Raw genomic sequence first — 55,204 nt, forward strand, 5'->3', positions numbered from 1 at the left:
GTCAATTATGCTCGAAAAAGATCTAAAGCTAAAAGACGGCGAGCCCAAAATGGAATCGACTAAATACAGATCGATAGAGGATAGGATTCAGTTTATCTTCTGGCTGTTCACAGGGAAGCCGTTCGACAAAACTCAGCAGTGGTGGCCCAAGATTTCTAGCGCGATTACCTACCGCAACTCTATTATGCACCCCAAACGTCCGACCAGCATACAAGTAAGCGAGGCTGAGCGTCACCTAATTTCCATACTAGAAGCCACTGACGCCTTGTTTCGGGTCGTGTTTGGGAAGGGATGGCCGCGAGCTAAGAAGGGACTTTACACCAAAGTATCCATTTCCGAGCCTTAAGTTCCAGGTCCTAATCCCCCATCTTCAGCGCCTGGATGAACGCCTCCTGCGGGATATCGACCTTGCCGAACTGGCGCATCCGCTTCTTGCCTTCTTTCTGCTTGTCCAGCAGCTTGCGCTTGCGGCTCACGTCGCCGCCGTAGCATTTGGCGGTGACGTCCTTGCGCAGGGCGGAGATGGTTTCGCGGGCGATGACCTTGCCGCCGATCGCGGCCTGGATCGGGATCTTGAACAGATGGTGCGGGATCAGTTCCTTGAGCTTCTCGCACATCTGGCGGCCGCGCTTTTCCGCCGCGGTGCGGTGGACCAGCATGGAGAGCGCGTCGACCGGCTCCTCGTTGACCAGGATCGACATCTTCACCAGGTCGCCTTCGCGGTAGTCGGTGAGGTGATAGTCGAACGAGGCATAGCCCTTGGAGATCGACTTCAGCCGGTCGTAGAAATCGAAGACGACTTCGTTGAGCGGCAGGTCGTAGGTCAGCATGGCGCGCTTGCCGACATAGGAGAGGTCGGCCTGGATGCCGCGCCGGTCCTGGCAGAGTTTCAATATGCCGCCGAGATAGTCGTCGGGGGTGAGGATGGTGGCGCGGATCCACGGCTCCTCGATGGCCGAGATCTTCACCACGTCGGGCATGTCGGCCGGGTTGTGCAGTTCCTTCACCGAGCCGTCATTGAGCAGCAGCCGATAGACGACCGATGGCGCCGTGGCGATCAGGTCGAGGTTGAACTCGCGCTCCAGCCGCTCCTGGATGATTTCGAGATGCAGCAAGCCAAGGAAGCCGCAGCGATAGCCGAAGCCGAGCGCGGCACTGGTTTCCATTTCATAGGAGAAGGAGGCGTCGTTGAGGCGCAATTTGCCGACCGCGGCGCGCAGGTCCTCGAAATCGGCGGCGTCGACCGGGAACAGGCCGCAGAACACCACCGGCTGCGCCGGCTTGAAGCCGGGGAGCGCATGTGCGGTCTGGCGCTTGTCCTCGGTGATGGTGTCGCCGACGCGTGTGTCGGCCACTTCCTTGATCGAGCCGGTGAAGAAGCCGAACTCGCCGGGGCCGAGCTCCTCGACATTGATGCGGGCGGGCGTGAACACGCCGGTGCGCTCGACCAGGTATTTGGCGCCGGTGCCCATCATGCGGATGGTCTGGCCCTTTTTCAGCACGCCGTCGATGACGCGCACCAAAACGATGACGCCGAGATAGGCGTCGTACCAGCTGTCGACCAGCATCGCCTTCAAGGGCGCGCTCGCGTCGCCTTCGCGCGGCGGCGGCAATTGGTGGACGATGGCCTCCAGCACATCGGGAATGCCGAGCCCGGTCTTGGCCGAGATCAGCACGGCGTTGGAGGCGTCGATGCCGATCACCTCCTCGACCTGCTCGCGGATGCGCTCGGGCTCGGCGGCCGGCAGGTCGACCTTGTTCAGCACCACGACGATCTCGTGGTTGTTGTCGATGGCCTGGTAGACATTGGCGAGCGTCTGCGCCTCGACGCCCTGGCTGGCGTCGACCACCAGCAGCGAGCCTTCGCAGGCGGCCAGCGAGCGCGACACTTCATAGGCGAAGTCGACATGGCCGGGCGTGTCGATGAGGTTGAGGATATAGTCCTCGCCATTGTTGGCGCGGTATTTCAGCCGCACCGTCTGCGCCTTGATGGTGATGCCGCGCTCGCGCTCGATGTCCATCGAGTCCAGCACCTGCTCCTTCATGTCGCGCAGCTCCAGCCCGCCGGTGAGCTGGATCAGGCGGTCGGCAAGGGTGGATTTGCCATGGTCGATATGGGCGACGATGGAGAAATTCCTGATGTGGTCGAGGGGCGTGCTCATGCCGCGCGCTTTAGCAGGGGCGGCTTGCTGCGGCAAGGCTTGCGGCGCAAGGGCCGCCCTGTCATCACAAAGCGGTGAGCCGCGCGGAAAAGCCCAAAACAGCGGGCGGGCGCGGCCGGATGCTTAAACTTTGAACGATCCTCTTAGACCTCGGTTTGCCGGCCCATGTTAGTTCCCCCGCAGGTAAACCGTTTTTGGGGTAAGGAAATGCCGGGGCTTGCAGGAAGGTTCGCCCGCTCTCGCGGCGGCTCGATGATGCCGCTGTTCTTCATCAGCCTGGTGCCGCTGGTCACCGTGGTCGGCTTCTCGGTCGACTATACATCGGCGGTGCAGACCCGCTCCAACATGCAGCAGGCGCTCGACGCGGCGACGCTGGCCATCACCACGCTGCCGAAGACGACGACGCTGGCGACCCGCCAGCAGATGCTCCGGGACATCTTCGCGGCCAATGGCGGGCAAGGCACCGCCACGCTGGTGAGCTTCACCATCGCGGCCAACGGCACCGCCACGGCGCAGGCTTCGGCGAGCTTCGCCATGCCGACCGACTTCATGCAGATCGCCAGGATCGACACCGTGCCGGTCGGCGTCACCTCGGCGGTCAACAAGGCGGCGGCCCTGGTGCAGACCACCTTCAAGATCGAGAAGGCGTCGGGCTGGTGGGACAAGACGATGTATCTCTACGGCACGCGATTTGGCTCGACCACGAAGCAGAAGCTGATGCAGATCAGCTATGTCTACAACAAGGGCGGCGACCCCAAGGGCTATGGCACCACCACCGTCTCCACCGTGAGCGGCACCACGCCTACCCAGGTGCAGCAGCAGGTGTGCAACACCACGACGGTCGCCAATTTCGACAACACGCCCTCTGGCGCCATCACCAGCACCGACGGCAACGGCGTCATGCGGCAGACCGTCTGCACCACCACGCCGGCCAACAGCACCGGCGCGGTCATCGACGTCAGCCAGATGGACCAGCTCTATCTGGAGATGAACGTGCCTTCCGCCGCGACGGCCAAACCGGCCCAGCCGACCACGCTCAGGTCGAACGACCCGAACACCTCGAACCGGCTCTATATCGGCACCAGCCCGACCGACATGCCCGAAATCGCCACGGGCCAGACCGTCGATATCTTCACCGCCGTGCCGTGCGGCCAGACGGGCTACCAGGCCTGGGAAGACGGCGGCTCGGCCGTGCCGGCGCCTGTCGTCAACGCCGACTTCTTCTACACCGTGATGGGCAAATGCGACTTCAACCAGCGCCCCTCGCAAACGGTGCTGACGCAGTAGAGGCGAAGCTGCCGATCTCCCCCACGAGGGGGAGATGGCCGGCAGGCCAGAGGGGGGCGCTGCCCCGCCGGCCTTGCCAAGGTCCACGGAACTCGTCCTCCACTTTCCCGATCTGCCGCCTACTCTCTGCCGTCGCGACAATGACTGTCGAACCGCGTCCAGGTAGGTGCTCTACGACGCCCCCCTCTGTCCTGCCGGACATCTCCCCCACGAGGGGGGAGATCGGCTGTCGCGACGGCCTTTGCCAATCTCCGGCCTCTTGGAGCCCGACCAACCTTCATCACAAACCGGTGAGCGCTGTAACGAAGCGATAATTGGCGGCGAAGTGGGGACATGAGCGGCGCATCTCGGCGCCGTCGCCCACGGAGCAATTCCATGTCGCAAGCCAAACGCAGCAGGTTCCTCGCAGTGTCCAGCCTGGGCGCGCTTGCGCTCGCGGCGTCGCTCGGTGCGGCCGCGGCGCAGCCGCTTACCATTGTCGAGCTGTTCACCAGCCAGGGCTGTTCGTCCTGCCCGCCGGCCAATGCCAATCTGATCAAGGTCAAGGACCAGCCCGGCGTGCTGGCGCTGTCCTTCAATGTCACCTACTGGGACTATCTCGGCTGGAAGGACATTTTCGGCCGGCAGGAGTTCACGCAGCGCCAGGTGAGCTACGAGCCGCCGCTCGGCCGTGACGGGCCGTTCACGCCGCAGGTGGTGGTCAACGGCCATGCCGACGCGGTCGGCGCCGCGCCCGGCGAGATCGAACGGCTGATTGCGGCGAGCGGACGCATCAAGGGACCGTCGCTGTCGCTCGATGGCGGCAAGGCCAGCATCGGCGCGGGGAGCGTGCCGGGCGGCAAAGCCGACATCTGGCTGGTGCGCTATGCCAGGGGCGTCGTCGAGGTGCCCGTGGCGCGCGGCGAGAACACCGGCCGCACCTTGCCGCACGGCAATGTCGTGCATGCGCTGAAAAAGCTCGGCAGCTGGACCGGAGAGGCCACGACGCTCGACGTGCCGGCGGCCGCCAACGGCCTCAGCACCGCAGTGCTGGTGCAATCGCCCGGCGGCGGGCCGATCCTGGCCGCCGCCGCCGATTAGCTTACCTCCGGGAACTTCCCGGTTGCGGGGAGAGACCATGCCCGATCAGAAATTGCGCAACGCCGCGCCTGCGGCGCCGCAACAGCCGGCCGCCGCGAGGGCGCGCCACCCAACCAAGGAGACCATCATGACCGTTCTTTCCCGCCTGACGCTGCCGGCGCTTGCGCTCGCTTTGTGCTCGACGGCATTGCTGGCCGGCGGCATCGCCCGGGCCGACGAGGCCACCAACGCCATGAAACCCGCCGCCGACGCGATGAAACCGGCAACCGATGCGATGAAGCCGGCCGACCCGATGGCCACCAATGCCATGAAGCCCGCCGCCGATGCGATGAAACCGGCGGACGCCATGAAGCCGGCGGCTGACGCGATGAAGCCGGCGACGGATGCGATGAAGCCTGCCAACTAGGTCAAGCCGCGGCGGAGAGTTACGCACCCGCTGGGGCCGCACGAGAATGTGAGCCTCCGCCGCAACTCGCGCATCGCGCCGGCTCCGCTAATTCAATAGACTGGACCCTATGCAAGCCATGAGGAGTGCAACCATGACCGACATCAAGAACCGTTCGAGCGGCTTCGTCCGCGGCGCGCTCGCAGCTTTCGCGCTCGCCGTCGCGGGCGCCGCCTTCTGGCTCACCCCAGCGGTTTCGGCGGAAGACGCCGTGGTGATCCCGCCGCCGGCGCTGGATGAAAAGGCCGCGGGCGGCAGCGAGACGGCAGTGTTCGCCGGCGGCTGCTTCTGGGGCGTGCAGGGCGTGTTCCAGCACGTCAAGGGCGTCACCAAGGCGGTCTCGGGCTATACCGGCGGCGCCAAGGACGACGCCGTCTACGAGACGGTCGGCACCGGCCGCACCGGCCATGCCGAATCCGTCGAGATCACCTACGATCCCTCCAAGATCACCTATGGCCAGCTGCTGCAGGTGTATTTCTCGGTCGCCCACAATCCGACCCAGCTCAACTATCAGGGGCCCGACTCCGGCACGCAGTACCGCTCGACGATTTTTGCCGAAAACGACACGCAGAAGAAGATCGCGCAGAGCTACATCGCCCAGCTCGACAAGGCCAAGCTGTTTTCCAAGCCCATCGTCACCACGATCGAAACCGGCAAGACGTTCTATCCGGCCGAGGAGTACCACCAGGATTTCCTGACGCTCAACCCGACCTATCCCTACATCGTCTACAACGACCTGCCAAAGGTGGCGAATTTGAAGACGCTGTTCCCGAAGCTTTACAGCGACAAGCCGGTGCTGGTGCTGTCGGCCAGCAATTGAGGTTCAGAAGCGGAGGCGCTGGCGGGAAGCGCCTCTCCTGCTGCCCTACCGGCCAGAGGGGGTGCGAGGGATCGCGGCCTCTCCTGCGAAGAAGGCTACACCCTCTTCCGCCACGGCAGGCTCCAGCGCGCCTTCTCCAGCGAGGCCTTGGCTTCGACCGTGGCCGGGGCGGCCTGGGCTTCGCGGTATTGCACCGAGCCCGGCGGCGGATAGGGCAGGCTGTCGTTGAGCTCCAGCCTGTCGAGCTGGCTGAAATCGGGGAAAGGCAGTTTTTCCTCCTCGCGCCAGGCGCTGACCCGCTTTTCCGCGGCGATGCGCTTTTCCTGGTCGAGCGGCAGGTCGGCGGCGCTGTATTCCAGCTGCGCCGGGAATGCGAACTGGGCGCCGGCCTCGTCCATCACCGCGATCATCGACAGCAATATATCCTCGCGGATGGCGAGAAACTCCGAGCCATCCGCGGTCGTGATGTAGGTGAAGACCTCGATGTCGAGTGAATAGGGGCCGAAGCCGACGAAGCGCACGCGGCACGGGTCGTCGATGACGCGCGGATGAGCGATCAGGAGCTTGCGCAGCGCCGCCAGCGTGTAGCGCAGCTGGTCGGGCGTCGTCTCGTAGCGCAATTGCAGCGTGGTGGCGAAGCGGGTGCGGTCGCGATGGGCGTAGTTCTCGATCTGCATGCCGGCGAAGTCGGAATTGGGCACCGAGATCACCGTGCGGTCGACCGAGCGGATGCGGGTCGAGCGCATGCCGATATGCTCGATGGTGCCGGACTGGTTGCCGAACTTGCAGAAGTCACCGACGCTGACCGGCCGGTCGGCATAGAGCGTCAGGCCGGAAAGAAAATTCTGCAGCGTCGGCTGCGCCGCCAGCGCCACCGCCAGGCCGCCAATGCCGAGGCCAGCCAGCACGCCCTGATAGGGGATCGCCAGCACCTCCGCCAGGAGCAGGAAGGCGACCACCAGGGCGGCGATGCGCGCCACCCCGGTCAGCAGCGAGATCAGCGTCTCGTGGTAGCCGGGCACGTTGAAGGTGGCGCGGTAGCGCTCGGCGATCTTGCCGATCAGGTGCCAGACGACGGGAACCGCGCCGATCAGGATCAGGCTCCAGGCCGCCGCCTTGGCGGATGCCGCGATCACCTGCGGCAAGCCGAGCGGCCGCAGCGCAAACAGCAGGAATAGGCCGAGGAAGATCGAGCGCACCGCCCATTCGACGACCCGGAAGAAGCCGGCCCGCCCCGAACTCCTGCCGCGGCGGGCGAAGAACACGATGACGGCGTTGGCAAGGAAGCCGAAGGCGATGCCGGCAAGCACGGCAATGCCGAGCCCCAGCCATTGCCAGCGTTCGATCGGCCCGGCGCGGGTCAAAAGGGCAGGGCTGATCTCACGGGCAAGGCCCCTCGTGGCGAAGAAGGGATCGTTGCTGGCGAAGGCGGTGAATTCCGGCGCCACCGGCGCATCCTCGATATCGGCATAGAGCGTGCGGATGTTGGCCAGCGTTTCCGGCGTGAATTTCCACAGCTTGCCGCCTTTCTCCGTCCCCACCGGAGCGACGACGATGTTGCCGGCCGGGTGCTCGAAATACACATAGGGCGTGTTGCTTTGGGGATCGTCGGGAATTTCCTGCCAGTAGACGTAGCCGATGCGGTCGATGACTTTCTTGAGATAGCTCTCGAGCAGAACCGCCTCGTCGGACCGCACCGCCGGATTGTAACCGCGCATGTCGAGCGCCGTTTGCGTCGAACCGCCATTCTGGTCGGCGATGCCGCCGAGCAGCATCTTGAACGTGTCGCGCGGCGAGGCGAGCTTGGCCGGATCGTCGACCATGTCGGGGGCTTCGCCACGCGCCGCCTGGAACTCGGCGAGCTTGGCCTGCAGCACGGCGAGCTGCGGCCCGACGATGAACCATTCGCCGGCCTTGCGGCGGAAGGTGACGTCGAAGAAAACCTTGCTGCCATATTGCTGCAGCCTGGCTGTCACCTCGTCGCCGGGGATCGCATCATGCGGCAGGTTCCACAGGCGCAAGGTGGCGTTGTCGATCACCGAAAACAGGAGCTTGGTGTAATCGGGCATGTTGAGGCCGCCGCGATCGGCCTCCGTGACGTCGACGAGGCCGGCCGCCAGCGCGGCAAGGCCCATGCCGCCGCCGGTGGCGCGCGGCACATTGTCGGCGCCGCTCTCGTTCATGGTCTGCAGGAATGAGCGCATCGTCGTCATCGGGCTGGTCTGGTCGACCTTGAGGGTCTCGGCGGCGTCGACGCGCACGCCCGTCCACCATTCGGCGGTGGCGGATTCGAAACGGCCCATGAAGCTGGCGCCGTCCGGCGCCATGACGAAGCTGAACTCGCCCTGGCGACTGCCCTCGAACCAGCGGCCGAACAGCTTTTCGCCTTCGGTCTTGGCTTCGATGCGGCCGCCATACAGGGGATAGACGCCCTTCACCTCGGCGCCGTCCTGCTCGAAGGTGATCTGGGCGCCGCCGCCGCGCCATTTGGTGTCCCAGACACCGGCCCAGTTGGCCGTCTGCTGGGCATGAGCGGGCTGAATGACAGGCAGCAGGCCGGCCAGCGCAAGCGCGGCGATCAGCGTGACCAGGCGGATCAGGACCAGAGCAATTCCAGGAAAGCGGCGTAGCGATTTTCCCGGGAAAACTGCGTAGCGCTGCCGCGCCTGCGGATCGTGTTCTATCGAGGCAACCGGGACACCGCGCATTGCATTGCCCTTCTTCTCGGACCGCTGCCATCAGGCCGCAGCATGTCGCGGAAGGTTATTCCGCGTGAAGATGAATATTGTCTTTCCGGCAGGCGACAGGCGGCAGGTGGAGGCGATGATTTCGCGCCGTCGCCTGGCTCTTCAATCGTAGGTCAGGTCCCTCGCCTTGCCGCCGAACACGCGGTAGGCATAGAAGGAATAGAAGATGATGATCGGCAGCACGACCACGGTGCCGGCCAGGATGATGGCCAGGCTTTCGGGTGCGGAAGCCGCCTGCCAGATGGTCAGCCTGTCGGGCACCACGAACGGATAGAACGACCAGGCGAGCCCGGCGAAGCCCAGCGCGAATATGGCGGCCAAGGTCAGGAACGGCGTCAGCGAATGGCGGTCGTCGGGCCTGGGCAGATGAAAGGTCTGCCGCCACAGCCACAGGAACAGCAGCGCCGACAGGATCGGCAGCGGCGACAGATAGAGCATTTCGGGCAGCACGAACCATTTGGCGAAGATGCGCGGGCTGGCGAAGGGTGTGGCCAGCGACACGGCGGCCATGCCGAGCGCGGTCAGCACCAATGTAGTGCGCAGCCAGCGCACCGCCTTCTTCTGCAAGTCGCCTTCGGCCTTGTAGATGACCCAGGCCGCCCCCATCGCGGCGTAGGCCGCCGCCAGGCAGAACGCCACCAGCACGCCGAACGCCATGCCGCCCAGGCCGAAGTCGAGACCAAGCACATAGACGCCAAGCATGTAGCCTTGAGCCAGCGAGGCGATGAGCGAGCCGAGAAAGAAGATGCGGTTCCAGCGGTGCTTGCGCTCGGTCGCCACCTTGGCGCGGAAGTCGAAGGCGACACCGCGCAGGATGAGGCCGACCAGAAGCACGAACACCGGGATATAGAGCGCGCTGACGATGACACCATGCGCCATCGGGAAGGCGACCAGCAGAAGGCCGACGGCCAGCACCAGCCAGGTCTCGTTGGCATCCCAGAACGGGCCGATGGCGGCGATCATGGTGTCCTGCTCGGCGTCCTCGGCCGCCGCGAACAGGATGCCGATGCCGAGATCGAAGCCGTCGAGAATGACATAGATCAGGATGGCGAGGCCCATCAGGCCGGCGAAGATGAGGGGGAGCAGGGTCGGCCAGTCATAGGTCATTTCTCTGTCTCCTACTCGCCAGCCGCGGGCTGCGACATCGGCTTGTTGAGCACGCCCGGCAGCGGCGAGGTGTCGCCGTCCTTGGCCGCCTTCAGCGCCAGGTGCACCAGAACGCCGAGATAGGCGATCAGCAACAGCACGTAGAGAGCGAGATAGACGGCCAGCGTCAGCGCCACATGGCCGCCGGCCACCGGGCCGACGGCGTCGGCGGTCCTCAGCACGCCCGTCACCAGCCAGGGCTGGCGGCCGATCTCCGTCGTATACCAGCCGGCGAGCGTCGCCACCCAACCGGAGATGGTCATCGGCACCATGAGCAACGCCAGCGGCCTCGGCAGGCTATGACGGCGCTTGAGGAAGAAGGCGGCCGACCAGGAGACGGCGAGCATCAACAGGCCGGTGCCGACCATGACGCGAAAACCCCAGAACACCGGGAAGACGGGCGGATGGTTGCCGGGATAGTCGTTGAGTCCCGGTACCACGCCCCTGGCACTGTGCCGCAGGATCCAGCTCGCCCCGTTGGGAATGGTCACCTCGAACCTGTTTTCCCTGGCCGCTTCATCCGGAATGGCAAACAGCACCAGCGGCACGTTGGGGCCGGTGTTCCAGTTGGCCTCCATGGCGGCGATTTTCTGCGGCTGGTGCTCGAGCGTGTTCAGGCCGTGCTGGTCGCCGGCAAGGATCTGGATGGGAATGAGGATGGCGGCGGTGAAGACGCCGGTGCGCAGCGCCTTCCACATCGATTCCGAGCGGTCGCCCTTGAGGTAGCGCAGCGCCGACAGGCCGGCGATGAGAAACGATACCGTAAGCCCGGAGGCGAGCAGCATATGGACGAGACGGTAGGGCATGGAGGGATTGAAGAGGATCGCCCACCAGTCGACGGCGTGGGCGACGCCGTCGCGCATCTCGAAGCCGACCGGCGTCTGCATCCACGAGTTCAGCGCGATGATCCAGAAGGCCGACACGGTGGTGCCGCCGGCCACCAGCACGGTCGCCAGCGTGTGGATGCGGTTGGAAACGCGGCGGAAGCCGAACAGCATGATGCCGAGGAAGGCTGCCTCGAGGAAAAAGGCGGTGAGGATTTCGTAGGCCAGCAGCGGCCCGGCGATGTTGCCGACCGTTTCCATGTAGCCCGGCCAGTTGGTGCCGAACTGAAAGCTCATGGTGACGCCGGAAACCACGCCCATGGCGAAAGACAATGCGAACACCTTCACCCAGGTGAAATAGGCGCGCATCCAGGCCGAATCATTGGTCGCGTTGTAGCGGAGCTTGAAGAAAAGCAGCACCCAGCCGAGTGCGATGGTGATGGCTGGAAACAGAATATGAAACGAAATATTCGCACCGAACTGAATGCGCGAAAGGATGAGCGGGTCCATGGCGGGCTCCGGCTGCTTCTAATAAGCGGAGAATAGGCTTGTAGGGCCGGCCGGTCAAAGCGGCGTCCCGCCGCGAGGCGGAACGCCGCAGCGCCATGCGGCGGCAATGTCGAGAACTGTCAGCAACGGCATTGACTTGCGGTTGCATGCGGCGACATTCGTCCTATATCTGGGGTCCTCTTTCAAGCAGCCGTTTTCAGCCATGCAGCCTGTCATCTCCATTTCCGGGGTCACCAAGACCTACGCCACCGGCTTCAAGGCGCTGAAGGAAATCAATCTCGACATCGAGCGCGGCGAGATTTTCGCGCTGCTTGGCCCCAACGGCGCCGGCAAGACGACGCTGATCTCCATCGTCTGCGGCATCGTCAACCGTTCGTCTGGCAGCGTCACGGTGGATGGCCACGACATCACCAGAGACTATCGCGCCGCGCGCGGCCTGATCGGGCTGGTGCCGCAGGAACTGACTATCGATGCCTTCGAGAGCGTCTGGGCGACGGTCAACTACAGCCGCGGCCTGTTCGGCAAGCCGGCAAACCATGCCTTTGTCGAGAAGGTGCTGCGCGACCTGTCGCTGTGGGACAAGAAGGACGCCAAGGCGATCACGCTTTCGGGCGGCATGAAGCGGCGGCTGATGATCGCCAAGGCGCTGTCGCACGAACCGCGCGTGCTGTTCCTCGACGAGCCGACGGCCGGCGTCGACGTCGAACTGCGCCAGGACATGTGGGCGATGGTGCGGCGGCTGCGCGAGGACGGCGTCACCATCATTCTCACCACCCACTATATCGAGGAAGCCGAGGCGATGGCCGACCGCGTCGGCGTCATCAACCGCGGCGAGATCATCCTGGTCGAGGGCAAGGCCGAACTGATGCGCAAGCTCGGCCGCAAGCGCCTGGTGATGGAACTGCGCAGCCCGCTCGGCGCCATTCCGGACGCCTTCTCGCACTACGCCCTGGACTTGTCGCCGGATGGCGGGCAGATCACCTACACCTATGACAACCAGAGCGACCGGCCGGGCGTGGCGTCGCTGATCCGCGATCTCGAGGCCGCCGACATCCAGTTCCGCGACCTGGACACGCAGAACAGTTCGCTGGAGGAGATCTTCGTCAATCTTCTGAGGCAAGAGCCATGAACCTGCGCGCGGTATGGGCGATCTACCGGGTGGAGATGGCGCGCGCGCTGCGCACCGTTTTGCAGAGCATCGTCTCGCCCGTGCTGTCGACGTCGCTGTATTTCGTCGTCTTCGGCTCGGCCATCGGTTCGCGCATCACCGAGATCGACGGCATCAGCTACGGCGCCTTCATCGTGCCCGGGCTGATCATGCTGTCGCTTTTGACGCAGTCGATCTCCAACGCCTCCTTCGCCATCTACTTCCCGAAATTCGTCGGCTCGATCTACGAGCTGTTGTCGGCTCCGGTCTCCTATCTCGAGATCGTCCTCGCCTATGTCGGGGGCGCCGCCACCAAGTCGATCATCCTCGGCCTGATCATTCTGGCGACGGCCTCGCTGTTCGTGCCGCTCTCGATCCAGCATCCGTTCTGGATGCTGGCCTTCCTGGTGCTGACGGCGGTGACCTTCAGCCTGTTCGGCTTCATCATCGGAATCTGGGCCAGGAGCTTCGAGCAGTTGCAACTGGTGCCGCTGCTGATCATCACGCCGCTGACCTTCCTCGGTGGCAGCTTCTATTCCATCAACATGCTGCCGGGCGCCTGGCGCACGGTGACGCTGTTCAATCCGGTCGTCTATCTGATCAGCGGCTTCCGCTGGAGCTTTTTCGGAAAATCGGACGTTTCGGTCGGCATCAGCCTCGGCATGACCGTGGTTTTTCTGCTGATCTGCGTGGCGACCGTCGCCTGGATATTCAGGACCGGCTACCGGCTGAGGAATTGAGGGGCGAAGCCACGCTGAGCCGCGGTCAGAGCTAGATCGCCTTCACCAGCCGCAGCAGGCCCAGCATCTCGACATAGGTTCCCTTACGGAAGGCGACGTAGACCGGCTCCTCGATGCCGTGGAAACGACGCTTGAACGCCGCCTGCCCCTGCAGGTTGAAGCGGCGGCGGTTGACCCAGGGCGAATCATAGGCGCGCTGGAAGGCGTTGCGCCAGAAATCGCTTTCGGCGAATCCGCTGGGGCCGACGTCGACCAGCGGCGACAGCCCGAGCGTGACGACCGAAATGCCTTCCTCGCGAAAGCGGTCGACGGCGAATTTGGTCAGGCCGACCTCCGCATGCGGCGAGGCGTCGATGTGCTTGCGCTTGAAGGCTGTGGTGTAGCCGATGACCTTGCCGCCGCGAAACAGCGGATCGAAGTCGAGCAGGGCGACCAGTTCGCCATCGGGGCCGTGCAGCACGAAGCGGCGCATGTCGACGCCCACATGATCGGCGAAGTGCCGGTTGAGGAAGCCCATTTCCCAACGCTTGACGATGCGGTCGCCGCGCCAGTTCGCCGAAAGCCGAGAGATCTCGTCGAGAAAGATCGTCCGCTTGTCCTCGGCGAACGAAAAGCCCTTCTTCAACAGCCAGCGCTCGGAGTAGCGCACGGTTTCGTTGCGCTTGCCGGAAAAATCGTGTTCGGGCAGCGGCAGACGGGTGTCGATGCCCAGCCGGTTGACCTTGTAGCCGAGCCCGGCCAGCACCCGCGCCGACTGTTCGCCGATCTGCACGAACCAGGGGCTGCCGGCGGTCTCGACGAAGCGCCTGATATAGTCGGCCCGATGGGCCGGATCGGCGACCGGGTCGCCGAGCGCGAAATGATGCTTCATCTTGGTGCCGAAGGCGATGTAACCGTCGGCGTCGCCGAAATAGGAGAGCCTGCCTTGCACGGCGGAGGAGTAGGCGAGTGAGAAGTCGCCGTGGCGGCGCACCAGCGCCAGCCGTTCGGCATGGGTGAACGCCTGGCGCTCGACCTTTGGCGAGGCACGCTCGAGGATTTTGTCGAGATAGATCCGCAAGGAGGGCATGGGTCGAGATTCCGCGTGCATCTGCGGCGCGCACCCGGGTACGCTATACGCCGTGGCGCCTTGATTTTGCACAGGAAGCCGAAAAAAGCGTTTCGAGGACTTCGGATTCCTGTACCGGTAACAGAGATCCGCCAGCCCCCGGATCTCGAATCAATCACATTGCCGCGACCTGATTATCGCCGATCTCGCGTATATGCCATATAGGACGCAACCGCGGTGCGGCGCATGGCCTCGAAATCCGGGGCCGATCTGCTGTATGGATCATGCGCGGGAGGGCGTTCTGCCGGTGTCGGCGGAAGCGCCACAAGGGTGGAATGGGGTTCGTGAGCGAATGGCAGATACGACAATCAGACCGGCAGCGCACCAGACGGTAACTATCGAACCGGCGATCGTCATCGGCGCCGGCGCCGCCGGTCTCGCGGCAGCGCAGGCGCTGGTCAAGGCCGGCGTGGCGACGGCGATCCTGGAAAAGGAGAGCCGGTTGGCCGAGCCATGGCATCGGCGTCACCAGCAGCTGCGCCTCAATACTCACCGCGACCTTTCGGCACTTCCCGGCCTTGCCTATCCGAAGGGCACGCTCGCCTTCCCCCACAGAACCGCCGTCATCCGCTATCTGAACGATTTCAGCGAGGCGAACCGGCTGCCGGTGGAGCTCGGCGTCGCCGTCGAGGCGGTCCTGTTCAGGGGCGACCACTGGGCGATAGAGACCAGCGCCGGGATGCGCCTGGCGCGCCACGTCGTGATCGCCACCGGCCGCGACAGACAGCCGTTCATCCCCGACTGGAAAGGAATGCGGGATTTCGCCGGCCGCATCATCCATTCGGCGGATTTCGGCGACGCGAAGGACTATGCCGGCAAGAAGGTGCTGGTCGTCGGCGCCGGCAACTCGGGTATAGACGCGCTCAACCACCTGGCGCAGGCAAGCACCGCCTCGCTGTGGCTGTCGGCCCGCAACGGTCCGTCGGTCCTGCCCAAGCGCATCGGCAAGATTGCCGTGCACCGGCTGTCGCCGCTGATGGCGCGGTTGCCTTTGCGGGTCGCCGATGCGGTGATCGCCTTGACGCAGCGCCTGGTTTTCGGCGACCTGACGAAATTCGGCGTGCCGCCGGCACCGGTGGGCGGCGCCAGCCGCCTGACCACCGACTACACAGCGATCGCCGCCGACGAGGGCGCGATCGACGCCATCCGCGCGGGCAGGATCACCGTCGTGCCGGGGGTGCGAGAATTCACCCGCGACGGCGTCATCCTGGCCAATGGCAGCCTGATCGATCCCGACATCGTCATTGCCGCGACGGGCTACCGCACCGGGCTTGAGCAGATGGTCGGCAATCTCGGCGTGCTCGACGGCAAGGGCGTTCCGGTCTTCAACGGCGGCGATGCGGATCCGAAACTGCCTGGCCTCTGGTTCACCGGCATGCGGCCGAGCATCCGCGGCTGCTTCGCCAATGCCGCCATCCAGGCCAAGGCGATCGCCGAGCGGATTGCCCGGCGGATCGCCAATTCGGGCCGCTGAACCGGGCTGGAGGTTCGTTTTACGCGTCGGACGGAACCCCACTTTCCTGGAATTGCCCTCTAAATCGCGATCTTGCCGCCGCCTTGCCTGGTAATGGCGACGACCGCCGGCCGCACCGGCATGTCCGGCTTGAAATCGGGCCAGCGCGTCGACGGATCCTCATAATAGGACGGGCGGCCGAACGCCTCCCAATCCTCGCCGCCGTCGCCTGGATGCTGGACGGCGACGAAGGCGGTCTGATCGTCGGGCGCAAACAGCGGCCCGCACATTTCAGCGCCGATCGGCACGCGGAAAAACAGTTTTGACGTCGCGCGCGCCGGCCCTTCGGTGTCGACCGCCCACAGGCCGTCGGTGCGGCCGGTGGCCTTCGGGCCCTGGCCGTCGGTGGCGACCCACAGGCGCCCGGCTGAATCGACCGCGCAATTGTCGGGCATGCCGAACCAGCCATTGGCCGTGGTGGCGGTGGAGAAGGTGGCGCCGACATCGGCAACCGCCGGATCGCCGCATTTCAGGAGCACTTCCCATTTGCCCCTGGTGCCGGCGAAATCGCCGCCATCTTCCGATATCTCGATGATGTGGCCGAAAGCGTTGTCGGCGCGCGGGTTGGCGGCGTCGACCTGGTCGGCTTTGCGCTTGGAATTGTTGGTCAGCATGACATAGACCTTGCCGTTGACACGATTGGGCTGGATGTCCTCGGGACGGTCCATCTTGGTGGCGCCGAGCAGGTCGGCGGCACGCCGCGTCTCGATCAACACGTCGGCCTGGCCGGCAAAGCCGTTCTCGGCCGTCAGCGGGCCCTGGCCGAAGACGATCGGCAGCCATTCCACCGTACCGTCCGCAGCGAATTTGGCGACATGCAGCGTGCCGTCGTCGAGCAGGTTCATGTTGGCGGCGCGGTCGTCCGGATCGAAACGGCCCGCGGTGACGAATTTGTAGACGTACTCGAAGCGCTCGTCGTCGCCGAGATAGAAGACGACGCGGCCATCCTTGGCGACGATCGATTCGGCGCCTTCATGCTTGAAGCGGCCCATTGCGGTGCGCTTCCTCGGCGTGGATGTCGGATCGTTGACGTCGACCTCGACGATCCAGCCGAAACGGTTGGGCTCGTTCGGCTCCTTGGCGAGGTCGAAACGATCGTAATGCGCGCCCCATTCATAGGCGCCTTCCGGAATGCCGAGGCGCTTGTAATTGGCGGCTTCCTTATGGCCTTCCGGCAGTTCACCGGAGAAATAGCCGTGGATGTTCTCCTCGGCCATGACATAGGTGCCCCAAGGCGTGACGCCGCCGGCGCAGTTGTTGAATGTGCCGATGACCTTGGTGCCGGATGGGTCGGCATTGGTCTTGACGCGGTCATGGCCGGCGACCGGGCCCGACAGCGCCATTTCGGTGTTGGAGGTGATGCGGCGGTTCAACTTGCCGTCGCGCACCACCTGCCACTTGCCGCCTTCCTTGCGGATCTCGACGATGGTGCCGCCATGTGCCGCCATCTCGACATCGACCTGCTCCTTCGAGAGCGGCGTGAGTTCGGCCGCCTTCTTGCCGTCCTTCTCGACTATCTTGACGATACCCGGGAACATCAGATGCGGATTGGTGTATTCGTGGTTGACGACCAGCAGGCCGTGCTCCGCGGAGCCATCGATCCCGATATAGCCGACATAGTCGTTGTTGTAGCCGAATTGTCTTGCCTGGGCCTCAGCCGACTGTCTGGCCGGGTCGAACTCCGGCGAATCGGCAAACAGCGGATCGCCCCAGCGCAACAGCACGTCGGCATCGTAGCCCGGCGCGACGTGGTGCTTGTCGTCGATACCGGCTTCGAGTTCATCGAACGAGAAAGCCGAACCCTCGGCGGCACGCGCATCGTCGGCGGCCACGAGCGCCAGCGGGCTGACGGTGGCGGCGATGGCCGAGACGGCCAGCGAGCACTTGAGGAAGGCGCGGCGGGAGAACCGCTCGGCAATGATTTCGCCCATGGTGCGGTTTTCGGTGGGGTTGGTCGCCGGACCGTCGTTTTCCTCAAGCAGGCTGGTGCGGAATCTGGCGTCGGGCGAACGATGGTCGGTCATGGGTCTGCCTCTGGCTGGATGGCTGGAGCGTGTCACGCGTTTCGACCCCTTATAGACGATCGGTCACACTTTCGTGACATTCGTGCACCCGCCAACTTGACCGCGAACCTCGCGCCACATCCGGTTTGAAACTCGGACCAAGGTCCTAAACCGATCGGGCGAAGGTCCGGATTGCCGCGGCATCGGTCGTGGGCCACTTACACGAACACGCCATGTCGCCGATGGTCGCGTACCTGCACGAGATGGCCTCTGAATTTTGCCGGTCCGATCAAGTGAGGGACTGATGCGCAGCTCGATCATGGCTCATTGTTGCTGGCTGGCCCTGAGAGCAGTGCCGGCACTGGCGCTGACCATAGCCCCCTATCACCTCGATTTTCACGGTTCCGCCGCAGGCATTGTCGCGTCCAGCGCCCAAGCCAAGCCTGGCGGGAACAGCGGCAATGGCGGTGGTGGCGGTAACGGCAATGGCGGTGGTGGCGGTAACGGCAATGGGGGCAATGGCGGCAATGGAAATAACGGCGGCGGCAACAATGGCAACGCCGGAGGCAACAATGGCAACGCTGGCGGCAACGGGAACAATGGCGCCGGCAACAACGGCAAGGGGAAGGGTGCCAACAGCTCCGGCAAGCATGTGAACGCAACAACCGGCGATCGTGTCGAAATAGACGACAACAAGATCGTGGTGCAGCACCCTAACGGCTTCGGCGAAGAGATCGAGAAGGGTCGCTTCAAAATGACCGACGCTCTGGGCCGCACGATCGTCGAGCGCCCTGCGACGGCGGCGGATATAAGCCGCCTCAAGGGGTTGTAGAGCGGGCAATAGGCATCGCCCGCTTTACGTGTCACCTCCGCCGCCCCCCGGCGGAGGTGACCTTGTCGCTCCGGCCCCGTATAGGGGCCGTCTTTTTTGCCCTGGAGCGTTCCGCTGCTGCACCGCGCTTCAGGTTTTCATTTATGCGTGTCGTTATCCCAAACCGGGGATCCCTTGCGGCCGACCAGGATCAGCTGCCGGCCCGATCCCGCGCTTCGCGCATCAGCAGCGCCGCCTCGGTGCGATTGCGGACGTTGAGCTTGGACAGCACACCGGTCATGTGATGCTTGACCGTTTTTTCCTGCAGTGCCAGCCGCAGCGCCACTTCCTTGTTGCTCAGCCCTTCCGCCACCAGCTGCAGGATCTCGGCCTCGCGTCCGGTGAGCTGACGCAGGCGATCCGTCCTGCCGTTGGCCGGCTGCAGCGATTGCAGGTCCGAAAGCAGGCGAGCCGACAGGGTCGGCGACACATAGGTCTCGCCGGCCGCGACACCATGGAGGATTTCGGCCAGCATGCGCGAGCCGACCCCCTTCAGCACATAGCCGCGCACACCGGCATTCAGCGCCCGCGCCACGTCGGCATTGGCCTCCGAGACCGTCAGCATGACGATCTTCTGTCCGGGATTGGCACCCAGTATGCCGGCCACCGACGCAAGGCCGTCACCCGGCATGCTGATGTCGAGCAGCAGTATGTCGGGCTGCAAAGTCGAGGCGATGCGTTCGGCATCCTGCGCCGTGGCGCCCTGGGCCACCATTTCGAAGCCGCCGATCTCCGACAGGCTGCGGGTAACGCCTTCGCGAAACAGAGGGTGGTCGTCGACAATGGCGACACGGATGGTACCGATCATGGTTGATCCTCGACGGCTAGCGTAATCATCAATCGTGTTCCCTGCGGCCCGGTCGTGGTCTCGAACTGGCCACCAATGCTTTCGATACGCTCCCTGATGCCGGCGAGCCCCAGGCCTTCGGCCCGCCTCGGGTCGAATCCGGGCCCGCCATCCGACACTTCAACGAAGAACTTGCCGCCTGTCATCCCGGCCTTCACCTCCTGATCCTTGCCCTGCCCATGACGGTAGGCGTTGTTCAGCCCCTCCTGGACGAAGCGATAGATGCTGATCTTCTCCGAAGCGCCCAGTTCGGGCAACTGCCTGGATAGGGTCAGCGCCACGGAACTGCGGGTCCTGCGTTGATGCTCGTCGACGGCAAGACGCAGAATGTCGCCGGTCGCGGCCGTTTCTATCTGCGGCAGGACAAGTCCGTTGCAGATGCCGCGGATTTCACGCATCGCGTCGTCCAGCGCCATGCGGATCATGGCGATCTCGGCGTTGCGGCTGTCGCTGGAGGCACCCTCGCCGGAAATGGCGGGGCTATCCACACGCAGCGCCGCCAGCGCGACGAGCTGGGCCGGCCCGTCATGAAGGTCGGCACCGATGCGACGCAGGTATCGTTCATTGAGCGCCGTGGCACGGCGCGACGCCTGCTGGACGCGCAGGCGCAGCGCCCGGTTTTGCGAAACCAGCGCCTGCAGCTCGGAGACCTGGCCCTGCAGAACGCCGCGCTGCTTGTCGATGGTGCGGCTGCCACGTATGACGATCCCCGACAACAGCAGCAGCGCCGTCAGCGTGGCGCCGGCCACGATCAGCCAGCTCGACAGCAAGGCGGAAGCCAGAGCCGCCTGGAAATCGTCGGCGATCTCGTAGAATTCGGTGACGGCGACCACCTCGCCCGACCAGGGTTCGCGGACTGGATTGTAGATTTCCAGCAGCGGCACGCCCGCGGCCCTCTCCTCCTTGTCGTCCTCGTCGCCTAGCTCGTTGAACTCGGCGACGACATTCCCGGCGAAGGCGGCACGCAGGTTGGCGCTCGGGCCGAACTGCCGGCCGATCAAGGCCGTGTCCTTCGAATACAGCACCGTGCCGTCCCGACGCCACAACTTGAAGGAAAACAGCCGTTTGCCGAGCGCGCCTTGGCCGAGGGTCTCGTCAAGCGCCCGTTTGACGGCGTCATCGAGCTGATGGTTCGTGCGCAGATCGGGGAGCAGCGGAGCGATCACACTGTCGACATAAAGGGCAGTCGTGGCCGCCGAATTGTGGAGCACGCTTTCGCGGATTTGCGCGGTGACCCAGAAGCCGACCACCAGCATCACCGCAAGCAGCCCGAAGCCGCCGGCAATGATGAACTGCAGCGCCAGCGTAAGCCCGTTCCAGCGCCGCGACAAGGTTTCGAGAAATCGCACGCCACGCTCCTCGCCCCCACCCGCAGGGGCAGGGTAGTGGCCGCGACTTTGGCGCTTCGGTCCTGCCGACACAAGAGCCTGGTCCCACGGCAGCTGCTTGACGTCCCGACGCGCTTGCGAAACAAGGCACGGACGACCGGCATCAATATCGAGGGCAGGGTGAGTTTTTCGGGGTTACTTCAGCTCGGTCTTTCGACCGTGATCTTTCTGCTGGCGGCGGCGGCCGCCAAGCAATGGGGGATGGCGCCCAGCCTGGGCAAGATCGTGCTGACGCTTGCGCTCTATTCGCTGGGCAACCTGATCATGCTGCGGCTGATTCGCGAGTTCGGCATGTCGGTGTCGTTCAGCCTGTCGGCCGTCATCCAGCTGGTATCGGTCAATCTGGTGGCGCTGATATTCTTCGGCGAGCGCATCAATACGCTGCAAGCGGCCGGCATCGTGCTGGCGATTGCCGCCGTGGCGCTGATCACGCTCGGGCCCTATGTGCAAGGGCGATGACCGGCAAACCATGGTTGCGAAACGAGGTTCGATGAAGACTGCGGCAAAGGCTCTGCTGAGCCGGGTCGAATTCCCGGTGCTGCTGGCCGGCCTTGTCGTCGCCGCCGGCCTGTGGGGCTTCGTGGAGTTGATGGAGGTGGCACGGGCCACCACGCCGCACGCCTTCGACGCTGAAATCATGCTTGCCTTCCGCCAGGCCGGCCAACCCGGTATCCCGATCGGCCCGCCATGGATGGAAGGGGCGATGCGCGACATCACCAGCCTCGGCAGCACCAGCGTGCTGGTGCTGATCACGGCGGCGACGATCATCTATCTGCTGTTGATCCGCAGGCCCGGGACCGCGCTTCTCATCTTCGTCGCCGTGGCGGGCGGCCAGATGCTGTCGAGCCTGCTGAAGCTCGGCGTCGACCGGCCGCGGCCCGAACTCGTCTCGCATCTGGTCAACGAGACCTCGCTTTCCTTCCCGAGCGGCCACGCGATGCTTTCGGCGGTGACCTATCTCACATTGGGCTCGCTTGCGGCGCGCTTCCTGCAGGGCCGGACGACGAAGATCTATGTTCTGGCGCTCGCCGTGCTGACGACGGTGCTGGTCGGCATCAGCCGCATCTATCTCGGCGTCCACTGGCCGTCGGACGTGCTGGCCGGCTGGTGCGCGGGCTTTGCCTGGGCCATGCTGTGCTGGTTGGCGGCAAGGGTCCTGCAACGGCGCAGGGTGGTGCGTGACGACGTCTGACGACGCTCGACCGGGAAGCGGTCAGATCAGCCGGTTGATCAAGTGTCCGCAGCCCGTTAGCAGAAGGACCACCGATACCAGGCATGCCGATGTCGTCAATGTCTTGAAAATGGTCAACCGCGTTATCCCCTGCCCCAGATGGAACACCATAGCTCTCAATGTTCGGGAAGTATCCGAAAAATGCTCGATAGCGATGATGATCAAGGCTCAAGCGTACATCCTGATGCTTGAAACATCATAATGATCGTATTATACATCATATCCGCAGACTCAGACGGGGATCCCGGCCGATGATCACTGCCGCGCAGATGCGCGCCGCGAGGGCGCTGGCCGGCATCGATCAGAAGACGCTCGCCGAGCGCGCCGGCGTTTCGCTTCCCACCATCCAGCGCATGGAAGCGAGCGACGGCGTGGTCAGGGGTGTGGTCGATACGCTGATGAAGGTCATCCAGGCCCTCGACGAGGCCGGGGTGGAGCTGATCGGCGAGAATCAGCCCAGTGAGCGCGGCGGCCGGGGCGTGCGCCTCAAGCCTGCCGTGCCGCCCAACCCGAAAGCTGAGCCGGCATAAGTCGCGACGGCGACCGCCGACAGTCCTGCCGACGATCCCGCCGCCTTTCAGGTGCGGAAGGCAGTCCATGGACGAGATCGGGCAGACACTCAACGAAAGCGCGCACAAACCGACCCATGGGCCGGCAAAGCCGACTTTTTCCGAACTGTTCACACCGAAACTGGTGACGGTCTGGCGCGAAGGCTACAGGCTCGAACATCTCAGGGCCGATGCCATTGCCGGGCTGACCGTCGCCATCGTCGCCTTGCCGCTGTCGATGGCAATCGCCATCGCATCAGGGGTGACGCCGGAGCGCGGGCTCTACACATCGATCATCGGCGGCTTCATCATCTCGGCGTTCGGCGGCAGCCGTTTCCAGATCGGCGGCCCCGCGGGCGCCTTCATCGTGCTGGTGGCGGCGACGGTCGCGCGGGTCGGCGTGGACGGGCTGTTGCTGGCGACGATGATGGCCGGCATCTTTCTCATCGCCATCGGCTACCTGCGGCTCGGCACCTACATAAAGTTCATTCCCTATCCGGTGACGGTCGGCTTTACCGCCGGTATCGCCGTCATCATCTTCTCGGGCCAGATCGTCGAACTGTTCGGGCTGAAGCTCGCCGGCAAGGAGCCAGGCCCGCTGGTGCCGAAGCTGACGGCGATCGGCGAGGCGGCCGGCACGATCAATCTCGCGGCGACCTTCGTGGCGGTGCTGACAATCGCAACCATCGCTTTCCTGAAGCACTGGCGGCCGAAATGGCCGGCGATGTTGATCGCCATCGGTCTGGCGTCGCTCGCGGTGGCGCTGTTTGCGCTGCCGGCCGAGACGATCGGCACGCGCTTTGGCGGAATCCCGCGCAGCCTGCAATGGCCGGCGCTTCCCCCCGTCAGCCTCGACAGGATGATCGACGTGCTGCCGGACGCCATCGCCTTCGCGTTGCTGGGCGCCATCGAATCCTTGCTGTCGGCCGTCGTCGCCGACGGCATGACCGGCCGCCGGCACCGCTCCAACTGCGAACTGGTGGCGCAAGGCTTCGCCAACATCGCCTCGGCCCTGTTCGGCGGCATCTGCACCACCGGCACCATTGCCCGTACCGCCACCAATGTGCGGGCCGGCGCGCACGGGCCGGTTTCGGGCATGATCCACTCCATGATCCTGCTCGTCCTGATGCTGGCGGCAGCGCCGCTCGCCAGCTACATCCCGCTCTCCGCCCTCGCCGGCGTGCTGGCGGTGGTGTGCTGGAACATGTTCGAGAAGCAGGCTTTCGCCACGCTGCTGCGCGCCTCGCGCGGCGATGCGCTGGTGCTGATGGCCACCTTCCTGATCGTGGTCTTCCGCGACTTGACCGAAGGCATCGTTGTCGGATTCGCGCTGGGCTCGATCCTGTTCATCGACCGCATGGCGAAATCCATCGCCGTCGAGGCCGACCAGACGCTGGTGCCTGAGGACGTCGCCGACCGCAAGAGCGTCTATGATTCCAGGGACGCGACCGACGCCAACACCGTCGTCTACCGCATCTCCGGCGCATTCTTCTTCGGCGCCGCTTCGACCGTCGGCGCGGTGCTCGACCGCATCGCCGACCAGCGCAAGAACTTCATCCTCGACTGCTCGGCGGTGCCGTTCTTCGATTCGACCGCGGCCAATGTCATCGAGGGTGCGGCGCACAAGGCCAGGCGCGCCGGCGTGCGCTTTGTCATATCTGGCGCTTCGCCGCAGACAAGACGCACGCTGATCAACCACGGCCTCAAGCGCCCGCTGGTGACCTACGCCGCCTCGATCCGGGCAGCGCAGGCGCAGTTGGAGGGAAAAAGGGCAGCGCAGTAGCTTGCATTCATCTTCCTTTCAACGCGCCGGGAAGCACCTCTCATGGGTTGAGCGATCGTGAACCGCTGACAAACGGACTTCCCCGGACGTAAAATCGCAGCAGGCGGTCGGCATCCTTCGAAATGCCGATCCGAACGCTCTGCCCGATTTCGCCGGGGTCGCGGCCATCGCTTGCAAGCCATAGAGGGCCTTCCCGGCAAAGATCGAGCCCGTCGAGCGAACGGTCGATCCGCAACGCCATGGCGAGCCTTCCCGGTCCTCGCGCCAGGTCACGCAGGCGCTCGATGCCGCGATTGAGCTGCATGATCGGAATGCCGTCGAGCGGCTCCAGTGCCCTGATCAGGACGCCGGTTCCGATGCCGGGCATCTCGCTCGAGACATTCAGCATGTATGAGATGCCGTAGGCGAGATAGACATAGGCATGCCCGCGCTCGAGGAACAGCGAGCGATTGCGCGGGGTCATTCCCCTGAAGCCGTGCCCGGCAGCATCGCCGGCGACATACGCCTCGGTCTCGACGATGCGGCCGCTGGCAATGCCTTCGGGCAATTCCCGGACCACGATCTTGCCGATGAGATAGCGCGCGAGAGCGGCCGTATCGTGCGGCAGTTCCGAACGAGCGAGCGGGCGGCGGACGACCATCCTCATGGCGGCTGGTTTTAGATCCGCCCGGCCCATGTGGCAAAGGCTCTCGTGCGGCCGGCTCCGAAAATCTTCTCAATCCAGCTTCAGCGCCGCGACTTCGCCCTCGTTCATCAGCGGGATATAGAGGATCGACTTGCCGTCGGTACCGATGCCGGTGCGCGAATGAAGGGCCAGCCCCTCCCGGCGAGCCATACACGGCCAATGCCGGCATGACCGGCGATGAATGCCGTTGCGTCACCTCGCCGCCAATTCCTCCGCGGGCGGAGCGCCGGCAAGATCGTCGCGCGCCTTGCGGGCCAGCTTCTTCGTCGAGCGCCTGGGACTGTCGCCGAACAGTTCGGCCGCCTCGGCAAGGCAGGACTTCCTCAGGCTCTTTTCGGAATGCTTCAGGAGTTTGCCAAGGAGTTTCGTATCCCCGGGCGGCCCAAGCGGCTCGCCGCCGGCCTCCAGCATCGCGCGCATGACGAAGACGTCGTGCAGTTCGCCGAGTTGCTCTGCGAGCTTGTCGACCGCCTTGCGACGAGCCTTGATTGGCGTCGGCCACAGGCGGCCGAGCAGCGACAGATGCATGCTGTGGGTCTTGGCCGCCTTGCGCAGGTCGTGGAAATCCTCGGCCCCGCCGCTCGAGGCCGCCTTGTCCAGTGCTTTGCGCGCGCGCCGCAATGTGGCGCGGGCGCCCTCCGCCAGAATGTCGGCGGCCTGCTCCGGCTGGTCCGGCAAGGACAGCCTGTCGACGCGTTCGAGGCCCTCCTGGCAGGCGGCGATGGCAGCTTTTATGGCCGCGTCGAGACCGGCGCCGGCATGAAGCGCGTGCTGGCGCATCACCAGGCGATCGCGGGCGGGGCCGAGGCCGTGACCGGCGCTTTGCCCCGGAAAGGTGTCGGCCAGGCGGTCGATCGTCTCGATCAAGGCGGTCGCCTCGCGCGGTCCGGCGAGCAATGCCGAGACCTGCCTGTAACATTCATTCTCCGTGCGGCAGAATGTTTCGTCACCGGAACGAACCAGACGCAACAAGGCACGCACGCTCTTCAGTCGTTTGCGGGATTTGTGCAGTCCCTGTTCCGGCCTGTCACGCGCCATGTCGAGATGAGCAAGCGCCTTGCCGATTTCCTCGGCCAGGATACGCCTGACCTCGCCGGTCAGCGGCAGGCGCGGATCGATGCGAAAGCTCATGCGGCGATCTCCGGAATCCCCCCGAGGGCGAGCGACGCGTTGTAGAATTTCTGTTCGCCAGTCACTTCGCGGCCGAGCCAGTCTGGCAGCATTTCATCCGGAACATCGTCCGGCGTTTCGAGTTCGGCCATCACAAGCCCCGCCAGCGCGCCGCCGAAGACATCGACTTCGTAGAGATAGCCGCCATGCCTAACATGATGACGTGTCTTCTCGATGACACGCCCGATGGCGAAGCCGAGCATCTCCACGGCGTCGGCCAGCGGAATGGGATATTCGAATTCGTCGCGCTCCCGCGCCGTGCTGCCGAATTTGAGCGTCAACCTGGCCGAGGCGCCGTTGCTGATGCGCACGCGCACCGTGCGTCCTGGCGCGGCGGCGAGATAGAACTGGAGGATGCGGATGTCCGTCTCGACCAGATCCCGCCATGCCGTGCCGGAGACCAGGAACTTGCGCTCGACTTCCTTGCCCATGGCCGCGCACTAAAGCCCGCGCGGGCCGGCATGGCAAGCCATGTCCGAACTCGGATTTGACTTTAATCAATCGATTGATTAAAGTATGCCACATGATCAAGCCGCCCGAAGCCCGAACTCCTCGCCGTGAGCCGCCCGCTGCGGAGATGACGCGTGAAGCGCTGGTCCGCGCGGCGCTCAAGCTGTTCGGACGACAAGGCTTCGACGGCACCTCCACGCGCGAGATCGCGGCGGAGGCCAAGGCCAATATCGGTTCCATCGCCTATCACTTCGGCAGCAAGGAGGGGCTGCGCCTCGCCGCCGCCGACCATATCGTGGACACCATACAATCGGTCGCCGGCCAGGCACTCGGCGAGACGCGGGCGCCGGCAATCGCGAACGCCGAGACGGCGCGCGCGCAGCTGTTCGCCGCGCTGGAGCGGATGGTGGCATTCGTCGTGGCGCAGCCGCAGGCCGGTGAGATCGTGCAGTTCGTGCTGCGCGAGCTCTCGCACCCGACCGCGGCGCTCGACCGCATCTATGACGGCGTGTTCGAGCCGACGCATCGGCGCCTCTGCCTGCTCTGGGAACAGGCGACCGGCGAGGCGGCCGAGAGCGAGGCGACCCGGCTCACCGTGTTCACGCTGATCGGACAGGTCATCTATTTCCGCATCGGCCGCGAGGCGGTCATGCGCCGAATGGGCTGGCGCGAGATCGGCGCCGCCGAGGCCGCCAAGGTGGCGGCCGTCACATCGGACAACCTCGGCGCCATACTGGCCGCCCGGAAGGGATCGAGACGATGAGCTTTCTTTGTTCGCTGCCGCTTGCCGCTCAACTCTTCGGCGCCTGCGCACCGGCTTCGCCGCTGGCCGTCGGCTATGTCGAAGGCGACTATGTGCTGCTGGCGCCGATCGAGGTGGCGCAGGTCGAGACCGTCGCGGTCAAGCGCGGCGATCGCGTCACATCGGGCACCACGATCGTGACGCTGGAAAACGCCGACGCGAAAATCGCGGTCGCACAGGCCACGGCAAGTCTCGCCCAGGCGCAGGCGCAGCTTGCCGATCTGCAGGTAGGCAAGCGGCCGGAAGAAATCGCCGCCCTCAAGGCCCAGGTCGACATGGCCAAGGCGCAGGCTGACGATGCCAGACGCAAATACGACCGCGCTGCCGACCTCTTCAAGCGCGGCACCGGCACGCAGGCCGACTACGACACCGCCTCGGCCACGCTGGAGACGGCCAACGCGCAGGTCGGACAGGCGCAGGCCAATCTCGCCGCGGGCGGCCTGCCGGCGCGTCCCGAGACGATCAAGGCCGCCGAAAGTCAGGTCAAGCAGGCACAGGCCGCGCTCGACCAAGCAGCGTGGCGGCTATCCAAGCGCACCCTGGCGGCCCCTTCTCCGGGCCGCGTCAGCGACGTCATTCGCAATCCGGGCGACACGGCAGGTCCGACCGCGCCCGTCATCTCCGTGCTGCCCGACGGCGCGGTGAAGCTCAGCGTCTATATACCGGAAGCCGCCTTCTCCTCGGTCAAGGTCGGCACCTTGCTCCGCGTCCATTGCGACGGTTGCGGCCCGGATGTGAAGGCGCGCGTCAGCTATGTCTCGCCCGATCCGGAATTCACCCCGCCGGTGATCTATTCGCTGGAGAACCGGCAGAAGCTGGTCTACCTCGTCGAGGCGCGGCCGGAGGGCGGCGCCGGCGCCTTGCAGCCGGGCCAGATCGTCGACGTCGAGCTGGCGGTTTCAGGGAAATGAACGTCATCGACGTGCACGGCCTGGTCAAGCGCTTCGGCGACAAGACCGTCGTCGACCATGTCACGATGACGGTGGCGGAAGGCGAGATCGTCGGCTTCCTCGGCCCCAACGGCTCGGGCAAGACCACCACCATCCGCATCATGTGCGGGCTGCTGACCCCGGACGAGGGCGAAGGCACAGTGCTGGGTTTCGACATCCTCACCGACAGCCTGCGCATCAAGCGCGAGGTCGGCTACATGACGCAGAAATTCTCGTTCTACGAGGATCTGACGATCGGCGAGAACCTGGAATTCGTGGCGCGGCTCTACCGGCTGAAGCCGGTCGAGGAGCATGTCGCCAGGACCCTGGAGGACCTCGGCCTGACGACACGCCGCAACCAGCTCGCCGGGACGCTGTCGGGCGGCTGGAAGCAGCGGCTGGCGCTGGCCGCTTGCATCATGCACAAGCCCAAGCTGCTTCTGCTCGACGAGCCGACGGCCGGCGTCGACCCCAAGGCGCGGCGCGAGTTCTGGGACGAGATCCACCGGCTGGCGAGCGGCGGGCTGACCGTGCTGGTCTCCACCCACTACATGGACGAGGCCGAGCGTTGCCACCGCATCAGCTATATCTCCTACGGCAAGATGCTGGCGACGGGCACCGTCGCCGAGGTGGTCAGGAATGCCGGCCTGACCACTTTCGTGCTGCAGGGCCCGCGCCTCGACCAGGTGGCGCAAGCGCTCGAAGGCCGGCCGGGCGTCGACCAGGTGGCGCCGTTCGGCGCGACGCTGCATGTCGTGGGAGCCGACAGGAAGAAGCTGGAGACGGCGCTGGCCGATGTCGAGAAGGAGCACAAGGGCGTGACGGTGGCGCCGGGCGAAACCAGCCTCGAGGACGTCTTCATCCAGTTCATGTCCGGCTCGAAGGACAACATGGCATGAACGCGGTCTTCTCCTTCGCCCGGCTCGGCGCGCTGCTGATCAAGGAGTTCATCCAGATGCGCCGCGACCGCATCACCTTCGCCATGATGCTGGGCGTGCCGCTGATACAGCTGGTGCTGTTCGGCTACGCCATCAACAACGACCCGAAGAGCCTGCCGGCGGCACTCGTGGCGACGAGCAGCGATCCCTATACGCGCGCCATGATCTCGGCACTGCAGACCACCGGCTACTACCGTTTCGACCATGTGGCGCAAAGTGCCGAGGAGGCCGAATTCCTGATGGCGCGCGGTGACGTCGCCTTCGTCGTCACCATTCCGGCCGATTTCGCGCGGCGGGTGGAGCGCGGCGACAATCCGCAGATCCTGATCGAGGCCGACGCCACCGACCCGGCGGTTGCCAGCGGCGCCATCTCGACGCTCAGCACCGTCGCCGGCCAGGCGCTGCTTCGAGCGCAAGGCATGCAGGAGGCCGCCGCCGAGGCAGCCCGGGGCCAGCTCGATGTGGTCGTGCACCGGCGCTACAATCCGGAGGGCATCTCGCAATACAACATCGTCCCCGGCCTGCTCGGCGTCATCCTGCAGATGACGATGGTGATGATGACCTCGATCGCGCTGACGCGCGAGACAGAGCGCGGCACGATGGAGAACCTGCTCGCCATGCCGTCCAGCCCGCTCGAGATCATGCTGGGCAAGGTGCTGCCCTATCTGGCGGTCGGCGCGGTTCAGGTCGTGGTGGTGCTGGCGGCGTCGAAGCTTCTGTTCGCCATCCCCTTTACGGGGTCGATGACGCTGCTCTTGTCGGCGGTGCTGGTGTTCGTGCTGTCGCTGGTGCTGCTCGGCTACACGATCTCGACCGTTGCGCGGACGCAGATGCAGGCCTTGCAGCTCACCTTCTTCTTCTTCCTGCCGTCGATCATGCTTTCGGGTTTCATGTTTCCCTATCGCGGCATGCCGGGCTGGGCGCAGATCTTTGGCGAGATCTTTCCCCTGACGCATTTCCTGCGCATTACCCGTGCCGTCATGCTGAAGGGCGCGCAGCTGCCGGCGGTGGCCGTGGAGATCGGCTGGCTGGTGGTGTTCGTGGCGCTGTTTGCCGGCGTCGCCCTTGTCCGCTTCCGCCGCACGCTGGACTGAAAACAGCCGCTGGGGCGGTCCAGGGTTCCATCGAGCCCTGGACCCTCCCGTTGGAACCATGCTTCTGCCCCGGCGTTGTCGATCAGCCTCGCCGCTGCCACTTGCGGGCCAAGACGGCCCCCTCAGTGCAAGCGAAGCCTTTGGCATCTCGAGTCCGGCCGGATCATCTGGCGGGGTGCGGAATGCCACCAAAACAACGAGATAGAGCCGAGACTTGCAACTGTATTGCGCTCTATCGACCAGCAATGGAGGCAATGATGAGACTGTATCTTTCCGCCACTGCGGCCGGGCTTCTGCTAGCCGCCGGCATCGGTGCCGCCGCTGCTCAGGACGTGATCATCGAGCCGCAGCAGGAGACCGTTATCCGCGAATATGTGCACAAGAAGCCGATCGCCTCGGTCGACCTGCTGGGCGTCCAGCTGGCCATCGGCTCGACCTTGCCGGACACTGTTGAGCTGCATGCGATCGATGTTCCTGATGTGCAGTACCGCTATGTCGTCGTCAACGGTCAGACCGTCCTCGTCGATCCCGGAACCCGTCGCATCGTGAAAGTCATCGACTGACGGCACCGTCATCAGCTGACGGGCACTGGGCAATTCCAGGAAAAGTGCGCAGCGGTTTCCATCCGGAATTGCGAAACAACAAGGCTGCCCGCCCTGCCATGCAGGGCGGGCGTCAAGCGGCAGCAGCCATGATCTTGGCATAGGCGTCGAAATCGACATTGCCGCCAGACAGCACCACGGCCACGCATTTGCCGGCCAAGTCGATCCTGCCCGACGAGAGCGCGGCGAGCCCGACGCAGCCGCCGGGCTCCACGACGAGCTTGAGATGGGCCATGGCGTCGCGCATGGCCTGCTTCGTCGCCTCCTCCGAGACGGCAATCCCGCCGGCCAGCGTCTTGCGATTGATCTCGAAGGTGAGCGCGCCCGGCTCGGCGACGAGAAGCGCGTCGCAGATCGAGGTGTGGCCGGGCTCGTTCGCTACCCTGGCGCCCTTGGCCAGCGACCGGCTGGTGTCGTCGAAAAATTCCGGCTCTGCCGCCCAGACGGCGGTGGCGGGCGAACCGTCCTTGACCGCCATCGAAATCCCGCTGCTCAGCCCGCCGCCGCCACAGGGAACGATGACGGCGTCGAGGCTCACGCCAAGCGCCTTGGCCTGACGCAGCAGTTCGAGGCCGATCGTGCCCTGGCCCGCGATGATGGCGGGATCGTCATAGGGCGGCACCAGGACCATGCCCTTCTCCACGTAAGGCCGAACCACGGCCACGCGGTCTTCGCGGACGCGATCGAAGGCGACCACTTCGGCGCCCATCTTGCGGACATTGCCGATCTTCATGGCCGGTGCGTCCGACGGCATGGCGATGACCGCCCTGACGCCGAACATGGCGGCGGAAGCGGCAACGCCTTGCGCATGATTGCCCGAGGAAAAGGCGACCACGCCGCGGCCGCGCTCCTCGGCCGATAGCGAGGACAGCTTGTTGTAGGCGCCGCGGAACTTGAACGAGCCGGTACGCTGCAGCGTTTCCGGCTTGAACAGGATGCGGCCGCCGAAGCGGCTGTTGAGCTCGGGCGATTCGATCAGCGGCGTCTCGACGATAAGGCCGGAGAGCCGGGCGGCGGCGGCGTGGATATCGGCGATGCCGGGAGGCGTGGTCATGGCGGGTCCTGTAAGATGTGGTCCGGCCATGGTGCACGCAAAGGGCCGCGCGAGGCCAACAAAAAAATGTAACCGTCACAAGGTTTGGGATCACGACGGCCGGCAGTGCTGGCAGTCACCTGCCTGCCGGTCCGTCCAGTTCAACCCTCACCCCAACAACGTCCGCTGCCGCTTGTTGCCGCCGGCCTTGCGCCAGGCGTTGAAGCGATGGGTGGCGGCGGCAAAGGAAATCTTCATCTGCTGGGAGACCGAATAGCGCGACTTGCCTTCGTCGAACATGCGGTAGCAGCACTCGACGCCTTCCTCGGTCAGCTTGCCGTCGAGGGTCTTGTTGTGCGGGTTGGCGGGATCGAACTTCTCGATCTGCTGCTCGACCAGACCTTTCAGGCGCTGCAGATCGGCCTCGATGCTGGCTATGAGGTCGAGGACGGGTTTCGGGTCGAAGTGATGGGCGTCCGGCTTTGCAGTCATCGGCGGCTTCCTCGGTTGTTGGCTTGAGTTTGGTCATATAAGTGAACATTTGCCGATAATGAAGAGGCGGCGCCGAATGGCGGCTTCAACAAATCTTGACCACTGCCCAGGCGCACGATTGACCGATGCGGCAGCAAACTTTAGTTTAGAACAATTCTAAACTAGGGTGATTTCCTCATGCTTTCCCGTGTTTTCGGCTTCGGCCGCCGCTCCTTCGATTCGCTCTCCGAACAGGAGATCCTGGCGCTTGCCATCTCGTCGGAAGAAGACGACGGGCGCATCTATCGCGCCTATGCGGATGGGCTGGCGGAGGATTTTCCGCAATCGGCCAAGATGTTCGAGGACATGGCCGAGGAGGAGGACGGTCATCGCGACGCGCTGATCGAGCTTTTCCGCAGGCGTTTCGGGGAGCGCATTCCGCTGATCCGGCGCGAGCATGTGAAGGGCTATTACGAGCGCAAGCCCGACTGGCTGGTCAAACCGCTCGGCATCGAGCAGGTACGCCGCCAGGCCGAGGCGATGGAGCGGCAGGCCTACCTGTTCTATGTCGAGGCGGCCAGGCGCACCACCGATGCCTCGACCAGAAAGCTGCTCGACGAACTGGCGGCGGCGGAACAGAGCCATGAGAGCATGGCGCAGCGGCTGGAGCAGCAGCACGTGCCGGGCACCGTGAAGGTCGAGGAGGCGACGGCCGAGCAGCGCCAGTTCATCCTCACCTATGTGCAGCCGGGACTGGCCGGACTGATGGACGGTTCGGTATCGACGCTGGCGCCGATCTTCGCCGCCGCCTTTGCCACGCACGACACCTGGCAGACGCTTCTCGTCGGCCTCGCCGCCTCGATCGGCGCCGGCATCTCGATGGGCTTCACCGAGGTCGCCTCCGACGACGGCAAGCTGTCGGGCCGCGGTTCGCCGGTCAAGCGCGGCCTGACCGTGGGCATCATGACGACGCTCGGCGGCCTCGGCCATGCGCTGCCCTACCTAATCCCGCATTTCTGGACGGCGACCGCGGTTGCCGCCGTGGTGGTGTTCTTCGAACTCTGGGCGATCGCCTTCGTCCAGAACCGCTACATGCAGACACCCTTCCTGCGCGCCGCCTTCCAGGTGGTGCTCGGCGGCGCGCTGGTGTTCGCGGCAGGCGTGCTGATCGGGAACGCATAGGGTTCATCCCTTCTCCCCTTTTTGGGAGAAGGAAGGACCTGCCGATTACCCGTTCACCGCCCGGCTATCCACCGGCGCCTGTTGCCTTTCACTCAAGCCATAATCGCGCACGACGTGCGCGATGCGCAGGCGGTAACCGGCAAAGATGCCGCCGCGCCCGGCCTGCTGGGCCTGCCGGTGTTCTTGCGTGTTGCGCCAGGCCTTCACCGCTTCCTCGTCGCGCCAGAACGATAGTGACAGGATGCGGTCCGGATTGGCGAGGCTCTGGAAGCGCTCGACCGAGATGAAGCCATCGATGCTTTCAAGCAGCGGCCGCAACTGCGCGGCGATGTCCAGATAGGCATCGCGCCTGCCCGCGGCCGGCTCGACCTCGAAGATGACGGCGATCACGGCAGCACCAGCTTCGCGTGCGGGCCGGACGCCAGTTTCAGGAACATGCGGTCCTCCTTGAGGATGAATTTTTCCCGGCGGGCGAATTCGTAGTTTGCCTTGCCGGCCGGGTCGGCGGCAAGCCGGGCCCTATAGGCTTCATAGGCAGCCAGGCTTTCTATGTTGTAGGCCGCATAGGCGGTCGTGGCCGAGCCTTCATGCGGCGCGTAGTAGCCGATCAGGTCGGCGCCGCAGCGCGGAATGGCCTGGCCCCAGTTACGGGCATATTCCTCGAACGCGGCCTTGCCGAACGGATCGATCTCGTAGCGGATGAAGCAGGTGATGGTCATTCCGGTCTCCCTGGATTTGTCGCATCGATAATTCGATCTCTGTCGAAACGGCGCCCACGCCGGTGTGCTAAGCAGTTTCCTGTCAGGAGCATCATCAGCGCTCCTTGAGCTCAGCGAAGGATAGTGATTATCTGGCGAGAATGCTTCGATAGGGATGAAACTATGCGCGAAGGACCCGACATTGCCCGCATCGCCAGCCTGATCGGCGACCCGGCCCGCGCCAACATGCTCAACGCACTGATGGGCGGCACGGCGCTGACGGCAAGCGAACTGGCGCTTGAGGCCGGCGTCTCGATGCCGACCGCCTCCTCGCATCTGTCGAAACTGATGGAAGGCGGGCTGCTGACCGTGGCAAGCCAGGGCCGGCATCGCTATTACGGGCTCGCCGGGCCGCAGGTGGCTGAAATGATCGAAGCCATCGCCGGCGTCGCCGAAACCATCGGCCCCAGGCGCGTGCGGCCGGGCCCGCGCGACGGGGCGATGCGCGTGGCGCGCGTCTGCTACGATCATCTTGCCGGCGAGCAGGCGGTGGCGATGCTCGACCGCCTCATCGACCGGAGACTGCTGCTGCGAGACCACGGCGAAATCCGCTTGGCGCCTTCGGCCGCCTCGCATTTCGCGGCGCTAGGGATCGATGTGGAGGCGAAGGCCCGGCGGCCGGTGTGCCGCGCCTGCCTCGACTGGAGCGTACGGCGCTCGCATCTCGCCGGCACGCTGGGCGCCGCCATCCTCGACAAGATCCTCACCGAGAAATGGGCGCGCCGGGAGAAGGACAGCCGCGCCGTGATTTTTTCGCCGCCCGGCAAACAGGCGTTCGAGAAGGTGTTTTTGGCTTGAGCTATCGGCGCTGTTGCCAGCATCGATTCGTCGGCGGGACAGGCGCGAAGGATCGCCGCGCTGCAAATGCGGGCAGGATTACCCCCGCTTCAACACCTTCCCCTTCTTGAAGAAATCCTTCCACGGATCGGCTTCCGCGAGTTGCTTCAGCGTCGTCTTGTCGCCGATGGGGAATGCGTTCGGCGGCAGGCCGGCCTCGATCTCGGCCCAGGTCACCGGCATCGACACCGTGGCACCCTTCTTGGCCCGCGACGAGTAGGGCGCCACCGTGGTCGCGCCGCTGCCATTGCGCAGATAGTCGACGAATATCTTGCCGGTGCGCGCCTTCTTGGACAGCGTCGCTGTGTAGCGGTCGGGCGCGCCCTGTTCCAGCGCGCGCGCGAAATCATGGGCGAAGCCTTTCACCTCCTCCCAGTTGGCCGACGGCTTCAGCGGCACGACGACATGAAAGCCCTTGCCACCCGACGTCTTGACGAAATTGGGCAGCGACAGCTCGTCAAGCTTGCCCCTTATGTCGAGTGCCGCCGCCCGCACCGCCTTCACGTCGACGCCTTCATCGGGGTCGAGATCGAAGACGATCTGGTCAGGTCGTTCGAGCTCGTCGATGGTGCAACCCCAGATGTGGATCTCGACCACGCCGAGCTGGACAAGTGCCGCGACGCCGTCGAAGTCACGGATAAACAGGATTTCCTCGCCATCCGTGGGATCCCTCGTTTTCTCGATCTTGTCATGCATGCCTGGCGAGGCATGCTTCTGGAAGAAGCGCTGGCCGCCGACCCCGTCGGGGGCCCTGACCAGGCTGAGCGGGCGGTTGACCACGAATTGTTTCATGCGCGGCCACACCAGCGCGTAATGATCGAGCAGCCCCTGCTTGGATATCTTTTCGTCGGGCCACAGCAGCTTTTCTGGGTGGGACAGCTTCACCGTGGTGGTTGCCGCCCTTGCCGGCGTTGCGCCGCTTGACGCCGGCTTGGCCCGGGCCGTGCTTTTGCCTGTCGGTGCCTTCGGCTTTTCCTGCACGACTTCCTCCGCCGGCTTGTCCTCGCGCAGCCCCTGGAACGAGGCGTGGCGTACTATACGGTCGGAGGTCCAACTGCGGAACTCCACTTCGCCGACAAGCTCCGGCTTCACCCAGACCAGGCCCTTGCCCCTCGGCACGGCCTTGTCGAAGGGCGACGACTTCGTTTGCAGCGCATCGAGCTTCTTCTTCAGGGCATTGGCGCCGCCGGTCGAGAAGCCGGTGCCGACGCGGCCGGCATAGTGCAGCTTGCCGGCCTCGAAATAGCCAAGCAGCAGCGAACGCAGCCCGCGCCCGGTCTTGTCGGACGGCAGGTAGCCGGCGATGACGAACTCCTGTCGCAGCGTGCATTTCGACTTCACCCAGGACGGCCCGCGCCCGCTTCGGTAGACCGCGTCGGCGCGCTTGGAGACGACGCCTTCCAGTCCCATGCGGCAGGCATGCTCGAGCATCACCTTGCCGGGCTCGGCGAAATGGTCGCTGAAGCGGACCGCCGAATCCTCCGGCTGGCTGGCCAGCAATTCCTGCAAGGCCTGCTTGCGCTCGACCAGCGGCTCGCGGCGCAGGTCCCGCCCATTCAGCCGCATCAGGTCGAAGACGTAGTAGATGAAGCGATCCGTGCGCTTCGCCGACAGGTCGGCCTGCAAAAGCGCGAAGGAAGAGACGCCGCTGTCGGCCAGCACGACGATCTCGCCGTCGATGATGGCGTCGCTGCATTTCAATCCGGCGAGCTCGGCGACGATCGCGTCGCCGAATTTCTTCGTCCAGTCGAGGCCGGTGCGGGTGAGCAGCCGCACGTCCGTGCCGGCGATCTGCGCCTGCATGCGATAGCCGTCGAACTTGACCTCATGCAGCCAGTCCTCGCCCGGCGGCGCTTCCCGCTCGAGCGTGGCCAGTTGCGGCTCGATGAAGTCGAGGCGCTTTGCGTGTCCGGCCTTCGCCTTTTCGGCGGCCGGTTTGTTGGAGTGCCAGACTTTCGCCTTCTCCCCTTTCGCGGCCTTGCCCGCCCCGACCTCCTCGATCGTCAGGCCCGACTTCACCGATTTCGGCGCTTCCTCCAGAATATCCTCGCCCGGGCGCGCCGCGCCATCGTCCGACTTGATCAGCAGCCAGTTGTCGCGCTTCTCGCCGGGGCGCGGTCTCAGCCGCACCAGGTGCCAGCGGCCGTGCAGCTTGTGGCCGTTGAGCTCGAAGTTGATATGGCCCTTCTTCATCGCCTTGGCCGGATCGCCCTCGGGCACCCATGTGCCCTCGTCCCAGACGATGACCGAGCCGGCGCCATATTCGCCCTTGGGAATGGTGCCCTCGAACGGCGCATAGTCGATCGGATGGTCCTCGACATGCACGGCGAGCCGTTTCTCGTGCGGATCGAGGCTGGGCCCGCGCGTCACCGCCCAGCTCCACAGCACACCGGCATGTTCGAGGCGCAGGTCGTAATGCAGCCTGGTCGCGGCGTGCTTGTGGATGACGAAGATGCCGCCTGCCTCGCTCTTCTTGCCGCGGGCGACCTTGCCGGGGGGTTCGGCGGTTTTCCTGAAATCGCGCTTGGCGTGATATTGTTCGAGGCTAGCCATCCCTTGATGTCCTCACGCCGATTTGCGCTTGGGCGCGGCTTCTTTCGGCTTGCCGCGTTTGACCGCCGGTTTGGCTTTCGCGGAGGCCTTGCCGCGGCGTTCGCCCGATCCGCCGTCCGACGAAAGGCTCTTCTTCAGAGCGTCGAAAAGATTGACGACGTTGGACGGCTTGGGCGCCGCTTTGGCCTTCGGCGCCTTGCGGCCCGCCTTCTTGGCGCGGATCAGTTCGAGCAGCGCATCCTCGTACTTGTCCTCGAATTTCGAGGGATCGAACTTCGCCTTCTTCTTGTCGATGATGAGCTCGGCCAGATCGGTCATCTCCTGATCCGTCTTCACCGATTCGATGTCGCCGAAGACGGTGTCCGGCTGGCGCACCGTGTTGTCGTAGCGCAACGTCGTCAGCACCATGCCCTTGCCGAGCGGTTCGATGACCACGGGACGTTCGCGCCGATAGAGCACGATGCGCGCCAGACCCGCCATCTTCTTGCCGGCCATCGCGTCGCGGATGACGGCGAAAGCGTCCTGCGAGACCTTGTCGGCCGGCGCGACGTAATAGGGTGTATCGAGATAGATCTGCTCGATGGAGGATTTGTCGACGAAGCCGTCGAGGCTCATCGTGTGCGAGGACTCGATCTGGATGGCCTCGATCTCGTCCTCTTCGATGTGGATGAACTTGCCATCGTCGTCCTCGTAGCCCTTTATCTCGTCGCCATCCTCAAGCGGCTTGCCGGTTTCGGCGTCGACATAGATCCGCTTCACCGTGTTGCCGGTCTCGCGGTTGAGGATGCGAAAAGAGACCTTCTCGGCATGGGTGACGACATTGGTCAGTTCGATGGCGCAGGTGACCAGCGAAAGCTTCAGATAGCCTCTCCAGGCGGGACGCGGCGCCATGATGATTTCCTGTAGAGAAGGACCTGGCTGGAACGGACGACGACCCCAACGGTTCCAATCCGGTCGAGCCAAGGCCGGCGCGATTGCCACCGGCCCCGGCTCTTTCAGCCCCTATTCGGCGGCCTGCAGGTTGATCTTGCTTTCCGCTATTTCGGTCAGCTTGCGATCCGTCGCCTGCTCTTCCTTGAGGTTCTTGGCCAGCACGTTGGCGCAGTCGCTGCGGCCAAGCTGCTTGGCCCAGGCGATCAAGGTGCCATAGCGGGTCATCTCATAGTGCTCGACCGCTTGCGCCGAGGCGATCAGCGCCGCGTCCAGCACCTCCTTGTCGTCGACGTCGCCGCTGACGTCGTCGGCTTCCTCGAGGATGCCGTCTATGGCCGGGCAGTTGACTTCCTTGGCCTTGACGCCGTGCAGTTCGAACACCTGCTCGACGCGCTCGACATGGCCCCTGGTCTGCTCGAGATGTTTCTCGAAGCCGGCCTTCAGCTGCGGATCCGTCGCCTTGTCGATCATCTTCGGCAATGCCTTCTCGATCTGCTTTTCGGCATAATAGATGTCGCGCAGCGTGTGCACGAAGAGGTCGTCCAGGGTTTTGATGTCCTTCGAAAAGAAGCCCATGATTGCGGCCCTTCCTTTGCTCTTGCGGTTGCGGGTTAGCGTGGGGCCGCAGGTCGGCGGCCCCATGGGCCGGCCATGCCGGCTCGAAGAATCAACGTCTCGTCCCAAGCCGGGTTCCGGACTTGCGGCGGCGAGCAAGGAAAATTCTCCCGCCAGGGCGAAAGCTGAAACGCAACCGCACCCAGGCGACATCCAAACGAAACATATGTGATGCAAAAGTCACACACGCCGAAATGGCGACAAAAGGCGTGGAAAGACCCCGAATCAGCCGCATTCCGGCCATGAAGCGACGGGTTTTCGACCAGAAATTAACATCGCGTTCACCGACTATTCACGCCTCGACGCTATGATTTCCGCAATTCGGAAGGGACACCCGAAAGTCGGGACAGGGACAGGTAAAATGAACTTCCTCACGCACCTCATCGGCTATGCCGCAGCCATCCGCGAATTCGTCGCGCCGACCTATCGGCCCGAGCGCTACTACATGCGCGGGCCGGGCCCGGCCTGCGCTCGTCGCGGCACCTCGCTGGGCGCGCACTGACCATGACTTTCGAGAGCCGACACAACAGCCGCATCTGCAGGCCTGACGTCGAGTCGCGCGCCACCACCTATCGCGCCGAGCGCCCGACCTTCGCCGATCGGCGGCGTGCGACATCGCCGCGGCTTTGAGACCGCCTTCGCCGGCTTAATGTCTCAGGACACGAGCCGCCGAGGCCCGCGTAAGCGACCTTCTCCAGTCCAGTCGGGTCCAGTCCAAGCCGTCCTTCTGAATACCCTTCGATGCAACCCAGCCGCTGACCGTCTTCGACGGCGTCGGCTCCAGCCGGGATGATCGTGCGCTACCGCGGCCGGCTCGTGCCGTCCGGAGCACACGGCTCCAGCACAATCGTGCCGCCGGCCACCTTGCCGAGTTCTCGGCAACCCTGATCTGTGCACAGTGTCCAACCATCACCGGTCGCGCCGGAGGCGGCGAGCATAAGGCTTCGCTGCGGCCCGGCCTTCGGCGCATAGGCCCACCAGCCGTCTCGCAGCACCGCGCCCTCGGGTGGTTCCATGCCGGCGCCCGAGCCCTTTATGCGCGCCTCGGTGACTTGCAGGCCGGAAGGCATCACCTTCCAGTGCTCCTCCCAGCGCGTGCGCTCCACCGAGTGCGTCCAGGACAGGGTGAAGGCGGCGGCCGCGAGCGTCGCCGTCTTGCCGGCGGCAAGGATACACAGGCTCATGCTTGGGCCGCCGCCCGCCGCGCGCGCCAGAAGTGCCAGCCGATCCAGGCAAACGACAATGCCCAGCCCGTCTCGTCGGTGAGCGGGATCGCCGCGACCAGCAGCACGCCGGCACAGAAGGCGACGAGCCGTTCCCACCACGCCATGCGCCTGGCAAGGAAGCCGACGGCGGCGGCGCCCCACAGCACGATGCCCATGCACGCCTTGACGACGATGTAGGCGACCTCGACGGGGTAGCCGAACTGGGCGGCGATCGGGCCTGGATCCTGCAGCATGAGCGCCGGCGTGTAGACCGCCATGAACGGCACGACGAAACCGGCAATGGCAAGCTTGGTCGCCTGGATGCCGATCTTGAGGCCGCTTTCCCTGGCCATCGGGGCGGCCGCGAAGGCGGCCAGCGCCACCGGCGGCGTAAGATCGGCCATGATGCCGAAGTAGAAGACGAACATATGGCTGACCACCAGCGGCACGCCGAGCGACAGCAGCGCCGGGCCGGCCAGCGAGGAGGTGATAATGTAGTTGGGAATGGTCGGGATGCCCATGCCGAGCACCAGGCAGGTGAGCATGGTCAGCACCAGAGACAGGAACAGATTGTCCTGGCCGATGGAGATGATCCAGCCGATGAAGGTGGAGGCGATGCCGGTGAGCGTCAGCGTGCCGATGACGATGCCGACGATGGCGCAGGCGATGCCGACCGGCAGCGCGTTCTTGGCCCCTTCGGCGAGTGAATCCACGCAGATCCGCAGCGTTTCGCGCCCGCCCTTGAAGGCGAAGCAGGCGACGACGAGCGCGGCGATGACGAGGCCGAGTATGTTGACGCCGAAGCGCATGAACGAGGCGGCGGCGAGCCCGAGTGCCAGCCAGAAGACGACGCGGAAGGCGAGCGGTCCGATCAGGGCCGCCAGTGGGGTGCCGAGGATGAGCACGATGGTCAGCGCCAGCCCCATCGTGCCGGCGAAGATCGGTGTGTAGCCGGCAAACAGGAGATAGATGAGGGCCGCCAGCGGCAGCACCAGCGGCCAGTGCTGGCGCACGGCATCCCAGGGATTGGGCAGTTCGGCCTTGGCCATGCCGTGCAGGCCGGCCTTGCCGGCTTCCAGATGCACCTGCCAGAAACAGGCGCCGAAATAGAGCAGCGCCGGGATGATCGCCGCCTTGACCACTTCGGCATAGGGGATGTTCAGCGTCTCGGCCATGATGAAGGCGACCGCGCCCATCACCGGCGGCATGATCTGGCCGCCCATCGAGGAGGTCGCCTCGACGGCGCCGGCGAAGGCCGAGCGGAAGCCGAAGCGCTTCATCAGCGGGATGGTGAACTGGCCGCTGGCCACGACATTGGCAACGCCGGAGCCGGAGATGGTGCCCATCAGCGCCGAGGACAAAACGCAGACCTGCGCCGGGCCGCCGCGCCACGAGCCGACCAGGCCGAGCGCGAAATCGTTGAACAGCGCGATCATGCCGGCGCGTTCGAGGAAGGCGGCGAAGACGACGAAGATGAAGATATAGGCGGCCGAGACATAGACCGGCGTGCCGTATATGCCTTCGGTGCCGTAGGCGAAAGTGTCGACGAGCTGGGCGAAATCGTAGCCGCGATGGATGAAGGGCGGCGGCAGATGGTTGCCGACGAAACAATAGGCGAGAAAGATGAAAGCGATGATCGCCAGCGGCAGTCCCATCAGCCGCCGGGCCGCCTCGAAGACCAGCACCACCAGCACCGCGCCGACGACAAGATCCGGCGTGGTGAGGAAACCGGAGCGGCGGATGAGGTCGGTGTAGAACACCCAATTGTAGAGGCCGGTGCCGAAGCCGAGCACGCCGAACGCCCAGAACACGGCCTTGGCCGGCAGGCTTCGGGCGCGCAGGTTGGCGATCAGGCCAAAGCCGAGCAGCAGCAGGAAACCGACATGCATGGCCCGCACCACCTGGCTCGGGATGCTGCCATAGGCGGCGACGTAGATCTGGAACACGGAAAAGGCGACGGCGATGAGGAAGGCAGCCTTGCCGGCGATGCCCTCGCCAAAGCCCGGCGGCAAGCCTTCGACCTGCTCTTCGGCGACGGGGAGATGGAAGGTGGAGGATTTGCCGTCGGCTGTCGTTCCATGCGTTGTTTCGCTCATCCGATGCACTCCAAAATGAGCGAATGACAGTGCGAGGCGCCCCCCTCTGCCCTGCCGGGCATCTCCCCCTCAAGGGGGGAGATCGGCAGTATCGGTGTCGGCGTTCTTTCAGCAACGTCAGCAGTTGGCGAAGGAGGTGACGACGGCCAATCTCCCCCCTTGAGGGGGAGATGTCCGGCAGGACAGAGGGGGGCGCGTCGCGAAGACATCTCAGATAGTCCTCGCCTACTTCAGCAACCCCTTCTCCTTGTAGTACCGCTCAGCGCCCGGATGCAGCGGCACCGGCATGCCCTCGAGCGCCTTTGCAGGATCGATCGCCTTGGCGGCGGCGTGGGCGGCGGCTAGTTGGTCGAGATGCTCGAACATCAGCTTGGTCATCTGATAGGCCGTCTGGTCGGAAACATCGGCGCGGGTGATGAGGAAATTGCCGACGGCCGCGGTCGCGACGTCCTCGGCCTGGCCCTCATAGGTGCCCTTGGGGATAACCACCGACAGATAGGGGGCGCCGATCTTGGCGACATCCTCGGCCGGCACGGCGACGACGTTGATCGGCACCGAGGTGGCGAGATCGCGGATCGAGGCGACCCCGAGGCCGGCCGACTGCAGCGTGGCATCGAGCTGGCGGTTCTTGATCAGCTCGACCGATTCGGCGAAGGGCAGGTATTCGACCCGGCCGAGATCCTCGTATTTCAGCCCGGCGGCGGCAAAGATGGCACGCGCATTGAGCTCGGTACCGGAGGCCGGCGCGCCGACCGACAGGCTCTTGCCCTTGAGGTCGGCCAGCGTCTTGATGCCGGATTCCTGGCTGGCGACGATCTGGATGTAGTTGGGATAGATGGCGGCGATGCCGCGCAATTTGTCGAGCTTGCCGGGGAAGCCGGCCTCGGCATTGCCTTCGGCGGCCATCTTGACGGAATCGCCGAGCGCGAAGGCGATCTCGCCCTTGCCCTGCTGCAGCAGATTGAGGTTCTCGACCGAAGCCTTGGTGGCCTGCACCTGGGTGCGGGCGCCTGCGATGCCCTTGCTGTAGATTTCCGACAGCGCCACGCCGAGCGGGTAGTAGACGCCCGACGTGCCGCCGGTCAGCACGTTGATGAATTCCTGTGCCCTGGCCGAGGCAATGCCAAGCCCAAGCGATAGCGCCATTGCGCCGGCTGCAACGAACTTCGTTCTGAAATGGAACATCCGGTTTCCTCCCTGAAAATATTGGCTGCCGCACCACCTCCTCGATGCGAACCGGCCAAGTTTAGACGGCGGGCCGCAAATGCCAACCCGCAATTGCATTCATTAGACGAACGGTTGAATGGATGCGGAAACAGCTCCCGGCTTGCGCGGGACGCGACCGTGGTCGAAAGATTTTTTCCGGCACCTGTCGAAATCGGCCCTTGTCGCGCGACATATGTCCGGCTCGCAAGGACGCGGCCTATGAAACCACGGGAGAAGACCCATGCGATACATGCTTTTGATCAACAACGACGAAGCCGCACTGGCGAACACGCCGATCGAGAAGGCCCAACAGATGAGCGCGGCCTATGGCGCCTATACCGAAGCGTTGAAGAAATCCGGCGCGTGGCTGGCCGGAGAAAGGCTGCGCCCGACTCAGGCAACCACCTCGGTGCGGATCACCGACGGCAAGACCAACGTGATCGACGGCCCCTATGCCGACACCAAGGAGCAGCTTGCCGGCTTCTACATGATCGAAGCGGCCGACATCGATACCGCCATCGAATGGGCGGCGCGCTGCCCGGCGGCCAGCACAGGCACGGTCGAGTTGCGGCCGATTTGGGAAATGGCCGAATACATGCCCAAGAAATGACGATGTGATGGACAGCAGCTCGCAGATTGCCCGGGCAGCCGCCGAGGCCGCCGCCCGGCAAAGCTACGGCAAGCTGGTCGCCTGGCTCGCGGCGCCCACGCGCGACGTGGCCGCCGCCGAGGACGCGCTGGCCGACGCCTTTGCCGCGGCGCTCGAACGCTGGCCACGAACCGGCGTGCCCGAAAAGCCGGAGGCCTGGCTGCTTGCCGTGGCAAGGCGGCGGCGTGTCGACGCGGTGCGGCGGCGGCTCACCAGCGAAGCCGGCCGCGACCATCTCAAGCTGATTGCCGAGGAGGCGGAGGCGTGCATGACCGACCAGGACCTGCCCGACGAGCGGCTGCGGCTGATGTTCGCCTGCGCGCATCCGGCGATCGAACCTGGCGTGCGCGCGCCATTGATCCTGCAGGCCGTGCTTGGCTTCGACGCCGCAACGATCGCCTCCGCCTTCCTGGTCCCGCCGGCGACAATGGGCCAGCGCCTGGTGCGGGCCAAGGCCCGCATTCGTGAAGCCGGCATTCCGTTCCGCGTACCGGAGCGAGCCGAACTCGGCGAGCGCCTGGATACCGTGCTGGAGGCCATATACGCGACCTTCGCCGAGGGCTGGTCCGACCCGGCGGGCACAGAGACGCGGCGCCGGAACCTGGCCACAGAAGGGATCTGGCTCGGCAGGCTGGTGGCCTCGCTGCTGCCGGACGAACCGGAGGCGCTGGGCCTGCTTGCGCTGATGCTGTTCGCCGAGGCGCGCCGTACCGCGCGCCGCGATGGGTCCGGAGATTATGTGCCGCTCGCCGAGCAGGATCATGCGCTGTGGGATCATGCCCTGATCGACGAGGCGGAAGTCCTGCTCGGCCGCGCCGCCTCCATGGGCGCGATCGGCCGCTACCAGCTCGAGGCGGCCGTGCAGTCCGTCCACGCGGCGCGGCGGCTGAGCGGCGAGACCGACTGGGTGGCGATCCGCGAATTCTACGACGCGTTGCTTTCGATCGCACGATCGCCCGTGGTGGCGATCAACCGCGCGGTGGCGATCGCCGAAGCCGAGGGCGCCGTGGCGGGGCTGGCGGCGTTGTACGTGCTTGGCGACGACAAGCGGCTCAATGATTACCAGCCCTATTGGGCCGCCCGCGCCGGCCTTCTGGCCAGGCTCGGCCAGGTGCCGCAGGCGGTCGAGGCCTATGACCGCGCGATCGGCCTCGAAAGCGATCCGGCGGTACGCCGCTTCCTGCAGGTAAAACGCGCGACGCTCAGGCATTGAAATGCCCGACGGCGGTGCTTTGCCGGCGACCCGTTCAGCCCGGCCACATTTCGTGCGAGGCGTTGAGCGTCTTCATCAGCGGGTGCTCGCGAAGCCTGGCCCACAGGCGTTCGATGTCGGGCCAGGCAGTGCGTGCCTTGCCGCTGTCGGGATGCCAGGCCACCAGCATGGCCAGATAGATATCGGCCACCGACATCGCCTCGCCTGCCAGCCAGTCGCGGCCGCGCAAGGCGGCATCGACGACGGCAAAGCCGCGGTCCATCTCGGCCACGGCCGCCTGCTTGACGGCCTTGGCGCCGTCGGCGTCGGCCGTGTAGCGTGGCGCGTAGTAGAAACGCAGCACCGCCGGATAGAGGGCGGACGACATGAACGCCATCCAGCGCAGGAAGTCGGCGCGGGCCGGTTCATCGGCCGCCGGCGCCAGTCCGGCCCGCGGATGGCGTTCGGCGAGCAGGATGCAGATGGCCGCCGATTCGGTCAGCGAGCGGCCGTCCGGCAAGGTCAGCACCGGCACCTGGTTCAGCGGGCTGATGTGGAGGAAAGCGGGATCGGGCCGATCGGATTTCGGTACGTCGATCTGCTCGAACGGCGCATTGGCCAACACCAGGGCCGCCTCGACAACGAAGCCGCCGCTGCCGGGACGGGTGTAGAGCTTGTACATGAGGTCCTCCGCCGGCCCTGCTAGGGCCGGGGGCGATATGAACCGGAAGCAGGGCGCTGCTCAAGCCCGTGGCATCCGCCACGGCGGGTTTTTTCAGCGGGCCAGGCTAAGCACCTTTGTGTTAGGCGCTCGGCAGGGGGCGTGTCGAAACTTGACAGGCGACGCGTCGTATCGCTTCGCCCAACGAAGACCCTAAGCGCCCAGCCCTTCGAACAGGATCGTCGACAAATAGCGCTCGGCGAAGGACGGGATGATCACCACCAGGTTCTTGCCCTTGTTCTCCGGCCGCGAGCCGACGACGATCGCCGCCTGCAAAGCGGCGCCCGAGGAGATGCCGACCGGCACGCCTTCCAGCCGGGCGACGAGGCGGGCATTGGCGACCGAATCCTCGTTCGAGACCGTGACGATTTCGTCATAGATGGTGGTGTCGAGGATTTTTGGCGCGAAGCCGGCGCCGATGCCCTGGATCTTGTGCGGGCCAGGCTGGCCGCCCGACAGCACCGGCGAGGTTTCCGGTTCGACCGCGACGACATGCAGCGAAGGCTTGCGCTTCTTCAGCACCTGGCCGACGCCGGTGATGGTGCCGCCGGTGCCGATGCCGGAGACGATGATGTCGACCTCGCCATGGGTGTCGTTCCAGATCTCCTCGGCAGTCGTCGTGCGATGGATCTCGGGATTGGCCGGGTTCTCGAACTGCTGCGGGATGATGGCGTTGGGGATGGTGGCCGCCAGTTCGTCGGCCTTGGCGATGGCGCCCTTCATGCCTTTCGGCCCTTCGGTCAGCACCAGTTCGGCGCCGAGCAGCGCCAGCATCTTGCGGCGCTCGACCGACATGGTCTCGGGCATGGTGAGGATCAGCTTGTAGCCCTTGGCGGCGGCGGCGAAGGCAAGCGCTATGCCGGTATTGCCCGAAGTCGGCTCGATCAGCGTCGTCTTGCCGGGAGCGATCTTGCCCGATGCCTCGAGCGCCTCGATCATCGCCACGCCGATACGGTCCTTGACCGAGGCGATCGGGTTGAAGAATTCAAGCTTGGCGATGAGATGGGCAACGATGCCCTTCTCCTTGGCGAATTTGTCGAGCCGCACCAGTGGCGTGTCGCCGATCGTATCGGTGATGGAATTGTAGATGCGGCCACAGCCGGGAACACGAGCGGAGGCGGCGGACTTGTTCATTGGTTTGGCTCCCAGAATGTCAGGCGGATGGAACTGATCTCAGACGGATGGCCGCCAAGATAGGCCTTCCACGGACGCGAGATAGACCGTCGCCCGAAAATATCCGAGTGGGGCCCGTGTCTAAAACGCCTCGGCCTCGGAAAAGCGTTCCCGCAAAAGCCAGTCCGGCGGAATGCCTTGGCAAAAATGGCCCTATTGGCGGGCGGCGATCGCCGCCGCCGCGCCGACCATGAAACCGGCCGCGGTGCGGTTCAGCGCCTTCAGGGCGCGCGGCGAGCGCAGGAACCAGCGCGCCTTGGCCGCCAGCGCCAGATAAGGCACCAGCACCACGAACAGGACGAGGACGGTGAGTGCGGCGAGGATGCCGTAATCGGCCAGCGTGATGGTCTTGAGGTCGACGATGGTCGGCGTGATGGCGAGATAGAAGATCATCGTCTTCGGATTGCCGAGCGTCACCGTCAGGCCGGCGAGGAAGCTCGACGCTAGCCCGCCCTTGCCTTTCCTGGCCTCGACCGTCTCGGGCGTGATGCCGGCGGTCCAGAAGCGCCAGCCGAGGAAGGCGAGATAGGCGACGCCGGCCCATTTGACGGCGAGGAACACCAGGCCGAAGGTCTGCGCGACAAAGGCAAGCCCAAGCACCACGGCGGTGAGATAAAGGAGGTCGCCGAGCATCAGGCCGAAGGACATGGCCAGCGACGAGCGGAAGCCGGAACCGAGCGCGCGCGCCACAAGCGCGGTGATGCCGGGGCCGGGAATGGCCGCGGCCAAGCCGAGGGCGGCGCTGTAGGCGAGAAAGCCGGTGAGGGTCATGGATCGAGCCTTGCGTCCGCGAAACTGCTGGGACGGCGCCTTGTCGCACAGAGTTTCGCGGGCGGGAATTGCCTGGAGCCGGATTTGGTTGCACCAGGCATGCCCCGTGCTCGAGGCCTCCCAGCGGATCAGGACCGGCCGTCGCCGTAGGTCACGCGCCAGATGGTGCCGTTGCCGTCCTCGGTGACGATCAGCGCGCCGTCGCTCGCCACCGCCACGCCGACCGGCCGGCCCCAGACCTCGCCGCCGGAGGTGACGAAGCCGGTCATGAAATCCTCATATTCGCCGGTCGGCTTGCCGTCCTTGAACTTGAGCCGCACCACCTTGTAGCCAGTCCTGTTGCCGCGATTCCACGAACCGTGCAGGGCGACGAAGGCGTCGCCCCTGTATTCGGCCGGAAAACCGGATCCTGCGCGGACATTCCTGCCGTCGTAGAAGGCGATGTTGAGCGGCGCCGAATGCGCCTGCATCAGAATGTCGGGGACGGTGACCTTGCCGGCAAGGTCGGGACGCGCGCCCTTGTGGCGCGGATCCTCATTGTCGCCGATATAGTACCAGGGCCAGCCGTAGAAGGCGCCTTCCTTCACTTCGGTCGCATATTCGAACGGCACGTTGTCGCCGAGCGCGTCGCGCTCGTTGACCACGCACCACAGCGCGCCCGCCGCCGGCTGGATGGCCATGCCCGAACAGTTGCGCAGGCCGGTGGCGACGATGCGCCCATTCCTACCGTCCGGGTCGAAAGCCCTGACGTCGGCGCGGCCTTCCTCCGCGCCCCAGGTGGCGCCGAGCGGCTTCGACCTGGCCCAGGCGTCGAGCCCGCCCCGCGGTTTCCTTGCCATGTCCTGGGCGGCGTTCGAGCCGGAGCCGACCGAGAGATACAGCGTCTTGCCGTCCGGCGAGAAGGCGATGTCGCGGGTCCAGTGATGAGTGGCCGGAATATCGCGGACGATGGTTTCCGGCTCGCCGGAGGCCTCCAGGTCGCCATCGCGGTAGGGAAAGCGCACGATGCTGTCGCTGTTGGCGACATAGACCCATTGCGGGTTGTCCCCAGGCGGGTAGAAGGCGATGCCGTAGGGCTGGTTGAGATTGCGGGCGAAGATGCCGTCCCTGACAGGTTTCGCGCTGCCCTCGCCGAGACGGTAGACGCGGATCTGGTTGGCCTCGCTGTCGGCGACGAACAGGTCGCCATTGGGCGCGACGCGCACGACGCGCGGATTGTCGATGCCCGAAGCGATCAGTTCCGCCGAAAAGCCCGCCGGCAGCCGCGGCTCGGCGCCTTGCGGCCTTTGCACCGGACCGGCGCCGTTCGAGGCGGATCTGGTGACATAGGGCCTGGGCTGGTCTTGCGGGCTGATCAACCGGCGCACGCCCGGCGCATCGGCCCGCCAGTCACCGAATGCGGCCGCGCCCTTCAGCACCGGCTCTTCCTGCTGGGCCAATGCCGTCGCGGCGAAGAGCAAGGCAGCAGCGATTACCACGGCGCCGGCAAGTCGGATCATCCCAGTCTCCAGCTTCTCGCTTCTTCATGCATGTCGTTGTCCCAAGACCGAAGTCACATGCATCAAGGGAACGGGCGGGCTCGGCAGTCGTTCCGGACGACACGGGGAGTTGAAGGAATTCGGGTCAGCTATCCGCGTCGAGATCGAGATCGGCGTCGAGGTTCTTTTCCAGTTCGACGAGATCGGCCGGCAGCGGCATGCCCATGGCGCGGATTTCGCGCAGCTTCTCGCGCAATTGCTCCTGCACTTCGCGCACATCCTCAGGCTGGTTGACCATCTCCTCCAGCAGCAGGCTGATCTGGGCCTTGAACGATTCCAGCGCCATCTTTTCTCTCCTCGGCCGTCTGGATCGATCCCAGCTCTCAGCGCAGCATGCGCGATATCAGCTGCGCCGTATAGTCGACCATCGGGACAATGCGGGCATAGTTGAGCCGGGTCGGGCCGATGACGCCGAGCGCGCCGACGACGCGGGCGTCCTTGTCGCGGTAGGGTGCCACGACCAGCGACGAGCCGGAGAGCGAGAAAAGCTTATTTTCCGAGCCGATGAAGATGCGCACGCCCGGTCCCGCCTCGGCGAGGTCGAGCAGCTGGATCAGCCCGTCCTGCGTCTCCATGTCCTCGAACAGGTGGCGCAGGAGTTCGATGTCGGCCTGGGCGGTGACGTTTTCGAGCAGATTGGCGCGGCCGCGCACGATCAGGCGCGCCGGCAGGCCGCTTTCCGCGCCGGCCCACACCGCCAGCCCTTTCTCCACCAGGTCCTGCGACAGCGTGTCGAGCGCTGCCCTTGTCTCTTCCTTGATACGCTCGACCTCCGCCCGCGCCTCGGCCAGCGTACGGCCGCGAATATGGGCGTTGAGAAAATTCGAGGCCTCGTGCAATTGCGAGACGGTGATGCCGGCCGGCAGATCGATGACCCGGTTCTCGACGTCGCCGTTCTGCGACACCATCACGGTCAGCGCCTTGGTGGGCTCGAGCTGGATGAACTCGATGTGCTTGAGCGCCACCTCGTTCTTGGCGGCCAGCACCAGGCCGGCGCCGCGCGACATGCCCGACAGCATCTGGCTGGCCTCGGTCAGCATGTGTTCCAGCGTGGCGCCCGAGCCGGAGGCGCGCACCTGCGCCTCGATGCTGCGCCGCTCCTCGTCGGAGAGGTCGCCCAATTCCATGAAGGCGTCGACGAAGAAGCGCAGGCCGGCCTGCGTCGGCAGGCGACCGGCCGAGATGTGCGGCGCGTAGATCAGGCCGAGATGTTCGAGATCGCTCATCACGTTGCGGATGGTGGCGGGCGACAGCGAGGACGGCAGGATGCGCGACAGGCTGCGCGATCCCACGGGCTCGCCGTCCCTCAGATAGGAATCGACGATACGCCGGAAGATGTCGCGCGAACGCATGTCGAGCGCCTGAAGTGCGGGCGCCTGAAGTGCCGGCGCGTGAAGAGCGAGCGACTGCGAAGCGGGATCGACTGCCTTGGTCATTGCGGCCATAACCTCCGGTTCAAGGATATAGACTTCGCGGCGCTGCGCGCAACCCGGTGTCGCGTTGCGCGATCAGCCGGTGTCGCACTTGCGATCACCCCGGTGTCGTGTTGCGCGATCGCCCCGGTGTCGCCGCGTTTGCGGCCGCCGGTCCATTTTCCTTTACGCCGTGCCCCGCATGCGTCTAAAAGCCGGCCAAGATTCAAAAAAGCTGACAAGAAAGCAGGCCGAATGCGCCCCTCCAAACGCCAGTTCGACGAAATGCGCGCCATCTCCTTCGAGCGCGGCGTCTCCAAACATGCCGAAGGCTCGTGCCTGGTGAAGTTCGGCGACACGCATGTCTTGTGCACGGCAAGCCTGGAGGAAAAGGTGCCGGGCTGGATGCGCAATTCCGGGAAAGGCTGGGTGACGGCCGAATACGGCATGCTGCCGCGCTCGACAGGCGAGCGCATGCGCCGCGAGGCCTCCGCCGGCAAGCAGGGCGGGCGCACGCTGGAGATCCAGCGGCTGATCGGCCGCTCGCTGCGCGCCGTGGTCGACCTGCAGGCGCTGGGCGAGCAGCAGATCACCGTCGACTGCGACGTCATCCAGGCCGATGGCGGCACCCGCACCGCCTCCATCACCGGCGGCTGGGTGGCGCTCTACGATTGCCTGCGCTGGATGGAAGCGCGGCAGATGGTGAGCGTCGCCAAGGTGCTGAAGGACCATGTCGCGGCGATTTCCTGCGGCATCCATGACGGCCAGCCGGTCATCGACCTCGACTATCTCGAGGATTCCTCCGCCGGCACCGACGCCAATTTCGTCATGACCGGCAAGGGCGGCATCGTCGAGATCCAGGGCACGGCCGAGGGCGAGCCCTTTTCGGAAGGGCAGTTCGCCGAGCTGATGGGCCTGGCCAAGAAAGGCATCCAGAGGCTGGTGAGTTTGCAGCAGATGGCGGTGGCGTAGTTTATTCATGCGGAGCCTGGGCACCCCCCTCTGCCCTGCCGGGCATCTCCCCCGCAAGGGGGGAGATCGGCTGTTGTCTCGAGCTTCGCCAATAATCAGAATAGAATACCATGAGCCGGCGCTCACGCCGCCAATCTCCCCCCTTGCGCGGGAGATGGCCGGCAGGCCAGAGGGGGGTGCCTCGTGATCCCCTCTGCAATTCTTGAATCCGCTCTTTACGTCACCGACCTCGCCGCTGCCGAAGCCTTCTACACCGACATCCTCGGCCTCACTCCTCTCGGCAAGGTCGAGGGCCGCCATCTGTTCTTCCGTTGCGGAGCCGGCGTGCTGCTGGTCTTCAACGCCGAGGCGACCAGGATCCCGCCTGCGCCCGACGCGAGGCTGAAAGTGCCGCCACACGGCACATCGGGCGAAGGCCATCTCTGCTTTGCGGCGACCGCCGATGAAATCAGCCGCTGGAAATCCCATCTGAAGGCGAAGAACATCGCTGTCGAAAGCGAATTCGAATGGCCGCAAGGCGGCCGCTCGCTTTATATCCGCGATCCCTCCGGCAATTCGATCGAATTCGCCGAGCCGAGAATCTGGGGACTTTGATGCATTCTCTCGACGGAAAAAAGATCGTCGTCGCCAGCCACAATGAAGGCAAGCTGCGCGAATTCGCCGATCTGATGGCGCCATTCGGATTCGAGGCGAAATCGGCGAAGGACTATGGCTTGCCCGAACCCGAGGAGACCGGCACAACCTTCGAGGAGAACGCCTATATCAAGGCCTTCGCCGCGGCCAAGGCGACGGGCCTGCCGGCGCTGTCGGACGATTCGGGCCTGTGCGTTGACGCGCTCGACGGCGCGCCCGGCGTCTACACCGCCAACTGGGCCGAAACGCCTGATGGCAGCAGGGATTTCGGCATCGCCATGCAGCGCACCGAAGTGGCGCTGCAGGAAGTCGGCGCCGCCTCGGCCGAGCAGCGCAAGGGTCGCTTCGTCGCCGTCATCTGCCTCGCCTTTCCCGACGGCGAGGCCGAATATTACCGCGGCGAGGCCGAAGGCACGCTGGTCTGGCCGCCGCGCGGCGAGCTCGGATTCGGCTACGACCCGGTGTTCCTGCCCGACGGCTTCGAAAAGACCTTCGGCGAGATGACCGCCGAGGAAAAACACGGCTGGAAACCCGGCCAGGCCACGGCGCTGTCGCACCGCGCCCGCGCCTTCCAGAAATTCGCCCAAGCCCGATTGGGTCTGGCCCGGTTAGGCTCGGCATGATCAGGCCCGGCGCCACCATGCCGCTCGACCGCAGCCCCGGTTTCGGCGTCTATGTGCATTGGCCGTTCTGCGCGGCCAAATGCCCCTATTGCGACTTCAACAGCCATGTCCGCCACCAGCCGGTCGACCAGGAGCGCTTTGCCGCCGCCTTCGAGGCGGAACTGGCGACGATGCGCCAGCGCACCGGCCCACGCGAGGTGACCAGCATCTTTCTCGGCGGCGGCACGCCGTCGTTGATGAAGCCGGAAACGGTGGCCAGGGTCCTGGACGCCGTGGCGAAGAACTGGACGGTGCCCGACGGCATCGAGGTGACGCTGGAGGCCAATCCCTCCTCGGTCGAAGCCGAACGCTTTCGCGGCTATCGCGCTGCGGGCGTCAACCGGGTCTCGCTCGGCGTGCAGGCGCTGAACGACAAGGATTTGCGCTTCCTTGGCCGGCTGCACAATGTGGACGAGGCGCTGCACGCGATCGGGCTCGCGCGGGAGATATTCCCAAGGCTCTCCTTCGACCTGATCTACGCACGGCCAGGCCAGACGCCGGAGGCCTGGGCATCGGAGCTCGAACAGGCGATCGGCCACGCCGCCGACCATCTGTCGCTCTATCAGCTGACCATCGAGGAAGGCACGCCGTTCCACGCGCTGCACGCGGCGAAGAAATTCATCATCCCCGACAACGACCACGCCGCCGACCTTTATGCGCTGACGCAAGAGGTGACATCAGCCCATGGTTTGCCGGCATATGAGATCTCAAACCACGCCCGGCCGGGTGCCGAAAGCCGGCACAATCTGACCTACTGGCGCTATGGCGAATATGTCGGCGTCGGCCCCGGCGCGCATGGCCGCTTCGTCGAGAACGGCCACCGCGTCGTGACCATCGCGGAGAGGATGCCGGAAACCTGGGCCAATCTGGTCGAGGCCAAGGGCCATGGCGTCACCGGCGGCGAGACCCTGACGCGCTCCGAAGAGGCTGACGAGTTCCTGCTGATGGGACTGAGGCTGGCGGAAGGCATCGACCTGTCGCGTTACGAAGCGTTTTCCGGGCGCGGCCTGTCGAGCGCGCGGCTGTCGGTGCTGCAAGGCGAAGGGCTGGTGGCGCCGATCGGCAACGCCCGCCTGCGCGCCACGCCCGCCGGCATGATCGTGCTCGACGCCGTGGTGGCCGATCTGGCACGGTAGGCGGGGATGCTGCTCCCAATCTCGAAGCCAAGATTACGCTTCTGGAGGCGGCTGTTTCGCGGTATCTGAGTTGAGACCCGACCGGTGAGGCTATCCGAATGAACCTGCCGCTCTCCTGGCAATTCTGGGCGCTGTTGTCGGCGACTTTCGCGGCACTGACGGCGATCTTCGCCAAGGTCGGCATCGAGACCATCAATTCCGATTTCGCCACCCTCATCCGGACAGCCATCATCCTGGTCGTGCTTGCGGCGATCCTCGCCGCCAGCGGCCAATTCCAATCGTGGGCCTCGATCTCCGGGAAGACCTGGCTTTTCCTTAGCCTGTCGGGACTGGCGACCGGAGCCTCGTGGCTCTGCTATTTCCGCGCGCTGAAAATCGGCAATGCGGCGCAGGTGGCGCCCATCGACAAGCTAAGCGTCGTGCTTGTGGCGGTGTTTGGCACGGTCTTTCTCGGCGAGCGGCTCACCGGTGCGAACTGGCTTGGCGTCGCCCTTATCGCGGCGGGCGCGGTGCTGGTCGCTTATCGAGGGTAGTGCTGCGCCGTGGCGGGCGTTCTTGGTTTCGAGACGGGTGATGAAAATATCGA

Annotated in this window: 55 protein-coding genes (1 of these 55 cut by a window edge); 28 read left to right on the forward strand and 27 right to left on the reverse strand. The window is 65.0% G+C overall.

All coding sequences use genetic code 11. The features are described 5' to 3' along the window. Positions 1 to 346 carry the 3' portion of a hypothetical protein gene (locus FJ973_RS01725; protein ID WP_140554695.1) on the forward strand. Its footprint begins 209 nt before the window's first position, so 346 of the gene's 555 nt are visible here — the last part of the coding sequence; the start codon falls outside the window, past its left edge; its stop codon occupies positions 344 to 346. Between the two features lie 10 nt (positions 347 to 356). Here FJ973_RS01725 and lepA read toward each other — a convergent pair whose 3' ends face one another. Then, positions 357 to 2,162: a translation elongation factor 4 gene (lepA, locus tag FJ973_RS01730; RefSeq protein ID WP_140554696.1), complete on the reverse strand. Its 1,806-nt coding sequence runs from the start codon at positions 2,160 to 2,162 to the stop codon at positions 357 to 359. A gap of 207 nt (positions 2,163 to 2,369) precedes the next feature. On the opposite strand from lepA, the gene FJ973_RS01735 reads away from it, so the two are divergent. The 4 genes from FJ973_RS01735 to msrA all read left to right on the forward strand — a co-directional run bounded on the left by FJ973_RS01735 (position 2,370) and on the right by msrA (position 5,794). Then, complete coding sequence (locus FJ973_RS01735) at positions 2,370 to 3,449, forward strand: TadE/TadG family type IV pilus assembly protein (RefSeq protein ID WP_140554697.1); 1,080 nt, start codon at positions 2,370 to 2,372, stop codon at positions 3,447 to 3,449. A gap of 375 nt (positions 3,450 to 3,824) precedes the next feature. Next, positions 3,825 to 4,529: a DUF1223 domain-containing protein gene (locus FJ973_RS01745; protein ID WP_140554699.1), complete on the forward strand. Its 705-nt coding sequence runs from the start codon at positions 3,825 to 3,827 to the stop codon at positions 4,527 to 4,529. Positions 4,530 to 4,656: 127 nt separating this feature from the next. Next, the gene (locus FJ973_RS01750) at positions 4,657 to 4,935 is read left to right on the forward strand and encodes a hypothetical protein (RefSeq protein ID WP_140524380.1); all 279 of its coding nucleotides are present in this window, start codon (positions 4,657 to 4,659) and stop codon (positions 4,933 to 4,935) included. 133 nt (positions 4,936 to 5,068) lie between these two features. Then, positions 5,069 to 5,794, forward strand: coding sequence for a peptide-methionine (S)-S-oxide reductase MsrA (gene msrA, locus FJ973_RS01755; RefSeq protein ID WP_140554700.1), 726 nt, complete (start codon positions 5,069 to 5,071; stop codon positions 5,792 to 5,794). 95 nt (positions 5,795 to 5,889) lie between these two features. Here msrA and FJ973_RS01760 read toward each other — a convergent pair whose 3' ends face one another. From FJ973_RS01760 to FJ973_RS01770, 3 genes are all read right to left on the reverse strand, one after another. Then, complete coding sequence (locus tag FJ973_RS01760) at positions 5,890 to 8,502, reverse strand: mechanosensitive ion channel family protein (protein ID WP_140554701.1); 2,613 nt, start codon at positions 8,500 to 8,502, stop codon at positions 5,890 to 5,892. Between the two features lie 141 nt (positions 8,503 to 8,643). Next, entirely contained in the window at positions 8,644 to 9,648 is a 1,005-nt protein-coding gene (locus tag FJ973_RS01765) for a cytochrome d ubiquinol oxidase subunit II (RefSeq protein ID WP_140554702.1), read from the reverse strand. An 11-nt stretch (positions 9,649 to 9,659) separates the two neighbouring features. Next, the gene (locus FJ973_RS01770) at positions 9,660 to 11,021 is read right to left on the reverse strand and encodes a cytochrome ubiquinol oxidase subunit I (RefSeq protein ID WP_140524387.1); all 1,362 of its coding nucleotides are present in this window, start codon (positions 11,019 to 11,021) and stop codon (positions 9,660 to 9,662) included. 202 nt (positions 11,022 to 11,223) lie between these two features. On the opposite strand from FJ973_RS01770, the gene FJ973_RS01775 reads away from it, so the two are divergent. Both FJ973_RS01775 and FJ973_RS01780 read left to right on the forward strand, forming a co-directional pair. Further along, positions 11,224 to 12,150 (forward strand): ABC transporter ATP-binding protein, encoded by a 927-nt coding sequence (locus FJ973_RS01775; RefSeq protein ID WP_140554703.1) that lies wholly within the window; start codon positions 11,224 to 11,226, stop codon positions 12,148 to 12,150. After that, positions 12,147 to 12,908: an ABC transporter permease gene (locus FJ973_RS01780; RefSeq protein ID WP_140491741.1), complete on the forward strand. Its 762-nt coding sequence runs from the start codon at positions 12,147 to 12,149 to the stop codon at positions 12,906 to 12,908. Before FJ973_RS01775 ends, FJ973_RS01780 begins: the two co-directional genes overlap by 4 nt. 31 nt (positions 12,909 to 12,939) lie before the next feature. Here FJ973_RS01780 and FJ973_RS01785 read toward each other — a convergent pair whose 3' ends face one another. Next, positions 12,940 to 13,977: a phosphatidylglycerol lysyltransferase domain-containing protein gene (locus FJ973_RS01785; RefSeq protein ID WP_140491743.1), complete on the reverse strand. Its 1,038-nt coding sequence runs from the start codon at positions 13,975 to 13,977 to the stop codon at positions 12,940 to 12,942. A 331-nt stretch (positions 13,978 to 14,308) separates the two neighbouring features. Between FJ973_RS01785 and FJ973_RS01790 the strand changes: the two genes are divergently transcribed. Next, positions 14,309 to 15,490: an NAD(P)/FAD-dependent oxidoreductase gene (locus tag FJ973_RS01790; RefSeq protein ID WP_140524391.1), complete on the forward strand. Its 1,182-nt coding sequence runs from the start codon at positions 14,309 to 14,311 to the stop codon at positions 15,488 to 15,490. A gap of 59 nt (positions 15,491 to 15,549) precedes the next feature. Here FJ973_RS01790 and FJ973_RS01795 read toward each other — a convergent pair whose 3' ends face one another. After that, entirely contained in the window at positions 15,550 to 17,553 is a 2,004-nt protein-coding gene (locus FJ973_RS01795; protein ID WP_140554704.1) for a PhoX family phosphatase, read from the reverse strand. Positions 17,554 to 17,884: 331 nt separating this feature from the next. Between FJ973_RS01795 and FJ973_RS30730 the strand changes: the two genes are divergently transcribed. Continuing rightward, a complete protein-coding gene (locus FJ973_RS30730; RefSeq protein ID WP_348642391.1) occupies positions 17,885 to 18,364 on the forward strand; it encodes a hypothetical protein in 480 nt (159 codons plus the stop codon). Positions 18,365 to 18,554: 190 nt separating this feature from the next. Here FJ973_RS30730 and FJ973_RS01810 read toward each other — a convergent pair whose 3' ends face one another. Together FJ973_RS01810 and FJ973_RS01815 are read right to left on the reverse strand one after the other, a co-directional pair. After that, on the reverse strand, positions 18,555 to 19,211 hold the full coding sequence (locus FJ973_RS01810) for a response regulator transcription factor (protein WP_140491751.1): 657 nt from the start codon (positions 19,209 to 19,211) through the stop codon (positions 18,555 to 18,557). Next, complete coding sequence (locus tag FJ973_RS01815) at positions 19,208 to 20,599, reverse strand: sensor histidine kinase (RefSeq protein ID WP_140491753.1); 1,392 nt, start codon at positions 20,597 to 20,599, stop codon at positions 19,208 to 19,210. Before FJ973_RS01815 ends, FJ973_RS01810 begins: the two co-directional genes overlap by 4 nt. Before the next feature lie 159 nt (positions 20,600 to 20,758). Between FJ973_RS01815 and FJ973_RS01820 the strand changes: the two genes are divergently transcribed. The 4 genes from FJ973_RS01820 to FJ973_RS01835 all read left to right on the forward strand — a co-directional run bounded on the left by FJ973_RS01820 (position 20,759) and on the right by FJ973_RS01835 (position 24,200). Beyond that, positions 20,759 to 21,097, forward strand: coding sequence for a hypothetical protein (locus FJ973_RS01820; RefSeq protein WP_140493450.1), 339 nt, complete (start codon positions 20,759 to 20,761; stop codon positions 21,095 to 21,097). A gap of 31 nt (positions 21,098 to 21,128) precedes the next feature. Next, positions 21,129 to 21,830, forward strand: coding sequence for a phosphatase PAP2 family protein (locus tag FJ973_RS01825; protein ID WP_140514147.1), 702 nt, complete (start codon positions 21,129 to 21,131; stop codon positions 21,828 to 21,830). Between the two features lie 290 nt (positions 21,831 to 22,120). Beyond that, positions 22,121 to 22,399, forward strand: coding sequence for a helix-turn-helix transcriptional regulator (locus FJ973_RS01830; RefSeq protein ID WP_140491757.1), 279 nt, complete (start codon positions 22,121 to 22,123; stop codon positions 22,397 to 22,399). Between the two features lie 67 nt (positions 22,400 to 22,466). Further along, on the forward strand, positions 22,467 to 24,200 hold the full coding sequence (locus FJ973_RS01835; protein WP_140554706.1) for a SulP family inorganic anion transporter: 1,734 nt from the start codon (positions 22,467 to 22,469) through the stop codon (positions 24,198 to 24,200). 40 nt (positions 24,201 to 24,240) lie between these two features. Here the strand turns inward: FJ973_RS01835 and FJ973_RS01840 are convergent, their stop codons facing one another. The 3 genes from FJ973_RS01840 to FJ973_RS01850 form a co-directional block, all read right to left on the reverse strand. Continuing rightward, complete coding sequence (locus FJ973_RS01840) at positions 24,241 to 24,840, reverse strand: DNA-3-methyladenine glycosylase (protein WP_140493453.1); 600 nt, start codon at positions 24,838 to 24,840, stop codon at positions 24,241 to 24,243. Between the two features lie 237 nt (positions 24,841 to 25,077). Continuing rightward, the gene (locus FJ973_RS01845) at positions 25,078 to 26,016 is read right to left on the reverse strand and encodes a CHAD domain-containing protein (protein ID WP_140554707.1); all 939 of its coding nucleotides are present in this window, start codon (positions 26,014 to 26,016) and stop codon (positions 25,078 to 25,080) included. Next, entirely contained in the window at positions 26,013 to 26,486 is a 474-nt protein-coding gene (locus tag FJ973_RS01850) for a CYTH domain-containing protein (protein WP_140514144.1), read from the reverse strand. The genes FJ973_RS01845 and FJ973_RS01850 overlap by 4 nt, the downstream gene beginning before the upstream one ends. Positions 26,487 to 26,578: 92 nt before the next feature. On the opposite strand from FJ973_RS01850, the gene FJ973_RS01855 reads away from it, so the two are divergent. The 5 genes from FJ973_RS01855 to FJ973_RS01875 all read left to right on the forward strand — a co-directional run bounded on the left by FJ973_RS01855 (position 26,579) and on the right by FJ973_RS01875 (position 30,831). After that, positions 26,579 to 27,268: a CerR family C-terminal domain-containing protein gene (locus tag FJ973_RS01855; RefSeq protein ID WP_140554708.1), complete on the forward strand. Its 690-nt coding sequence runs from the start codon at positions 26,579 to 26,581 to the stop codon at positions 27,266 to 27,268. Next, a complete protein-coding gene (locus FJ973_RS01860; protein WP_140491767.1) occupies positions 27,265 to 28,218 on the forward strand; it encodes an HlyD family efflux transporter periplasmic adaptor subunit in 954 nt (317 codons plus the stop codon). The genes FJ973_RS01855 and FJ973_RS01860 overlap by 4 nt, the downstream gene beginning before the upstream one ends. Further along, a complete protein-coding gene (locus tag FJ973_RS01865; protein WP_140524406.1) occupies positions 28,215 to 29,135 on the forward strand; it encodes an ABC transporter ATP-binding protein in 921 nt (306 codons plus the stop codon). The genes FJ973_RS01860 and FJ973_RS01865 overlap by 4 nt, the downstream gene beginning before the upstream one ends. Beyond that, positions 29,132 to 30,268: an ABC transporter permease gene (locus FJ973_RS01870; RefSeq protein ID WP_140524408.1), complete on the forward strand. Its 1,137-nt coding sequence runs from the start codon at positions 29,132 to 29,134 to the stop codon at positions 30,266 to 30,268. The genes FJ973_RS01865 and FJ973_RS01870 overlap by 4 nt, the downstream gene beginning before the upstream one ends. Before the next feature lie 257 nt (positions 30,269 to 30,525). Then, positions 30,526 to 30,831: a DUF1236 domain-containing protein gene (locus FJ973_RS01875; RefSeq protein WP_140491773.1), complete on the forward strand. Its 306-nt coding sequence runs from the start codon at positions 30,526 to 30,528 to the stop codon at positions 30,829 to 30,831. A 112-nt stretch (positions 30,832 to 30,943) separates the two neighbouring features. On the opposite strand, the gene FJ973_RS01880 is transcribed toward FJ973_RS01875, so the two are convergent. Together FJ973_RS01880 and FJ973_RS01885 are read right to left on the reverse strand one after the other, a co-directional pair. After that, a complete protein-coding gene (locus FJ973_RS01880) occupies positions 30,944 to 31,924 on the reverse strand; it encodes a threonine/serine dehydratase (RefSeq protein WP_140554709.1) in 981 nt (326 codons plus the stop codon). Between the two features lie 147 nt (positions 31,925 to 32,071). Further along, positions 32,072 to 32,395, reverse strand: a complete 324-nt coding sequence (locus tag FJ973_RS01885) for a hypothetical protein (protein ID WP_140514141.1) — start codon at positions 32,393 to 32,395, stop codon at positions 32,072 to 32,074. Between the two features lie 177 nt (positions 32,396 to 32,572). On the opposite strand from FJ973_RS01885, the gene mbfA reads away from it, so the two are divergent. Continuing rightward, entirely contained in the window at positions 32,573 to 33,556 is a 984-nt protein-coding gene (mbfA, locus tag FJ973_RS01890; protein WP_140491779.1) for an iron exporter MbfA, read from the forward strand. A 45-nt stretch (positions 33,557 to 33,601) separates the two neighbouring features. On the opposite strand, the gene FJ973_RS01895 is transcribed toward mbfA, so the two are convergent. Beyond that, entirely contained in the window at positions 33,602 to 33,946 is a 345-nt protein-coding gene (locus tag FJ973_RS01895; protein WP_140554710.1) for an antibiotic biosynthesis monooxygenase, read from the reverse strand. Continuing rightward, positions 33,943 to 34,275 (reverse strand): NIPSNAP family protein, encoded by a 333-nt coding sequence (locus FJ973_RS01900; protein WP_140491782.1) that lies wholly within the window; start codon positions 34,273 to 34,275, stop codon positions 33,943 to 33,945. The genes FJ973_RS01895 and FJ973_RS01900 overlap by 4 nt, the downstream gene beginning before the upstream one ends. A 162-nt stretch (positions 34,276 to 34,437) precedes the next feature. Here FJ973_RS01900 and FJ973_RS01905 point away from each other — a divergent pair, with 162 nt between their 5' ends. After that, positions 34,438 to 35,112 carry a winged helix-turn-helix domain-containing protein gene (locus tag FJ973_RS01905; protein ID WP_140554711.1) on the forward strand — a complete coding sequence of 225 codons (675 nt, stop codon included), beginning with the start codon at positions 34,438 to 34,440 and terminating at the stop codon, positions 35,110 to 35,112. A 78-nt stretch (positions 35,113 to 35,190) separates the two neighbouring features. Here the strand turns inward: FJ973_RS01905 and ligD are convergent, their stop codons facing one another. The 3 genes from ligD to FJ973_RS01920 form a co-directional block, all read right to left on the reverse strand. Then, a complete protein-coding gene (gene ligD / locus FJ973_RS01910) occupies positions 35,191 to 37,704 on the reverse strand; it encodes a DNA ligase D (protein ID WP_140554712.1) in 2,514 nt (837 codons plus the stop codon). A gap of 12 nt (positions 37,705 to 37,716) precedes the next feature. Further along, positions 37,717 to 38,595 (reverse strand): Ku protein, encoded by an 879-nt coding sequence (locus FJ973_RS01915; protein ID WP_140514137.1) that lies wholly within the window; start codon positions 38,593 to 38,595, stop codon positions 37,717 to 37,719. Positions 38,596 to 38,706: 111 nt separating this feature from the next. After that, a complete protein-coding gene (locus FJ973_RS01920) occupies positions 38,707 to 39,213 on the reverse strand; it encodes a ferritin-like domain-containing protein (protein WP_140491790.1) in 507 nt (168 codons plus the stop codon). A gap of 400 nt (positions 39,214 to 39,613) precedes the next feature. Between FJ973_RS01920 and FJ973_RS01925 the strand changes: the two genes are divergently transcribed. Continuing rightward, the gene (locus FJ973_RS01925; RefSeq protein WP_013892047.1) at positions 39,614 to 39,754 is read left to right on the forward strand and encodes a hypothetical protein; all 141 of its coding nucleotides are present in this window, start codon (positions 39,614 to 39,616) and stop codon (positions 39,752 to 39,754) included. 298 nt (positions 39,755 to 40,052) lie between these two features. Here the strand turns inward: FJ973_RS01925 and FJ973_RS01930 are convergent, their stop codons facing one another. The 3 genes from FJ973_RS01930 to FJ973_RS01945 all read right to left on the reverse strand — a co-directional run bounded on the left by FJ973_RS01930 (position 40,053) and on the right by FJ973_RS01945 (position 43,738). Further along, positions 40,053 to 40,436, reverse strand: a complete 384-nt coding sequence (locus tag FJ973_RS01930; RefSeq protein ID WP_140554713.1) for a DUF1850 domain-containing protein — start codon at positions 40,434 to 40,436, stop codon at positions 40,053 to 40,055. Further along, the gene (locus FJ973_RS01935) at positions 40,433 to 42,553 is read right to left on the reverse strand and encodes a TRAP transporter permease (RefSeq protein WP_140554714.1); all 2,121 of its coding nucleotides are present in this window, start codon (positions 42,551 to 42,553) and stop codon (positions 40,433 to 40,435) included. Before FJ973_RS01935 ends, FJ973_RS01930 begins: the two co-directional genes overlap by 4 nt. A gap of 225 nt (positions 42,554 to 42,778) precedes the next feature. Further along, the gene (locus tag FJ973_RS01945) at positions 42,779 to 43,738 is read right to left on the reverse strand and encodes a TAXI family TRAP transporter solute-binding subunit (protein WP_140554716.1); all 960 of its coding nucleotides are present in this window, start codon (positions 43,736 to 43,738) and stop codon (positions 42,779 to 42,781) included. A gap of 262 nt (positions 43,739 to 44,000) precedes the next feature. Between FJ973_RS01945 and FJ973_RS01950 the strand changes: the two genes are divergently transcribed. Both FJ973_RS01950 and FJ973_RS01955 read left to right on the forward strand, forming a co-directional pair. Beyond that, a complete protein-coding gene (locus FJ973_RS01950) occupies positions 44,001 to 44,369 on the forward strand; it encodes a YciI family protein (RefSeq protein WP_140491798.1) in 369 nt (122 codons plus the stop codon). Between the two features lie 7 nt (positions 44,370 to 44,376). Next, entirely contained in the window at positions 44,377 to 45,621 is a 1,245-nt protein-coding gene (locus FJ973_RS01955; RefSeq protein ID WP_140554717.1) for an RNA polymerase sigma factor, read from the forward strand. Between the two features lie 34 nt (positions 45,622 to 45,655). On the opposite strand, the gene FJ973_RS01960 is transcribed toward FJ973_RS01955, so the two are convergent. The 6 genes from FJ973_RS01960 to hrcA form a co-directional block, all read right to left on the reverse strand. Beyond that, complete coding sequence (locus tag FJ973_RS01960; RefSeq protein ID WP_140554718.1) at positions 45,656 to 46,282, reverse strand: glutathione S-transferase family protein; 627 nt, start codon at positions 46,280 to 46,282, stop codon at positions 45,656 to 45,658. Positions 46,283 to 46,474: 192 nt separating this feature from the next. Then, positions 46,475 to 47,455 (reverse strand): cysteine synthase A, encoded by a 981-nt coding sequence (gene cysK / locus FJ973_RS01965; RefSeq protein WP_140554719.1) that lies wholly within the window; start codon positions 47,453 to 47,455, stop codon positions 46,475 to 46,477. 192 nt (positions 47,456 to 47,647) lie between these two features. Continuing rightward, positions 47,648 to 48,265, reverse strand: a complete 618-nt coding sequence (locus FJ973_RS01970; RefSeq protein WP_140514131.1) for a LysE family translocator — start codon at positions 48,263 to 48,265, stop codon at positions 47,648 to 47,650. A 128-nt stretch (positions 48,266 to 48,393) separates the two neighbouring features. Next, positions 48,394 to 49,764, reverse strand: a complete 1,371-nt coding sequence (locus tag FJ973_RS01975; RefSeq protein WP_140491808.1) for a sorbosone dehydrogenase family protein — start codon at positions 49,762 to 49,764, stop codon at positions 48,394 to 48,396. A 124-nt stretch (positions 49,765 to 49,888) separates the two neighbouring features. After that, the gene (locus FJ973_RS01980) at positions 49,889 to 50,089 is read right to left on the reverse strand and encodes a hypothetical protein (protein ID WP_140491810.1); all 201 of its coding nucleotides are present in this window, start codon (positions 50,087 to 50,089) and stop codon (positions 49,889 to 49,891) included. Positions 50,090 to 50,126: 37 nt separating this feature from the next. Beyond that, positions 50,127 to 51,239: a heat-inducible transcriptional repressor HrcA gene (gene hrcA, locus FJ973_RS01985; RefSeq protein ID WP_140491812.1), complete on the reverse strand. Its 1,113-nt coding sequence runs from the start codon at positions 51,237 to 51,239 to the stop codon at positions 50,127 to 50,129. Positions 51,240 to 51,470: 231 nt separating this feature from the next. Here hrcA and rph point away from each other — a divergent pair, with 231 nt between their 5' ends. From rph to FJ973_RS02015, 5 genes are all read left to right on the forward strand, one after another. Next, complete coding sequence (gene rph, locus FJ973_RS01990) at positions 51,471 to 52,187, forward strand: ribonuclease PH (protein WP_140491814.1); 717 nt, start codon at positions 51,471 to 51,473, stop codon at positions 52,185 to 52,187. 183 nt (positions 52,188 to 52,370) lie between these two features. After that, positions 52,371 to 52,781 (forward strand): VOC family protein, encoded by a 411-nt coding sequence (locus FJ973_RS02000; protein ID WP_140554721.1) that lies wholly within the window; start codon positions 52,371 to 52,373, stop codon positions 52,779 to 52,781. Beyond that, entirely contained in the window at positions 52,781 to 53,443 is a 663-nt protein-coding gene (rdgB, locus tag FJ973_RS02005) for an RdgB/HAM1 family non-canonical purine NTP pyrophosphatase (protein ID WP_140554722.1), read from the forward strand. The genes FJ973_RS02000 and rdgB overlap by 1 nt, the downstream gene beginning before the upstream one ends. Then, positions 53,440 to 54,618 (forward strand): radical SAM family heme chaperone HemW, encoded by a 1,179-nt coding sequence (gene hemW, locus FJ973_RS02010; protein WP_140491825.1) that lies wholly within the window; start codon positions 53,440 to 53,442, stop codon positions 54,616 to 54,618. The genes rdgB and hemW overlap by 4 nt, the downstream gene beginning before the upstream one ends. A gap of 98 nt (positions 54,619 to 54,716) precedes the next feature. Further along, complete coding sequence (locus tag FJ973_RS02015) at positions 54,717 to 55,151, forward strand: EamA family transporter (protein ID WP_140554723.1); 435 nt, start codon at positions 54,717 to 54,719, stop codon at positions 55,149 to 55,151. The last annotated feature ends 53 nt before the right edge of the window (positions 55,152 to 55,204 follow it).

This window comes from Mesorhizobium sp. B2-1-3, assembly GCF_006442495.1.
In the GTDB taxonomy this organism is placed as follows: domain Bacteria; phylum Pseudomonadota; class Alphaproteobacteria; order Rhizobiales; family Rhizobiaceae; genus Mesorhizobium.

Coding starts and splice junctions, on each gene's coding strand:
- FJ973_RS01780 (WP_140491741.1), top strand. CDS start 12,147: ATGAACCTGCGCGCGGTATGGGCGATCTACCGGGTGGAGATGGCGCGC.
- FJ973_RS01795 (WP_140554704.1), bottom strand. CDS start 17,553: ATGACCGACCATCGTTCGCCCGACGCCAGATTCCGCACCAGCCTGCTT.
- FJ973_RS01745 (WP_140554699.1), top strand. CDS start 3,825: ATGTCGCAAGCCAAACGCAGCAGGTTCCTCGCAGTGTCCAGCCTGGGC.
- FJ973_RS01835 (WP_140554706.1), top strand. CDS start 22,467: ATGGACGAGATCGGGCAGACACTCAACGAAAGCGCGCACAAACCGACC.
- FJ973_RS01830 (WP_140491757.1), top strand. CDS start 22,121: ATGATCACTGCCGCGCAGATGCGCGCCGCGAGGGCGCTGGCCGGCATC.
- cysK (WP_140554719.1), bottom strand. CDS start 47,455: ATGAACAAGTCCGCCGCCTCCGCTCGTGTTCCCGGCTGTGGCCGCATC.
- hrcA (WP_140491812.1), bottom strand. CDS start 51,239: ATGACCAAGGCAGTCGATCCCGCTTCGCAGTCGCTCGCTCTTCACGCG.
- FJ973_RS01885 (WP_140514141.1), bottom strand. CDS start 32,395: ATGACTGCAAAGCCGGACGCCCATCACTTCGACCCGAAACCCGTCCTC.
- FJ973_RS01775 (WP_140554703.1), top strand. CDS start 11,224: ATGCAGCCTGTCATCTCCATTTCCGGGGTCACCAAGACCTACGCCACC.
- FJ973_RS01970 (WP_140514131.1), bottom strand. CDS start 48,265: ATGACCCTCACCGGCTTTCTCGCCTACAGCGCCGCCCTCGGCTTGGCC.
- FJ973_RS01960 (WP_140554718.1), bottom strand. CDS start 46,282: ATGTACAAGCTCTACACCCGTCCCGGCAGCGGCGGCTTCGTTGTCGAG.
- FJ973_RS01790 (WP_140524391.1), top strand. CDS start 14,309: ATGGCAGATACGACAATCAGACCGGCAGCGCACCAGACGGTAACTATC.
- FJ973_RS01825 (WP_140514147.1), top strand. CDS start 21,129: ATGAAGACTGCGGCAAAGGCTCTGCTGAGCCGGGTCGAATTCCCGGTG.
- FJ973_RS01925 (WP_013892047.1), top strand. CDS start 39,614: ATGAACTTCCTCACGCACCTCATCGGCTATGCCGCAGCCATCCGCGAA.
- FJ973_RS01935 (WP_140554714.1), bottom strand. CDS start 42,553: ATGAGCGAAACAACGCATGGAACGACAGCCGACGGCAAATCCTCCACC.
- FJ973_RS01865 (WP_140524406.1), top strand. CDS start 28,215: ATGAACGTCATCGACGTGCACGGCCTGGTCAAGCGCTTCGGCGACAAG.
- FJ973_RS01845 (WP_140554707.1), bottom strand. CDS start 26,016: ATGAGCTTTCGCATCGATCCGCGCCTGCCGCTGACCGGCGAGGTCAGG.
- FJ973_RS01760 (WP_140554701.1), bottom strand. CDS start 8,502: ATGCGCGGTGTCCCGGTTGCCTCGATAGAACACGATCCGCAGGCGCGG.
- FJ973_RS01875 (WP_140491773.1), top strand. CDS start 30,526: ATGAGACTGTATCTTTCCGCCACTGCGGCCGGGCTTCTGCTAGCCGCC.
- FJ973_RS01900 (WP_140491782.1), bottom strand. CDS start 34,275: ATGACCATCACCTGCTTCATCCGCTACGAGATCGATCCGTTCGGCAAG.
- FJ973_RS01905 (WP_140554711.1), top strand. CDS start 34,438: ATGCGCGAAGGACCCGACATTGCCCGCATCGCCAGCCTGATCGGCGAC.
- FJ973_RS01770 (WP_140524387.1), bottom strand. CDS start 11,021: ATGGACCCGCTCATCCTTTCGCGCATTCAGTTCGGTGCGAATATTTCG.
- mbfA (WP_140491779.1), top strand. CDS start 32,573: ATGCTTTCCCGTGTTTTCGGCTTCGGCCGCCGCTCCTTCGATTCGCTC.
- msrA (WP_140554700.1), top strand. CDS start 5,069: ATGACCGACATCAAGAACCGTTCGAGCGGCTTCGTCCGCGGCGCGCTC.
- FJ973_RS01915 (WP_140514137.1), bottom strand. CDS start 38,595: ATGGCGCCGCGTCCCGCCTGGAGAGGCTATCTGAAGCTTTCGCTGGTC.
- FJ973_RS01785 (WP_140491743.1), bottom strand. CDS start 13,977: ATGCCCTCCTTGCGGATCTATCTCGACAAAATCCTCGAGCGTGCCTCG.
- FJ973_RS01880 (WP_140554709.1), bottom strand. CDS start 31,924: ATGACCACGCCTCCCGGCATCGCCGATATCCACGCCGCCGCCGCCCGG.
- FJ973_RS01945 (WP_140554716.1), bottom strand. CDS start 43,738: ATGTTCCATTTCAGAACGAAGTTCGTTGCAGCCGGCGCAATGGCGCTA.
- FJ973_RS01930 (WP_140554713.1), bottom strand. CDS start 40,436: ATGAGCCTGTGTATCCTTGCCGCCGGCAAGACGGCGACGCTCGCGGCC.
- FJ973_RS01765 (WP_140554702.1), bottom strand. CDS start 9,648: ATGACCTATGACTGGCCGACCCTGCTCCCCCTCATCTTCGCCGGCCTG.
- FJ973_RS01975 (WP_140491808.1), bottom strand. CDS start 49,764: ATGATCCGACTTGCCGGCGCCGTGGTAATCGCTGCTGCCTTGCTCTTC.
- lepA (WP_140554696.1), bottom strand. CDS start 2,162: ATGAGCACGCCCCTCGACCACATCAGGAATTTCTCCATCGTCGCCCAT.
- FJ973_RS01810 (WP_140491751.1), bottom strand. CDS start 19,211: ATGATCGGTACCATCCGTGTCGCCATTGTCGACGACCACCCTCTGTTT.
- FJ973_RS01855 (WP_140554708.1), top strand. CDS start 26,579: ATGATCAAGCCGCCCGAAGCCCGAACTCCTCGCCGTGAGCCGCCCGCT.
- FJ973_RS01920 (WP_140491790.1), bottom strand. CDS start 39,213: ATGGGCTTCTTTTCGAAGGACATCAAAACCCTGGACGACCTCTTCGTG.
- FJ973_RS02015 (WP_140554723.1), top strand. CDS start 54,717: ATGAACCTGCCGCTCTCCTGGCAATTCTGGGCGCTGTTGTCGGCGACT.
- FJ973_RS01955 (WP_140554717.1), top strand. CDS start 44,377: ATGGACAGCAGCTCGCAGATTGCCCGGGCAGCCGCCGAGGCCGCCGCC.
- FJ973_RS01860 (WP_140491767.1), top strand. CDS start 27,265: ATGAGCTTTCTTTGTTCGCTGCCGCTTGCCGCTCAACTCTTCGGCGCC.
- FJ973_RS01735 (WP_140554697.1), top strand. CDS start 2,370: ATGCCGGGGCTTGCAGGAAGGTTCGCCCGCTCTCGCGGCGGCTCGATG.
- ligD (WP_140554712.1), bottom strand. CDS start 37,704: ATGGCTAGCCTCGAACAATATCACGCCAAGCGCGATTTCAGGAAAACC.
- rdgB (WP_140554722.1), top strand. CDS start 52,781: ATGCATTCTCTCGACGGAAAAAAGATCGTCGTCGCCAGCCACAATGAA.
- FJ973_RS01870 (WP_140524408.1), top strand. CDS start 29,132: ATGAACGCGGTCTTCTCCTTCGCCCGGCTCGGCGCGCTGCTGATCAAG.
- FJ973_RS01750 (WP_140524380.1), top strand. CDS start 4,657: ATGACCGTTCTTTCCCGCCTGACGCTGCCGGCGCTTGCGCTCGCTTTG.
- FJ973_RS01840 (WP_140493453.1), bottom strand. CDS start 24,840: ATGGTCGTCCGCCGCCCGCTCGCTCGTTCGGAACTGCCGCACGATACG.
- FJ973_RS01980 (WP_140491810.1), bottom strand. CDS start 50,089: ATGGCGCTGGAATCGTTCAAGGCCCAGATCAGCCTGCTGCTGGAGGAG.
- rph (WP_140491814.1), top strand. CDS start 51,471: ATGCGCCCCTCCAAACGCCAGTTCGACGAAATGCGCGCCATCTCCTTC.
- FJ973_RS01950 (WP_140491798.1), top strand. CDS start 44,001: ATGCGATACATGCTTTTGATCAACAACGACGAAGCCGCACTGGCGAAC.
- FJ973_RS01850 (WP_140514144.1), bottom strand. CDS start 26,486: ATGGGCAAGGAAGTCGAGCGCAAGTTCCTGGTCTCCGGCACGGCATGG.
- hemW (WP_140491825.1), top strand. CDS start 53,440: ATGATCAGGCCCGGCGCCACCATGCCGCTCGACCGCAGCCCCGGTTTC.